General features: G+C 63.1%; 35 protein-coding genes and 1 pseudogene. 19 read left to right on the forward strand and 17 right to left on the reverse strand.

The window, feature by feature from the left end; all coding sequences use genetic code 11:
* Positions 1-185 (reverse strand): annotated as a pseudogene (locus AC1DX0_RS05825) (IS5/IS1182 family transposase); the annotation flags it as partial.
* A gap of 335 nt (positions 186-520) precedes the next feature.
* Between AC1DX0_RS05825 and AC1DX0_RS05830 the strand changes: the two are divergent.
* Positions 521-1,465 (forward strand): IS110 family RNA-guided transposase, encoded by a 945-nt coding sequence (locus AC1DX0_RS05830; protein WP_477354585.1) that lies wholly within the window; start codon positions 521-523, stop codon positions 1,463-1,465.
* Positions 1,466-1,532: 67 nt separating this feature from the next.
* Here AC1DX0_RS05830 and AC1DX0_RS05835 read toward each other — a convergent pair whose 3' ends face one another.
* The 5 genes from AC1DX0_RS05835 to AC1DX0_RS05855 all read right to left on the reverse strand — a co-directional run bounded on the left by AC1DX0_RS05835 (position 1,533) and on the right by AC1DX0_RS05855 (position 9,150).
* On the reverse strand, positions 1,533-3,983 hold the full coding sequence (locus AC1DX0_RS05835; protein WP_477354588.1) for a GcvT family protein: 2,451 nt from the start codon (positions 3,981-3,983) through the stop codon (positions 1,533-1,535).
* Entirely contained in the window at positions 3,980-5,161 is a 1,182-nt protein-coding gene (locus AC1DX0_RS05840; RefSeq protein WP_477354591.1) for a pyridoxal phosphate-dependent aminotransferase, read from the reverse strand. Before AC1DX0_RS05840 ends, AC1DX0_RS05835 begins: the two co-directional genes overlap by 4 nt.
* Positions 5,154-6,059: a homocysteine S-methyltransferase family protein gene (locus AC1DX0_RS05845; protein WP_477354594.1), complete on the reverse strand. Its 906-nt coding sequence runs from the start codon at positions 6,057-6,059 to the stop codon at positions 5,154-5,156. Before AC1DX0_RS05845 ends, AC1DX0_RS05840 begins: the two co-directional genes overlap by 8 nt.
* Entirely contained in the window at positions 6,056-8,509 is a 2,454-nt protein-coding gene (locus AC1DX0_RS05850) for a GcvT family protein (RefSeq protein WP_477354597.1), read from the reverse strand. The genes AC1DX0_RS05845 and AC1DX0_RS05850 overlap by 4 nt, the downstream gene beginning before the upstream one ends.
* A 98-nt stretch (positions 8,510-8,607) precedes the next feature.
* Entirely contained in the window at positions 8,608-9,150 is a 543-nt protein-coding gene (locus tag AC1DX0_RS05855) for a helix-turn-helix domain-containing protein (RefSeq protein WP_477354631.1), read from the reverse strand.
* A 225-nt stretch (positions 9,151-9,375) separates the two neighbouring features.
* Here AC1DX0_RS05855 and AC1DX0_RS05860 point away from each other — a divergent pair, with 225 nt between their 5' ends.
* Complete coding sequence (locus AC1DX0_RS05860) at positions 9,376-10,080, forward strand: nitroreductase (RefSeq protein WP_477222122.1); 705 nt, start codon at positions 9,376-9,378, stop codon at positions 10,078-10,080.
* Positions 10,081-10,121: 41 nt separating this feature from the next.
* Here AC1DX0_RS05860 and AC1DX0_RS05865 read toward each other — a convergent pair whose 3' ends face one another.
* From AC1DX0_RS05865 to AC1DX0_RS05885, 5 genes are all read right to left on the reverse strand, one after another.
* Positions 10,122-11,564: an MFS transporter gene (locus AC1DX0_RS05865; RefSeq protein ID WP_477354599.1), complete on the reverse strand. Its 1,443-nt coding sequence runs from the start codon at positions 11,562-11,564 to the stop codon at positions 10,122-10,124.
* Between the two features lie 175 nt (positions 11,565-11,739).
* A complete protein-coding gene (locus tag AC1DX0_RS05870) occupies positions 11,740-12,327 on the reverse strand; it encodes a sarcosine oxidase subunit gamma (protein ID WP_477222124.1) in 588 nt (195 codons plus the stop codon).
* A complete protein-coding gene (locus AC1DX0_RS05875; RefSeq protein ID WP_477354601.1) occupies positions 12,320-15,313 on the reverse strand; it encodes a sarcosine oxidase subunit alpha in 2,994 nt (997 codons plus the stop codon). The genes AC1DX0_RS05870 and AC1DX0_RS05875 overlap by 8 nt, the downstream gene beginning before the upstream one ends.
* On the reverse strand, positions 15,310-15,606 hold the full coding sequence (locus tag AC1DX0_RS05880; protein WP_477354604.1) for a sarcosine oxidase subunit delta: 297 nt from the start codon (positions 15,604-15,606) through the stop codon (positions 15,310-15,312). The genes AC1DX0_RS05875 and AC1DX0_RS05880 overlap by 4 nt, the downstream gene beginning before the upstream one ends.
* 9 nt (positions 15,607-15,615) lie before the next feature.
* The gene (locus AC1DX0_RS05885) at positions 15,616-16,875 is read right to left on the reverse strand and encodes a sarcosine oxidase subunit beta (RefSeq protein WP_477354607.1); all 1,260 of its coding nucleotides are present in this window, start codon (positions 16,873-16,875) and stop codon (positions 15,616-15,618) included.
* Between the two features lie 206 nt (positions 16,876-17,081).
* Here AC1DX0_RS05885 and AC1DX0_RS05890 point away from each other — a divergent pair, with 206 nt between their 5' ends.
* On the forward strand, positions 17,082-19,571 hold the full coding sequence (locus AC1DX0_RS05890; protein ID WP_477354610.1) for a mechanosensitive ion channel family protein: 2,490 nt from the start codon (positions 17,082-17,084) through the stop codon (positions 19,569-19,571).
* On the opposite strand, the gene AC1DX0_RS05895 is transcribed toward AC1DX0_RS05890, so the two are convergent.
* Both AC1DX0_RS05895 and AC1DX0_RS05900 read right to left on the reverse strand, forming a co-directional pair.
* Positions 19,568-20,452, reverse strand: coding sequence for an NAD(P)H-binding protein (locus tag AC1DX0_RS05895; RefSeq protein ID WP_477222128.1), 885 nt, complete (start codon positions 20,450-20,452; stop codon positions 19,568-19,570). The two genes, AC1DX0_RS05890 and AC1DX0_RS05895, sit on opposite strands and share 4 nt — an antisense overlap.
* A gap of 145 nt (positions 20,453-20,597) precedes the next feature.
* Positions 20,598-21,227, reverse strand: coding sequence for a helix-turn-helix domain-containing protein (locus AC1DX0_RS05900; RefSeq protein WP_477222129.1), 630 nt, complete (start codon positions 21,225-21,227; stop codon positions 20,598-20,600).
* A 417-nt stretch (positions 21,228-21,644) separates the two neighbouring features.
* Here AC1DX0_RS05900 and AC1DX0_RS05905 point away from each other — a divergent pair, with 417 nt between their 5' ends.
* From AC1DX0_RS05905 to AC1DX0_RS05970, 14 genes are all read left to right on the forward strand, one after another.
* Positions 21,645-21,908: a hypothetical protein gene (locus tag AC1DX0_RS05905; RefSeq protein WP_477222130.1), complete on the forward strand. Its 264-nt coding sequence runs from the start codon at positions 21,645-21,647 to the stop codon at positions 21,906-21,908.
* A gap of 224 nt (positions 21,909-22,132) precedes the next feature.
* The gene (locus AC1DX0_RS05910; protein ID WP_477354613.1) at positions 22,133-23,566 is read left to right on the forward strand and encodes a UbiA family prenyltransferase; all 1,434 of its coding nucleotides are present in this window, start codon (positions 22,133-22,135) and stop codon (positions 23,564-23,566) included.
* 2 nt (positions 23,567-23,568) lie between these two features.
* Positions 23,569-24,918, forward strand: a complete 1,350-nt coding sequence (locus AC1DX0_RS05915; protein ID WP_477222132.1) for an FAD-binding oxidoreductase — start codon at positions 23,569-23,571, stop codon at positions 24,916-24,918.
* Between the two features lie 121 nt (positions 24,919-25,039).
* The gene (locus AC1DX0_RS05920; protein ID WP_477222133.1) at positions 25,040-25,474 is read left to right on the forward strand and encodes an EamA family transporter; all 435 of its coding nucleotides are present in this window, start codon (positions 25,040-25,042) and stop codon (positions 25,472-25,474) included.
* Entirely contained in the window at positions 25,471-26,478 is a 1,008-nt protein-coding gene (locus AC1DX0_RS05925; protein WP_477222134.1) for an NAD-dependent epimerase/dehydratase family protein, read from the forward strand. Before AC1DX0_RS05920 ends, AC1DX0_RS05925 begins: the two co-directional genes overlap by 4 nt.
* A gap of 62 nt (positions 26,479-26,540) precedes the next feature.
* Positions 26,541-28,013: an aspartate aminotransferase family protein gene (locus AC1DX0_RS05930; protein ID WP_477354616.1), complete on the forward strand. Its 1,473-nt coding sequence runs from the start codon at positions 26,541-26,543 to the stop codon at positions 28,011-28,013.
* An 8-nt stretch (positions 28,014-28,021) separates the two neighbouring features.
* Positions 28,022-29,254, forward strand: a complete 1,233-nt coding sequence (locus AC1DX0_RS05935; RefSeq protein WP_477222136.1) for a glycosyltransferase 87 family protein — start codon at positions 28,022-28,024, stop codon at positions 29,252-29,254.
* Positions 29,251-30,009 (forward strand): FkbM family methyltransferase, encoded by a 759-nt coding sequence (locus AC1DX0_RS05940; RefSeq protein ID WP_477222137.1) that lies wholly within the window; start codon positions 29,251-29,253, stop codon positions 30,007-30,009. The genes AC1DX0_RS05935 and AC1DX0_RS05940 overlap by 4 nt, the downstream gene beginning before the upstream one ends.
* 149 nt (positions 30,010-30,158) lie before the next feature.
* The gene (locus tag AC1DX0_RS05945) at positions 30,159-32,720 is read left to right on the forward strand and encodes a GcvT family protein (protein ID WP_477354619.1); all 2,562 of its coding nucleotides are present in this window, start codon (positions 30,159-30,161) and stop codon (positions 32,718-32,720) included.
* A 107-nt stretch (positions 32,721-32,827) separates the two neighbouring features.
* Positions 32,828-33,646, forward strand: a complete 819-nt coding sequence (locus tag AC1DX0_RS05950) for a site-2 protease family protein (RefSeq protein WP_477222139.1) — start codon at positions 32,828-32,830, stop codon at positions 33,644-33,646.
* A gap of 106 nt (positions 33,647-33,752) precedes the next feature.
* Positions 33,753-34,601 carry a DUF1194 domain-containing protein gene (locus AC1DX0_RS05955; protein WP_477354622.1) on the forward strand — a complete coding sequence of 283 codons (849 nt, stop codon included), beginning with the start codon at positions 33,753-33,755 and terminating at the stop codon, positions 34,599-34,601.
* Positions 34,602-34,812: 211 nt separating this feature from the next.
* Complete coding sequence (locus AC1DX0_RS05960) at positions 34,813-35,763, forward strand: ABC transporter substrate-binding protein (RefSeq protein WP_477222141.1); 951 nt, start codon at positions 34,813-34,815, stop codon at positions 35,761-35,763.
* A gap of 87 nt (positions 35,764-35,850) precedes the next feature.
* Entirely contained in the window at positions 35,851-36,624 is a 774-nt protein-coding gene (locus AC1DX0_RS05965) for an ABC transporter permease (RefSeq protein WP_477222142.1), read from the forward strand.
* Positions 36,609-37,418, forward strand: coding sequence for an ABC transporter ATP-binding protein (locus tag AC1DX0_RS05970; RefSeq protein ID WP_477222143.1), 810 nt, complete (start codon positions 36,609-36,611; stop codon positions 37,416-37,418). Before AC1DX0_RS05965 ends, AC1DX0_RS05970 begins: the two co-directional genes overlap by 16 nt.
* 51 nt (positions 37,419-37,469) lie before the next feature.
* Here AC1DX0_RS05970 and AC1DX0_RS05975 read toward each other — a convergent pair whose 3' ends face one another.
* Positions 37,470-38,408 (reverse strand): GlxA family transcriptional regulator, encoded by a 939-nt coding sequence (locus tag AC1DX0_RS05975; protein WP_477354634.1) that lies wholly within the window; start codon positions 38,406-38,408, stop codon positions 37,470-37,472.
* Between the two features lie 45 nt (positions 38,409-38,453).
* Here AC1DX0_RS05975 and AC1DX0_RS05980 point away from each other — a divergent pair, with 45 nt between their 5' ends.
* Positions 38,454-39,065 carry a hypothetical protein gene (locus tag AC1DX0_RS05980; protein WP_477354637.1) on the forward strand — a complete coding sequence of 204 codons (612 nt, stop codon included), beginning with the start codon at positions 38,454-38,456 and terminating at the stop codon, positions 39,063-39,065.
* Between the two features lie 185 nt (positions 39,066-39,250).
* On the opposite strand, the gene AC1DX0_RS05985 is transcribed toward AC1DX0_RS05980, so the two are convergent.
* Positions 39,251-39,436, reverse strand: a complete 186-nt coding sequence (locus AC1DX0_RS05985) for a hypothetical protein (RefSeq protein ID WP_027051330.1) — start codon at positions 39,434-39,436, stop codon at positions 39,251-39,253.
* 232 nt (positions 39,437-39,668) lie between these two features.
* On the opposite strand from AC1DX0_RS05985, the gene AC1DX0_RS05990 reads away from it, so the two are divergent.
* On the forward strand, positions 39,669-40,568 hold the full coding sequence (locus AC1DX0_RS05990) for a LysR substrate-binding domain-containing protein (protein ID WP_477354625.1): 900 nt from the start codon (positions 39,669-39,671) through the stop codon (positions 40,566-40,568).
* A gap of 30 nt (positions 40,569-40,598) precedes the next feature.
* Here AC1DX0_RS05990 and AC1DX0_RS05995 read toward each other — a convergent pair whose 3' ends face one another.
* Entirely contained in the window at positions 40,599-41,552 is a 954-nt protein-coding gene (locus AC1DX0_RS05995; protein WP_477354628.1) for an alpha/beta hydrolase, read from the reverse strand.
* 234 nt (positions 41,553-41,786) lie between these two features.
* Entirely contained in the window at positions 41,787-41,972 is a 186-nt protein-coding gene (locus AC1DX0_RS06000; protein ID WP_464610070.1) for a hypothetical protein, read from the reverse strand.
* Between the last annotated feature and the right edge of the window lie 99 nt (positions 41,973-42,071).

The following is a 42,071-nucleotide window of genomic DNA, read 5'->3' on the forward strand; positions in this document are numbered from 1 at the left end:
AACAGGACCAACGGTGGCCAGGCAGCCCGACCCGGTCCACCATCGCGCAGCGGGTTGAGTAGCTTCTCGAAGCGGTCCCACTTCACCAGACCTGACAATCGATCGAGTGGCGAAGAACCGCCTGCCAACTTGCCGCCCAGAAAGGCTTCCGCCAAGCTCAACTGACCCGTCTGCTTCACTGCCATCGTGATTCCCTCCGAGCGTCAATCTCAGAGAATCACAACCACCGAATTACGCAACAGTCCCCCTGTGGGAGAAGGTGTCGCCGAAGGCGACGGATGAGGGGTGCTCCAGGGAACACCAACGCCTCACTTCGCTGGAACACCCCTTGTGTGTTTGGAATCGTGCATTGTTGAGGGTGCCACGGACCAGGTGCTTGCCTGATCCGTGGCGGTGGTCGAGAGCCCGTCGCCCCTCAGGTGGCCTAAACCGTGGATGAGCTGGGGYCCGACCGCCTTCTTTTGTGAACCCGAACAGTTGCAAGGGGCAAGCCCCCGCACACAAGGAAGGGACCGAGGAGATGGTAGCGCAAACGGTTCAGGACATCGGCATCGATGTTGCCAAAGGCTGGCTCGACGTGGCGGTGTTTCAAACGCAGGAACAAGCGCGTTTCGACAACGACAAGGACGGATGGGCCAAGCTRRTCAGATGGCTGCGGGGTCGCACCGTACGCGCCATCGGCATGGAGCCGAGCGGCGGYTATGAGCGCGGCGTGGCCAAGGCACTGCGCAGCGCGGAYCTGCCGGCCAGGAACGTCAATCCGCACAAATTGCGCCACTATGCCCGCGCCCTTGGCCGATTGGCCAAGAATGATCGCATCGATGCCTTGCTGATTGCGCGCTACACCGCCGAACTGCCGACCCGGCCGGTGCGTTGCGACCCGATTGCGGAGCAACTGGCCGATCTGGTCGTGGCCCGCAGGCAGCTTAGCGACGATAAGGTCAGCCTTGCCAATCAACTCGAGCAGCTACGCGAGCCGATGGTGAAGCGCATCTTCACCCAGCGGCTGCGTCGTATCGAACTCGATATCGCACTGCTCGCCAAGCGTATGGCCGAACTCGTCGCCAGCCAGCCGGCGCTCGCGGCCAAGGATCGCCTGATCCAGTCCTTCCACGGTGCCGGTCCAGTCCTCAGCCATACTATACTGGCGCTGGCGCCGGAGATCGGGCAGGCCTCGCGACGCGAGATTGCAGCGCTTACCGGTCTGGCGCCCTACGACTTCGATACCGGCACCTTCAAAGGTCGCCGCGTCATCTGGGGCGGCCGGCATGCTCTGCGCAGGGTGGTCTACATGGCAGCGCTCACCGCCAGCCGCTCAAATCCCGTACTCAGAGCCTTCCACCAGCGTCTCATTGCCAACGGCAAGCAACCAAAGGTCGCCATCGTCGCCGTGGCCCGAAAGATTATGACCATCCTCAGCGCCATGCTTCGACACAACCAACCCTGGTGTCCAGACAAAGCCTGAAAACACAGTTGCTCATCCGGCCCTTCGGGCCACCTTCTCCCCGTGAACGGGGCGAAGGAAGACGGCGCTACATCTTCACCCGCTCGGCCTTCGGGTCATACATCGGCTTCAGCGAGGCCTCGGCCGCAAACCGCTCGCCGGCAATCTCGATCTCGTAGGACGAGGCCAGCACATCCGCCTCGCTTTCGCCCTGGCATGGCACATAGCCCAGCCCGATCGCGCCGCCGAGATGGTGGCCGTAATTACCTGATGTGATCGGGCCGACGATCTTGCCGTCGCGCAGGATCGCTTCGTTGTGGAAGAGCAGCGGCTGCGGGTCTTTCAGGCGGAATTGGACCAGCCGGCGGTTCAATCCGGCTTCCTTCTTCTTCAGCACGGCATCGCGGCCAATGAAGTTACCCTTTGAGGTTTTCACCGCAAAGCCGAGGCCGGCCTCCAGCACATTGTCCTCATCGGTGATGTCATGGCCGAAATGCCGAAAGGCCTTTTCGATGCGGCAGGAATCGAGCGTGTGCAGGCCGCAGAGTTTCAGGCCGACATCGGCACCCGCCTCGTCGATCGCCTCGAAGACGTGCGCCGCCTGGTCGGTCGAGACATAGAGCTCCCAGCCGAGTTCGCCGACATAGGTGACGCGGTGGGCGCGGGCGAGGCCCATGCCGATCTCGATCTCCTGGAACGTGCCGAACGGGTTGTTCTCGTTCGAGAAGTCGTTGGGGCTGACCTTCTGGATCAGTTTACGCGCGTCCGGCCCCATCAGGCAGAGGACGCTTTCGGCCGCTGTGACATCGGTGATGACCACGAACTCCTCGCCGACATGCCGGCGCAGCCAGGCGAGGTCGCGCTGCAGCGTGGCACTCGGCACGACGAGGAAGTAGGCCGTMTCCGAAAGTCTGGACACGGTGAGATCGCTTTCGATGCCACCGCGCTGGTTGAGCATCTGGGTATAGACGATCTTGCCCGACGCCACGTCCATGTCGTTGGCGCACAGTTTTTGCAGGAAGGCGCAGGCGTCGCGGCCCTCGACGCGGATCTTGCCGAACGAGGTCATGTCGAACAGGCCGACCTTGCTGCGGACCGCCAAATGTTCTTCGCGCTGGTTGTCGAACCAGTTCTGCCGCTTCCAGGAATAGCGGTATTCGCGCTCCTGTCCCTCGCGGGCGAACCAGTTGGCGCGCTCCCAGCCGGCGACCTCGCCGAACACGGCGCCGCGCGCTTTCAAATGCTCATGCAGGGGCGAGCGCCTGACATTGCGCGACGTCGCCATCTGCCGATAGGGGAAATGGTCGGCATAGAGCAGGCCGAGCGTTTCGGAGACGCGCTCCTTGAGATAGCGGCGGTTCTTCTGGAAGGGCTGGGCACGGCGAATGTCGACTTCCCACAGATCGAAGGGCGCTTCGCCGTCGTTGATCCATTGCGCCAGCGCCATGCCGGCGCCGCCGGAGGAGACGATGCCGATCGAATTGTAGCCGGTCGCCATCCAGTAGCCGGAGAGCTCCGGCGCCTCGCCGAGATAGTAGCGGTCGTCGGGGGTAAAACTCTCCGGGCCATTGAAGAAGGTGTGGATGCCGGCGGTCGCCAGCATCGGCATGCGGTTGACGCCCATTTCGAGGATCGGCTCGAAATGGTCCATGTCCTCGGGCAACTGGTCGAAGCAGAAATCCTCGCGGATGCCGTCCATGCCCCAAGGCTTGGCCACCGGTTCGAAGGCGCCGAGCATCATCTTGCCGGCGTCTTCCTTGTAGTAGGCGCACTCGTCCGGCACGCGCAGCACCGGCAGACGGCCAAGGCCGGCGATCGGCTCGGTGACGAGATAGAAATGCTCGCAGGCGTGCAGCGGAATGGTGACGCCGTTCTGGGCGCCAAGYTCCCGCGCCCACATGCCGGCGCAATTGACGACGACATCGGCCTCGATCGTGCCTTGGTCCTCGCCTTGTGCCCACGATACGCCGGTGACGCGACCGGCCTTGGTGTGCACCTTGGTGACCTTCACATTCTCGACGATGGTGGCGCCGCGCTGGCGCGCACCCTTGGCCAACGCCATGGCGATGTTGGCGGGATCGCATTGGCCATCGAGCGGCAGATGCACGGCGCCGACGACGTCGGACACATTGAGATGCGGGTACATCTGCTTGACTTCGTTGGGTGAAATCTCGCGCACATCGACATCGAAAGCGCGGGCAAGCGATGCCTGCCGATAAATCTCGTGCTTGCGCTCCTCGGTCAGCGCCACGGTGATCGAGCCGACCTGGCGCATGCCGGTGCCGACTTCGGTCTCGGCTTCCAGCTTGACGTAGAGGTCGGCCGAATATTTCGCCAGCCGSGTCATGTTCTGCGAGCCGCGCAACTGGCCGATCAGGCCGGCGGCRTGCCASGTCGTGCCCGAGGTCAGYTGCTTGCGCTCSAGCAGCACGATATCGGTCCAGCCGAGCTTGGCCAGATGGTAGGCGACCGAACAGCCGGAAACGCCGCCGCCGATGATGACCGCGCGTGCCTTGGTGGGGATGGTCTTGGTGGTCATGCGGCCTCGCGGCGATAGGTGGAAGCAAAACGGCGCAGCCGAAGTGCTGCTTCTTGGAGAATCGGCTCCGGCTGGCAGAGGCTGATGCGGATATGGCCGGCGGCGGCTTCGCCGAAGCTGGAGCCCGGCATCACGCCGACGTTCTCCTTGTCGAGGAAGGCGAAGGCGAATTTYTCGTCGTCGGGTTCGACMTCRGATATGTCGAGCATGACATACATGCCGCCTTCSGAGCCGCGCACRCTGACRTYGTTCATGCCGCGCACGGCATCGAGAAAGACGGTGCGGCGCGCCGCGTAGCGCTCGGCGATGTCCTTCACGCCGTAATGGTTCTCCAGCGCCTCGGCGCAAGCGACCGAGATGAAGGCCGGCAGGCCGTAGGTGGTCACCAGATTGAGATTGATGAGCAGGGTGATCATCGCTTCGGGACCGGTCAGCCAGCCCATGCGCCAGCCGGTCATGCCATGGCTCTTGGACATGGAATTGATGACAAGCGTGCGCTCGGCCATGCCGGGCAGCGAGCGCGGCGAGACATGCTCGCCACCACCAAGCGTCCAGTAAACCTCATCCGACAACAGCCAGAGGTCGTGCTCCCTGCAGATTTCGGCCAGTTGTTCCAGCCGCTCGCGCGAATAGACCGCACCGGTCGGGTTGTTCGGCGTGTTGATCAGGATGGCGCGTGTGTTGGGCTTGAGTGCCGCGCGGATCATGTCGGCGTGCGGCTGGAAACCATCCTCGGCCGGCGTCTCGACGACGGTGAAACTGGCGCCGGCAGCGCTGAACGTGTTGGGGTAGGTGGCGTAGTAGGGGGCAACGACGATGGCGTGGTCGCCCGTGTCGAGCACCGCCTGTACGGCCGCGTAGAGTGCGGCCTGGCCGCCCGGTGTGGCGATCACCTGATCCGGCGTCGTCTCGACGCCGGTGCAGGCGCTGGAGGCCGACGCCATTGCCTGGCGCAGGCGCGGCAGGCCCTGCAGCGGCGTGTAGTGGTGATTGTGGCCGCGCACCGCGGCCACGCAGGCCTCGATCGTCTGCGAAGGCGTGTCGAAATCATGGTCGCCGACCGACAGCATGATGATGTCCTCGCCGGCCGCCTTGCGGGCCCAGGCGGCGGAATGGACCTCCCAGCCGTCCTTGCCCGACGGGACAATGCCGGAAATGCGCGATGATGGTCTAGGCATGCAAAACTCCCGAAATCTCGTAGCCGGCCCGTTCGAGCCGGTCGCGCAGCGCGGCAATGTGCGGCGGTCCGACTTCGCAGCAGCCGCCGACGATGTCAGCACCTGCCTCCACCCAGCCGATTGCCTGCTCGGCATAGGCGTCCGGGCCGAGGTCGTGGCGGGCATGCAGCACATCGACGGTCCCGCCGTGCTTGAGCGCCTCCGTGGAGGTGAAGCCATTGGCATAGGCGCCGAYCGGGCCGCCGAGATCGATCAGTTCAGGCAAGGCGGCGGCGATCGCTTCCGGCCGGCAGCAGTTGAGCAGCCGCGCCGCTATCGGCAGGCCATCGAGCGCGCTGGCCGCGGCTGCTATTGTTTCGCCGCTGCGCAGCCGTGGCGTGCCGTGATCGGCGAGCGTCCACGACACCCAGACAGGTTTGCCGCTTTCCGATGCCGCGGTGACGGCCGCGCGCGCCTCATCGGCCGAGGCCATGGTCTCGCACAGGAAGAGATCGACGCCATCCGCCTGCTCGGCGACGATGCGGCGATAGATGTCGAGCGTCTCCTGGTAAGAGATGGTCAGCGCCGGGGCGTAGCTGCCGAAAAGCGGCGACAGGCAGCCTGCTATCGCGGCATCGCCGGCTTCGTCACGAGCTTGCCTGGCCAATTCGATGCCACGCTTCTGCAGCGGCTTGAACAGCTCCTCGGCGCCCTCGCGCGCCAGGCGTTCGGGGGTCGCCGAATAGGTGTTGATGGTGATGACGCGGGCGCCGGCGCGGATGAATTCGGCATGCAGGCCGCGCACCAGATCGGGTTCATCGATCAGCACCCTGGCCGACCACAAGGGCGTCGGCTCGGATTTGCTGCGCCGGACCAGTTCCTGACCCATACCACCGTCGGTGAGGATGACTTTCTTCATGCTCTCAGTCTTTCGTTCTTCGGATCCCACAAAGGTTCGTCGTTCTGCACGATCGCCTTGAAACGGTCGCCAAAGATTTCGACCTCGACAGAGGTGCCGGGCTCGGTCAAATCGACGCGCAACATGCCGAGCGCGATCGACTTGTCGATGCGATGGCCCCAGCCGCCCGACGTGGTCTCGCCGACGATCTGGCCGCCATGCCACAGCGTCGACATGTAGGGTGCGTCGCAATCGCCGGGGTTTTCGACGACCAGCGTGACGAAGCGCTTCTTCACGCCTTGCTGCTTCTCGTTCTGCAGCGCGGCCTTGCCACGGAAGTCGGGCTTTTCCCATTTGACGAAACGCTCGAGCCCGCCTTGCAGGATGGAATAGTCGGTCGAGAGATCGCCCTTCCAGGTGCGGTAACCTTTTTCGAGCCTGAGCGAATCCAGCGCGTACATGCCGAACGGTTTCAGGCCATGCTGTTGTCCTGCCGCGCAGACGGCATCGAAGATGGCGGCCGTATCGTCGACCCTGGTGTGGATTTCCCAGCCGAGTTCTCCGGCGAAGGATACGCGCACCAGCTTGGCCCAGCGGCCGGCGATCTTCGTTTCCTGATGCGTCAGCCACGGCAAGGAGAGGTCGGCGTCGCAGACATCGGCGAGGATTTTTCGCGAATTGGGGCCAGCCAGGATCTGGGTGGAGAATTCCTCGGTCCGGTCGATCAACTTGAACGATGCATCCTTGGTCATGCGCGATTTCAGCCACTCGAAATCATGCCATTGCGCGACCGCGGCGGTGATCAGCGTCATCACATTCTCGTCGTGGCGAACGACGGACATTTCGGTGACGATGCGGCCCTTGTCRTCGGCGAAATAGACGAGGCCGATGCGGCCGGGCTTCGGCACCAGTCCGGTSACCTGYAGGCYCAGCCAKTCGGCAGCRCCSGGACCTTCGAGATTGAAGCGCGAGAAGCCGGGCAGGTCGAGGATGCCGGCCGCATCGCGCACGGCGAGGCATTCCTCACGCACGCGTTGCTGCCAGGGACCTTCACGGCGGAAGGTGAGCGTGGCTTCCTCGGAGATGTCGTCGCCGTCCTTCGCGTACCAGGTGGCGCGTTCCCAGCCATTATAGGCATCGAAACGGCCGCCGAGCGCCTTGGTGCGGTCGTGGATCGGCGACAGTTTCCGGTCKCGCCCYKCGGGCCAGGCATGGCGSGGGAACTGGATGGCGTATTCGTTGCCGTAGATYTCCAKGCCCTTGGCGACGCAATARTCRGGSGCCGMGGCAAAKGAGGTGAAGCGGCGCGGATCGCAGGACCACATGTCCCAYTCCGTCYGGCCTTGCGTSACCCATTCGGCCAGCACCTTRCCGGCGCCGCCGCCCTGGGCGATGCCGAAGGTGAAGACGCAGGCCTCGAAGGCATTGGGCACGCCGGGCATCGGCCCGATCAGCGGATTGCCGTCCGGCGCATAGGGGATCGGGCCGTTGATGACCTTGGACAGGCCGGCGGTGCCCAGGATCGGCACGCGGGCGACGGCGTCGGCCAGGTAATGCTCCAGCCGGTCGAGATCGTCGGGGAAGAGCTGGAAGGAAAAGTCCTCCGGCATCGGATCGCCAGGGGTGGCCCAATGCGCGCGGCAATTGCGCTCATAGGGGCCGAGATTCATGCCGGCCTTTTCCTGGCGCAGATAGTAGGAGGTATCGACATCGCGCAGCAGCGGCAGCTTCTTGCCCTGTTCCTTCGACCACGCCGCAAGCTCGGGGATTTCCTCGAACAGGATGTATTGGTGGCTCATCACCATCATCGGCACTTCGCGGCCGAACATCCGGCCGACTTCGGCGGCGCGATAGCCGGCGGCGTTGACGACGATTTCGCAGCGGATCTCGCCCTGTGGCGTGGCGACCACCCATTCGTCGTTTTCGCGGCGCACGCCGGTAACGGGGCAGAAGCGGATGATTTTCGCGCCCAAGTCGCGCGCGCCCTTGGCCAGAGCCTGGGTCAATTGAGCCGGGTCGATGTCACCGTCGCTGGGGTCGTAGAGCGCGCCTTTCAAATCATGTGTCTCGATGAAGGGGTAGCGGCGCTTGATCTCGTCGACGCCGACCACGTCGATGTCCATGCCCTGGTAGCGGCCCATGCCCTTGGCACGCTGGAATTCCTGCATGCGTTCCTTCGAATGGGCGAGCCGCAGCGAACCGGTGACGTGGTAATTCATGGGATAGTCGACCGCGTCGGCGAGGCCACGGTACAGCTCGGTCGAATAGCGCTGCATGTTCATCAGCGACCAGGACGAGGAGAAGGTCGGCACATTGCCGGCGGCATGCCAGGTCGAGCCTGATGTCAGTTCGTTCTTCTCCAGAAGCACGCAGTCGGTCCAGCCCGCCTTGGCGAGATGATAGAGCGAGGAGGTGCCGACAACGCCACCTCCGATGATCACCACGCGCGCCGTGCTCGGCAAACCCGCCATGTTTCTTCTCCCAGACCGAAGCGCGTCGCGCTTCTATTTTTTGTTTTGATGCATGTCGTTATCCCAAAACCGCTGCACACTTTTGGGCGACATGCATTTCAATAAACCGGTGGCGAAACCACCCAGATGACAACCGCCGGCTCGGTGCCCGGATTGCGCCAGCGATAGGGCTTGCCTTCGAAGCGGAAGGAATCGCCTTCGCCGAGCCGGTGCCAGATACCCGCTATCTCGATCTCGAAAATACCCGAAGCGAGATAGCCGGCTTCCTCGGTCGGCCGCAGCTGCTCGGTCTTCATCTCCGCGCCCGCCGCGAAGATCGAGCGCACCATCTCGAAGCTACCACCGAGATCGGGCGAGAGGAGTTCTTCCACCAGGCCGGTTTCGCTGGTGCCAAGCGTGCGGCGCCTGCCGGCGCGAACAATGACACCACGCTCGCTTTCGACCGGTACGTCATGGCTGAAGAACAGGCTGATCGGCACGCCGAACAGTTCGGCAAAGGCCCTGAGATCGCTGAGCGAMGGSRTCGACAGGCCGCGCTCGACCTGGCTGACCCAGCCGACCGAACGGTCGAGCTTCAGCGCGATTTCGGCGAGCGTCAGCCCACGTGCCCGGCGCAGCGCCCTGATATCGCCGGCCAGCACGCGTTCGTCAGGTCCCTGCAATGTTCGTGCGCTAGGAGACGCCAAAACGCTCACTTCATGAAAATTTCAATCCGAATTTCATGAGAAATCAAGCTCATGAAAAAATCAAGCAGAATTTCACCGATGCTCAAGATTTACTTGCAGGATTTTGACGGTTCATGCAAAGGCTCCGCCGCGAGCGGCGAGTGGGGACGTCCGATCGATACAAAGGCTAAGGGACGGCCCATGCTGGAAAAGAAGGCTCGAATCGCGGATGAGGCCGAGATCGTCGATGAGGCGATCGTGTCGCGCCGTTCTGTGCGCGCGTTTTTGCCCGACATGATCGACGACGAGACGATCCGCGACATTCTGGCGGTTGCGGCACGCGCCCCTTCAGGCACCAACATGCAGCCATGGCGGGTCTACGTCACCAAGGGCGAGACCAAGCAACAGATATCGGATGCTGTCCTGAATTCCGGTATCCGCGCCGAAAAGGCCGACTGGGACGAGTATCGCTACTATCCGACCCAGTTCTTCGAGCCTTATTTGACACGGCGCCGCGCCAATGGTTTCGGGCTTTACGGCGCGCTCGGCATCGGCCGCCGGGAGGTCGACAAGATGCGCGCGCAGCACGACCGCAACTTCGTCTTCTTCGATGCGCCTGTCGGCATGATCTTCACCATCGACCGCCGCCTCAACCAGGGCTCGTGGATCGACTACGGCATGTTCCTGCAGAACATCATGGTTGCGGCGCGGGGCAGGGGCCTGCACACCTGCCCGCAGGCGGCCTTCGCGCCCTATCACCGGCAGATCCGGCCGGTGCTCAACATTCCCGACGAGGAGATCGTCGTCTGCGGCATGGCGCTGGGCTATGAGGACATTTCCAAGCCGGAAAACGCCTTCCGCACTGATCGCGTTCCGCTGGAAGAGTGGGTGACGTTCAACGAATAGCCTCGCCGCACCGGTAAGCATGCCGACGCGAGCGACATACCCTATTCCGTATTCATCTGCATGCCGTGSCCGCTGACATGGGCGCCGTCCTGCGGCGTCAGCTTGAGRTAGGCRAKCAGCGCGCASAGCGTGATGACGCCCTCGAYCGCGAACAGGATGCGGAARTCKTTGGTCACGGCAGGCCCGCCGCCGGCCAGGAACGACAGCATGGCCGCCGCAAGGCCGACGCTGATYGCSACTGCCAGCTGCCAGAGRATGTAGTAGAGCGCGCTGAAGCGGGCGAGCTGTTCCGGCGCGATGTCGGAATAGGCGAGGTTTCCGGTTGAGGCCCATTGGATGGAACGGAAAACACCGAAAACGAAGATGTAGGTCAGCACGATCCAGACCGGCATCGTTGCCTGCATCAAGGCGAAGCCGGCGACCATGGCGGCAACGATCGGCGTGTTGAAGACCAGCACGCGGCGGAAACCGAACCGGTTGAGGACGCGCGGCATGAAGAAACGCATGATCACCGAGCCGAGTGCGGCAACGAAGGTCAGCGATCCCGCCTGCACCGCGCTCATGCCGAAACCGAGCTGGAACATCAGCGGCAACAGGAAGGCGACGGAGCTGAGGCCGATCGTGTCCAGGCCGCCACCGGTGAGGAACGAGATGCGGAAGGTGCGGATGCGCAGGAGCTTGAGGTCGAGCAGGGGATTGGGCACACGCAGGCAGTAGAGCGAGGCGATCGACAGGATGACGACCGCCAACGCCAGTTCGCCGGCGACCATGCTGCCTACGGCGTCTTTGGCGGCAAGCGAGTCCATGCCGAACACCAGCAGGATCATGCCGCTGCCGACCAGCAGAAAACCGGGAAAATCGAACCGCGTGCGCACGGGCTTGGTCACTGTCGGAAACAATGATGCGGCAAGGATTGCCGCAGCCAGCGCGAATGGCACATTGATGAAGAAGATCCAGCGCCAGGAAATGTAGGTGGTCAGCGCGCCGCCGACGAGCGGCCCGACCAGCGGCCCGGTTTGGCTGGCCACCGAGATATACATGTTGACCTTGAGCGTGCGGCTGCGCGGAAAGCTCGACAATATGACGACCTGGCCGAGCGTGCCCATCAGCGCACCGCCGAAGCCCTGCAGGGCGCGGGCGCCGACCAGCATCCAGATGTTGTCGGACAGTCCGCAGAGCGCCGACGAGCCGGCGAACACCAGCAAGGCAAAGCAGTAGACGTTGCGCAGGCCGAAGCGATCGGCGGCCCAGCCGCCGAGTGGCATCGAGATGATCAGGCTGGCGACATAGACGGTGATCAGAAGGCCGAGCTGGCTCGGCGGGCGGGCGAGGCTTTCGCCGATGCCGGGCAGGGCCGTCACCACGACATTCTGGTCGAGGCTGGTCATGAACACACCGCAAGCGACCGTCAGCGGCAGCAAGAGCAAGGCTCTGGCCGACACATCGGCGCGATCCGTGGCGCCGGTGGATAGTTCTGCGGTCATGGGGATGTTCGAACCAAACGAATGTGCCGAGTCTGAGACGGGGTTTTATGCCCCTTGGGCCGATCTGGCGGCCACGTTTTCCTACCATGGCCGCTCGCGGCGCGATTCTCTAGCGGCAGAACCGGCCGGCATTGAGGCCAGAAGCAGCAGTGGCGCGGCCATCCGGCTGCACCACCTACTGCACTTCGTAACCGACTTCCTCGCTGGCATGGCAGAGCGCTTTCCAGAACGAACGCGCAAAGGAGCGGAAGACGTAGATGTCGAACTGGTCGGCGCCGGTGCGCTGGATCTGGGCGAAGACATCGTGATGGGTGGTCGAGCGGCCGGCGCCGACCGGGAAGGCCGGCAGCGCGAAGTCGATGGCGAAGAATTTCGCCAGCACCCATTCCGCTTTCGGCCCGGCGATGCGTATGGCAGTGCGGCCGTGCGACAGGTCGGTCACTGTGCCGATGGCCGGAGTCACCATCTTGGCGAGGGAAGCGGCCAGCCCTTCGGCTTCATCGGCCACGGTGAATTTTCCCGGCGCGAAGCCGAACACCGATTTCACGCCGTCGCTCAGGCCGCCGCCGGCGCCGTCGGGCAGCGCCAGTCCGGTGACGGTGCGGATGGCGGTGATCAGCCTCTTCTCCTCGCCCGGCCAGGCGGCGAGCTGCACGATCGAGCCCGGCCGCGTTTCGGTGAGGATGATCTCGACGCCATGCTCGAAATTGCCGTGCGAGCCGACATGAAACTCCGGCTCGAGGGGGGATTGGCGCTCAACCATGCATGCGGGTCCCTTCCGGATCGTAGAAATGGTTGGAGACGATCTCGACCGGTCCGAACCGGTTGCGCAAGGGATCGGAGACATGGGCGCGGGTGCCGTGCCGTGCCTTGCCGCCCTCGACCAGGGCGAGCGCGATATGCTTGCCGAGCGCCGGCGAATAGCAGCAGGCGGTGATGTGGCCGATCGAGCCGTGCGGATTGGCTTCGTCCAACTCCTCGACAATGTGCGCACCGCCATTGAGGGGCCGGTTGTCGAGTGCGATCAGGCCGACCAGTTCCAGCCGGTCGGGCGCGATCAGGCCTTCTCGGTCCATCATCGCCGAACCGATGAAGGGCTTCTTCTTCGACAGCATCCAGTCGAGATGCAGGTCGCGCGCCGTGGTGCGGCCGTCGATCTCGGCGCCGGTGACATGGCCCTTCTCGATGCGCATCGTGCCCAGCGCCTCGAGCCCGTAGGTGACCAGCCCGAACGGCTTGCCGGCTTCAACAAGCGCTTCCCAGACATGGGTGCCATGGCCGGCGCCGGAATAGACCTCGAAGGCCATTTCGCCGGAGAAGGACAGCCGGCAGATCATCACCGGCACACCAGCGATCTCGCCACGCACGATGCCCATGAAGGGCAAGGTCGCATTGTCGACAGCGGTGCCGGTGACGCAGGCGGCAAGGATCTGCCTGGCCTTCGGCCCGCCGATCGCCGCCCCCGCCCATTCGTCGGTCACCGAGGTGACGTGAACCTTGAGGTCCGGCCAGATCACGTCGAGGAAATATTCCAGATGCTGCATCACCTTGCCGGCATTGGCCGTGGTGGTGGTCATCAGGAAATCCTGCTCGCCGAGTCGCCAGGTGGTGCCGTCGTCAAAGGCAAGGCCGTCCTCGCGCAGCATCAGCCCGTAGCGGGCCTTGCCGACGGCGAGCGTCGAAAACATGTTGGTGTAGACGCGGTCGAGGAAGGCSGCGGCGTCGGGGCCCTGCACGGCGATCTTGCCCAGCGTCGAGACATCGACGATGCCGGCACTCTCGCGCGTCGCCTTGGCCTCGCGCACATAGGCCTGCTCGACCGTTTCGCCTGMAAGCCCGTAGATCATCGGCCGGTACCAGAGGCCGGCGGAATACATGGTCGCGCCATTGGCAAGGTGCCAGTCATGCATCGGCGTCAGCCGCTCGGGCTTCAGGTCGCCGAAGCGCTCCGCCGCCAGCGAGCCGATCGACACCGGCGCGAAGGGCGGCCGGAAGCGCGTGGTGCCGACCTCGGGGATCGGCTTGCCCAATGCCTCGGCCATGATAGCGAGGCCGGGGACATTGGAGCTCTTGCCTTGGTCGGTCGCCATGCCAAGCGTGGTGTAGCGCTTCAGATGCTCGACCGAGACGAAGCCTTCGCGATGCGCCAGCCTTACATCCTCAGCCGTCACGTCATGCTGGAAATCGACGAAGCTCTTGCCCTTGGCCCTGATCTCGAAGACCGGCGCCGGATCGGGGTCGCCGAGTACAGCCTCGACCGTGGGCAACGCCGCCGGCGTGCTTGTTCCACCGGCTGCTGCAATGCCGGCGGCGCGGCCTTCGGCGATCGCCGCGGTGGTGGAAAAACTGCCGGTAAAGGCGCCGGCGCCGACCCAATGCTGTGTCGGCTTCGGCGGCAGRAAGGCCTGCCGCGCGGCATTCCATTCCGCTTTGGCGCCGGCCTGGCTGGCCAGATGGATKGTCGGCGACCAGCCGCCYGACATCAGCAGGCAGTCGGCATGGATGCTGCGTTCGTCGCCGCTCAGCGCACCGGTGACCATGTCGAAACGCTGGACCTTGACGCCGGAGACCGCCTTGCCGCCCTCGGTGGCGATGACCGCATGGCCGGCCAACAGTTCGGCTTCGGCCTCCGTCGCCAGTTTGCGTATTTCGGCTGACAGCTCGGACCTGACGTCGGCGATGGCGACGATCGCCGCACCGGCCTTCTTCAAGGCGACCGCCGCGCGATAGGCGCTGTCATTGTTGGTGAACAGCGCGATCCGCTCGCCCGGCAGCACGCCGAACTCATTGGCGTAGCGCTCGGCGGCATGCGCCAGCATCACGCCCGGCCGGTCATTGCCCGGGAAGACGAGCGGCCGCTCGAAGGCGCCGGTGGCCAGCACCACGGATCTGGCGCGGATCGCCCAGTAGCGATGGCGCGGCTCGCCCTTGGCGGGCTGCTCCTTGTGGTCACTGACGCGTTCGAGTGCTGCAAGCGTGTTGTTGTCGTAGTAGCCCCAGACCGTGGTGCGCGGCAAAAGCCGGACATTGTCGCGGCCTTCGAGCTGAGCGACGGTGCGGCGCGCCCAATCGGTGGCTGGCGCGCCATCGATGGTTTCATCGGACCAGTTGGTCGAGCCGCCGAAACGCGGTTCGAGATCGGCCAGCATGACGCGGGCGCCCTGATCGGCGGCGGCCTTGGCGGCCATCAGCCCGGCCGGGCCGGAACCGACCACCAGCACGTCGCAAAAGGCATTCATGCGTTCGTAGCGGGCGGGGTCCTTCGCTGATCCGGCGCTGCCGAGACCGGCGGCGCGGCGAATGAAATGCTCGCAGAACATCCAGAAACGCGTGCCCTTCAGCGGACCGACCACCGGTCCCATGAAGGTCTTGTAGTAGAAACCGGCCGACAGGATCTTGCCGCCGAGCTGGTTGACGGCGTTGACGTCCCAGGCCAGCGAGGGGAAGCGGTTCTGGCTGACGGCGATCAGCCCGTCATGGATCTCGACCATGGTTGCCGGAATGTTGGGCTCGCGAACCTCGCCCGTCAGCACCGTCACCAGCGCGTTGGGCTCCTCGACACCTGCGGTCAGCAGGCCGCGCGGGCGGTGGTATTTGAACGAGCGCCCGAAAAGCGTGACGCCCTTGGCCAAAAGAGCGGACGCCAGGGTGTCGCCGGCATGGCCGGTATAGGCAACGCCGTCGAAGGTGAAGCGGATCGTCTTCAGCCGATCGATGCGGCCGCCAGTGTCGGCGCGGCGCGGGCTCATGCCTTGTCCTCCGCCTTGCGGCGCGCGGCTGAGCTATGATCGCCGCGCACGAAGGCGACGCTGGAAATCTCATGCGTCAGCGTGTTGCGCACGACGCGCAGATGGGCGCGGCAACCGCCGGAATGCTGCCAGATCTCGTTGTGGTCGCCGGCCGGGTTTAGCCGGTCATAGACGTAGGCGTTCCAKGCSTCGARATTCTGCGAGGCCGGKTSMGGSCGYTSGCGGTTGCCGTCRCCCTGATAGGTGAACTCGATGACGTCGCGCGGGCCGCAGTAGGGGCAAGTGATGAGCACAGGATGTTCCTAGTGAAGCCTGGGATTCGCGCCTTGGCCCTTGTCGTCGATGACGAGGCCGCGGTGGAAACGGTCGAGCGTGAACGGCGCGTTGAAGTCGTGCGGCTCATCCTTGGCGATGGTCCAGGCAAAGCTCCAGCCGGAGGCCGGCGTCGCCTTGAAGCCGCCATAGCACCACCCGCAGTTGAGATACATGCCGGGCAGCGGGCCGGTGGTGATGATCGGCGAGCCATCCATCGACATGTCGCAGACGCCGCCCCAGGAGCGCAACATGCGCACGCGGGCAAGGCCCGGGAACAGCGCCAGCATCTCGCTCATCACCTCGTCGACGATGGGCAAATTGCCGCGCTGGGCGTAGCTGTTGTAGCCGTCGATGTCGCCGCCATAGATGAGGCCRCCCTTGTCSGACTGCGACATGTAGAAATGCCCCATGCCGAAGGTCACGACCGTGTCGATGAAGGGCTTTAGCGATTCCGTCACGAAGGCCTGCAGCACATGGCTCTCGATGGGCATCCTCTCGATGCCGGCGAGTTGCATGACSCGTCCGGTGCTGCCGGCCACGGCAACCGCCACTTTCTTGGCGCGGATATCGCCGCGCGAGGTGGTGACACCGGTGACGCGGTCGCCATCGCGCAGGAAGCCGGTGACCTCGCAATTCTCGATGATGTCGACGCCGCGCCGGTCGGCGCCACGCGCATAGCCCCAGGCCACGGCATCGTGGCGGGCGGTGCCGGCGCGCCTTTGCATCAGGCCGCCGACCACCGGGAAGCGTGCGTTATCGGAGATATCGAGCGCTGGGATCAGGCGCTTGATCTGCGCCTTCGTCATCAGCTCCGCGTCGACGCCGAGATGGCGCATGGCGTTGCCGCGCCTGGCATAGTCGTCGAACTGGGCCGGCGTGTGCGCCAGGTTCAGGCAGCCGCGCTGCGAGAACATGACGTTGTAATTGAGTTCGTGTGAGAGGTTCTCCCACATCTTCATCGAATGCTCGTAGAAGCGGGTGTTGGCCGGCAGCAGATAGTTCGAGCGCACGGCCGTGGTGTTGCGGCCGACATTGCCGGAGCCGAGCCAGCCTTTTTCGAGCACCGCGACATTGGTGATGCCGTGTTCCTTGGCAAGATAATAGGCCGTCGMCAGGCCRTGGCCGCCGCCGCCGATGATGATGACRTCATAGGAWGCCTTSGGRTCMGGCTTGCGCCAGGCCGGCTTCCAGTCCTTGTTTCCCTTGAGCGCGTTCGCGAGCAGCGAAAAGGCCGAGTACTCTGCCATCATTGTCATCCGGTTMGGGCGATGCGGCAGACTATAGAGCAGGCCGCATACGCAAAGCCAATATTGCGCCATGGCCTTTCGACTGACCGACGCTCGGATCGCGATCCGAGCGCGATCGGATGCGACGGCTTGCCCCATGATATGGCCGTCTTTATCAAGGACAGGCTTTTTGAATGCCTTTGCCGCCCGTGAGTCGCCAACAAATCATGCTTTTTCGATTGCTTCGCCTCCTCCTGATCCTCGCGCTCGTCGTTTCGGCGCAGCCTTCGTTCGAGGCGATGGCGCAGGCGCTTGGCCAGGGCTCCGCCGGTTTGATCACCGATCAGCAGAAAGTCATCCAGGGGCTGACGGCCAAGACGGACGATCTCGAGAAGAAAATACAGCAGGACGGTGAGGACGATGCCTCGCTCGTGGATATCCGTCTGCAGCTTGAGGATCTGTCGCGGGCGGCACTGACCAGTGCGCTGGCGTTCCGTTCGCGCCTCACCGACATCAACAATCGCATCGAGGTGCTAGGCCCGCCGCCGTCGGCGGGCCAGCCGCAGGAGCCCGACATCGTGACCGGCGAACGCCAGGCGCTGGCGTCSGAAAARGCCGARATCAACGCGGTCGTYGCCGCCGCGCAGAACCTGTCGATCCGCATCAGCGGACTGATCGACAAGATCGGCAATATGCGCAGCGAGCTGTTCCGGAACTTTTTGAGCAAGCGCTACGTGCTGACGGATGCGTTGAGCCCGCAGGTTTTTTCCGACGCCCGCGACGAGTTCAACAATTTCTACAAGGCGGTGTCGTCCTGGCTGAGCTTCGCTTTCAAATTCAAGTTCCAGGCCATCCTCGCGGCAACTTTCGTGGCGCTTGGCCTAGCGCTGGTGCTGCTGGTTGGCGGCAGGCGGCTGTTCGGGCGCATGTTCGAGGCCGACCCCACCGATGAAGACCCATCCTATCTCAGCCGCCTGACGGTGGCCTTCTGGTCGACATTGCTGCCGACCCTGGCTGTCGGCGCCTTTCTCGGCTCGACCATTTTCTTTTTCAATTACTACAACGTCTTGCGTGGCGACATTGGCCTCTTCCTCAATGCGATGGCGACGGTCATCGGCGTGGTGTTCTGCGTCAACCGGCTGACCAATGYGGCGCTGGAGCCGCGGCTGCCGAACTGGCGTCTGATCCCCGTCGAGACCGGGCCGGCGCGCTGGCTGGTGCGCCTGACCACCGCCATGGCGGTGGTCATCTCAGTCAACACCTTCCTGTCTGTCATCAACGACAAGATGGGCTCGCCGCTGTCGCTGACCATCGCGCGCAGTTTCGTCGCCACCATCATCGTCGGCATCATCCYGATCCTGATGGCGATGCTACGGCCGTTCAAGGCGCGTGACGGAAGCTGGCGGCCATGGCCGGCATGGCTGCGCTATCTGGCGCTGGCGCTTGGCCTGTTCACCATCGTCGCCGCCTTGCTTGGCTATATCGGCCTTGCGCTGTTCGTCTCGCTGCAGGTCGTGGTCACCGGCACGGCGCTGATCACCGCCTATATCGGCTTCCTSTCGGCGCGGGMGATCGGCGAGGAGGGGGCATTCGCCAACACGTCCGTCGGGCGCTGGCTGTCGACCAATTCGAGTTACGAAGACACCGCGCTCGATCAGCTTGGCCTCGTCGTCAGCATCGCCATCAACCTGTTGATCGTGCTGGTTTTCCTGCCGCTGATCCTGCTGATGTGGGGCTTCCAGCCCGGAGACATCCAGGCCTGGGCCTACAAGCTCGCGACCGGGATCAATATCGGTTCGGTTACGAWTTCGGTCACCGGCATCCTTTCGGGCATCATCGTCTTCGTCATCGGCTATTTCCTGACGCGCTGGTTCCAGGGCTGGCTCGACGGCTCCGTCATGGCGCGCGGCAAGGTCGATACCGGCGTGCGCAACTCGATTCGGCTGGCGGTCGGCTATGCCGGCGTAGCTCTGGCGGGGCTGGTCGGCATATCAGCGGCGGGCATCGATCTCTCCAGCCTGGCGCTGGTCGCCGGTGCGCTTTCCCTCGGTATCGGCTTTGGCCTGCAGAATGTGGTGTCGAATTTCGTCTCGGGCCTGATCTTGCTGGCCGAGCGGCCGTTCAAGGTTGGCGACTGGATCGTCGCCGGCGACGTCAGCGGCACGGTCAAGAAGATCAGCGTGCGCGCCACCGAGATCGAGACGTTCCAGCGGCAGTCGGTGATCCTGCCCAATTCGAACCTGATCAACAATGCCGTCGGCAACTGGACGCACCGCAACAAGCTCGGCCGCATCGACATCAAGGTCGGCGTCGCCTATGGCAGCGACGTCAAGCAGGTTCACGCCATCCTGCTGGAGATCGCACGCAGCCACCCGATGGTGCTGAAGAACCCCGAACCCTTCGTGCTGTTTTCCAATTTTGGACCGGCGGCACTCGAATTCGAGATCCGTGTGTTCCTGGCCGATGTGATGAACGGCAACATCGTGCAGAACGACGTCCGCTTCGCCGTGCTGGAAAAATTCAGCGACCAGCATATCGAGATCCCGTCGACGCCGCGCGCCGTCATCGAGACCAAACATGCGAAGGCCTGGCCGACCGACGACGACAAGATCGAGGCCGACTTCGCCGACCAGGAACAGGCGAAGGCGGACGCCGCGGCCGAGGCGAAAAAGCTCGTCAAATCAGGACGGAAGCTGCGCAAGCCCGATCCCGACTAGACCTGTTCGCGGCTCTCGATCAGCGCGGACAGTGCCGTGCGCAGATCGGTCTCGCCGTGCCTGATCTCGCCGACGCCGTGCTCGACATCGATGCAACCGGCATTGTGGGCATCGAACATCGAAGCGACCAGTTCGGCGTAGCTCGTGCTGATGCCGCCGCCGACCAGGGCGGGAACCCAGTCCTGCCTCGGCAGTTCGCGGGCTGTGATCTCTCGGCCGGCAATCTCGCCAAGCGTCCGCGCCACATCGGTTGCGCTGTAACGATCAGGCCCTTCGGCATGGACCACGCGCAGCGCATCGCCGCCTCCCGACAGGAGGAGATCGGCAGCCATCAGGCCGACATCGCCGGCTGACACGGTCGGGAAGGACTTGGAGACGGGATGATGCAGGCTCGGCAGCATACCGGTCTCGATCGCGCGGCCGACCAGGCGGTTCCAGTTCTGCATATGCTCGGCGGAACGCAGCACCGTCAGCGCCGCCGGAATCGTCCTCAGTTGCGATTCCAGATGGTGGAAGGTGAGCGTGATGCCGGTGCCGGCGGCAAGCTGGGCGCCATAATCCGAGATCGCCAGGATGCTTTGCGGCCTGACTTGATCGAGTGCGTCAACGATGCACCGGATGGTGGCTTCCATCTCCGCCGATGCATCATCGGCGCGCACGCCAGTCGGGCAGATGACCTGAACAGCGGTCGCGCCTTTTGTTGCCCGGGCCAATGCCGGCGCATCGCGCAGATCGGCGATTTCTGTCTCGCAGCCAAGCGCACGGAACTCTTCGGCATGCGACGGGTTTCGCACCACGGCCCTGACCGGAACGCCATGTCGACGCAGTCCACCGATGGTGGCCCGTCCGATCTTCCCGCTAGCGCCCAACACAACAAACATGCCCGTATCCTTCGTCCTGACCAATGGGATGTCAGGAATGCCGGATTGGTGCGCTCGGGTCGCCCAGATACAGACGGCGGAAGACAAAAACGGATGGTGGCTTCGAAAGCTGACGGCACGGCCGGCGAAGTTGCCGGACCGCCGGTTATCGCTGCATGCGAAGCAGTGCGGCAGGCGTGACACCGAGGATGCGCTTCATGCTTTGCGCCATATGGCTCTGATGCGAAAAGCCTGCCTCCAGCGCGATCTGGCTGAGCGGCATTTTCGCCTGATGCAACAGGGCCCTGGCCCGCTCGACACGGCGATGGATGACATATTGGTGGGGCGGCATGCCAAAGGTGCGACGAAACAGCACTTTCAGATGCGAGACGCTGATGGCAGCCACTTGCGCCAGCTCATCCAGCGAAAGGTCCTGATCGAGATTGGCCTCGATGAAATCGGCCAATCTGCGCTTCTGGCCGAAGGAAAGCGTTTGCCTGGCCGGAACGTTCGACTTCGACCCTTCACCCTGGATGAGCTGTACCGCCAGCGCCTTGGCCAGGCTTTCGAAATACAGCCGGTCGGATGGCACGTCCGGGCTCAGTCCGGTCGCCAGCGCATGGGCGATATGTTCGATCCTCGGATCGCGGCGCTGGAACTGCGGATCGACGACGACTCGGTCCGGATCGATTTCGAGATCCTCGGCGGCACGCCGAACCAGGGCCGGGCTGACCCACAGCCGCAGGATGGTGCAGTCGGCGTCATCCTCCCAGTCGCCATCGAGCCCGGCTGGCACGATATCGATGTCGCCATCCGACTGGACCCGCCGGTGATGTTTTCCGTCGCAGTGGCACGACGCGTTGACTGGCGCTCCGACGTGGATTCCAAGCCGATGATTGATGGATGCGGGCACATAATGGGTCAGCCCCGCAGTGATCCTTCGCGACTCAACCCCAACGCCAATCGTTTCCAGCCAGTTGTCGTGCATAGTCTCTTCTTCGCGTTTGCCGCCTTCGGTTCATATCGTGCCGGCCGGCGAAATTAACAGGGCCCAGCGTGCGCTCTTACTCTGCATTGGAGAAGCCAAAGCCAATTGCGGCATGAATGCGGCATTCAGTTGCGGTTCAGCTTCCATCTCATATAAGCTCCCATGCAAAGGGCGAAAATGCCTTGCGAAATGCAACAGAGGCGGTGGGAACACCGATATTGCAAAATGTGGAAGTCTCTCGTCGCTGCCGTCGCCTTGCTCGCTGTGAGCGGCTCGGCCCATGCCGCCAGCGCGGTCAACAAGGACGCCGAGACCCGTACGCTGGTCGTGACCGAGGGCGGCAGCAAGACCGAGCTTGCGCTGGCCGGCGGTGAAACCGTCGAGTTCTGCCAGAATGGCTGCTTCGTTCTCTTGCCCAACGGTGACCTCGAAGCCCTGACCGGCTCGGAAACCGTCGAAATCTCGGGCGGCGTCGCCCGCATCAAGTAATGTCGGCGGCATGATTGGAAAGGCCGGGCATTTGCTCGGCCTTTTATCGTTTCCGGTAGCAGTTGTTTAACAATGACGCCGGAAATACCGGTGCGGCAGCCGCCTGCAACCAGGCGTTTTAACGTTCACTACGCCATCCCCCGCTATACCAGCGTCAAGACGCCGAAACGGCGCGCAACCAGATTCCGGTTTCCCGGATCATACGCTGGCAGGGCAGGACGGACATGGACGCGCGGTCGGACAGGAACGCAATACCGCTTGCGGTCGATCTCGACGGCACGTTGATCGCGACCGACCTGTTGTGGGAAGGCTTGTTCCTTCTGCTCAAGAAGAACCCGCTCTATATTTTCCTGGTGCCATTCTGGGCGGCCGGCGGGCCGGCGCGGCTGAAGCAGGCGATCGCGCAGCGCATAGACATCGACCCCGCGACACTGCCCTATCGTGCGCCGCTGCTCGACCGGCTCCGTACAGAGCACAGCGAAGGTCGCAAGATCGTGCTGGCGACGGGTACGCCGCGCAAATTCGCCGACGCCATAGCAGCCCATCTCGGCATTTTCGACCGGGTGCTGGCGACCGACGGCCTCGACAATCTCACCTCGGGCAAGAAGCGTGCTTCGCTGGTCACGGCCTATGGCGATGGCGGGTTCGACTATGCCGGCAACAGCCGCCATGACCTCCAGGTCTTCGATGCCGCGCGCAAGGCAATCGTGGTTGCGCCGGACCGACATGCCGCGCGCTGGCAGGCGGCGCATGGCGCCGAAACCATGCCGGCGCCGAAGCCGACCTTGCGGACCATCGTCAAGATGCTGCGSRTGCATCAGTGGCTGAAGAAYTCGCTGATCGCSGTGCCGATGGTGCTGTCGCAYGARTACTTCAACGCCAACATGATCTGGCAATGCMTGCTGGCGTTCATCTCGTTCAGCGCGGTGGCGTCGGCGATCTATATCCTCAACGATTTCTTCGATCTCGCGCTTGACCGCAAGCACGTCACCAAACGCAACAGGCCATTCGCCAGCGGCGCACTGTCGATCCCGTTCGGCCTCGGCGCGATCGTCGTGCTGTTGGCGATCGGCATCGGCACCAGCCTGTTTTTGCCAATCCAATTCCTTGGTGTGCTCAGCGGCTACATGGTCGTCACCACGGCCTATTCGCTGTCGTTCAAGCGCATGCTGCTGGTCGATGTGCTGACGCTTGCCGGCCTCTATTCGATCCGCGTGATCGCTGGTGCGGCCGCGACCGGCGTCGACGTCTCGTTCTGGCTGCTCGCCTTCTCAATCTTCTTCTTCCTGTCGCTGGCGCTGGTGAAGCGCTTCGTCGAGCTGCGCACCACCGCCATTCCGCCGGGCGAACGCATTGCCGGCCGCGGCTATCGCACTGAAGACCAGGAGATCGTCGCCCAGGCCGGCATGGCCTCGGCCTTTTCCTCGGCGCTGGTGCTGGCGCTCTACATGGACAGTGTCGCGGTGCGCGAACTTTATCCGCATCCATGGCTGATCTGGCCGCTGGCGCCGATCGTGCTTTACCTCACCATGCGCGTCTGGATCCTGGCGCGCCGCGACGAGATGCATGACGACCCGGTCGTCTTCATCATCCGCGACTGGCGTAGCCAGATCGTGGTGGCGATCGGTGCGGTGCTGCTGGTCATCGGGGGCTGGTAGGTATGGCCGGCCGGTTCCAGAGCTTTGGCCTCGCCACGCCGCCTGCGCCACGTGCAATCCACGCCGACGATGCCATTGCGCTGCTCAAGGGCGGCCAGGCGAAGGACGGGTCGCTGTTGGCCTATGGCAATGGCCGGTCCTATGGCGATTCCTGTCAGAACCAGGCCGGCGCGGTGGTCGACATGCGAACCCTGAACCACATCCGCGCCTTCAATGCCGAGAGCGGTGTGCTCGAGGCGGATGCCGGCGTGCTGCTGTCGGATATCATCGCGCACGCCGCACCCCACGGCTTCTTCCCGGCTGTCGTKCCGGGCACGCAGTTCGTGACGCTCGGAGGTGCCATAGCCAATGACGTGCATGGCAAGAACCATCACCGGCGCGGCACGTTCGGCTGCCATGTCGAAAGCTTCACGCTGTTGCGGTCGGATGGGAAGACCCATCGCTGCTCGGCCACGGACAATCCGCGCCTGTTTGCGGCGACCATCGGCGGCATGGGCCTGACCGGCCTGATCCTGTCGGCCTCGATCCGGCTGATGCGGGTGCCTTCGCTCGACATCGTCGAGAAAACGACGCCGTTTCGCGATCTCGGCGAATTCTTCGATCTGGCCGAGGCGGCGGACCAGGCCAATGAATATGCGGTAGCCTGGATCGACCAGCTCGCCGGCGGCCGCAACAGCGGGCGCGGCCTGCTGTTCACGGGCAACCACGCCGAGCATGGCTCGCATGCGGCCGCGCGCGCCAGCGACACTCTTGCGGTGCCGTTCCAGCCGCCCTTCAACGTGCTCAGCCGGCCGTTCCTGACCGCTTTCAATACCGCCTACCGGTGGAAGAAAGGCCGCGCCACGGTGCCGCGCCAGGCCGGCTATCAAGGCTTCTTCTTTCCGCTAGACGGCGTGCGTGACTGGAACCGGCTTTATGGCCCCAAAGGGCTGTTCCAGCACCAGAGCGTGGTGCCGGAAGAGGTCGCGCGCATCGTTGTGCCGGAATTGCTCGCGGCGGCCCGGCGGGCCGGGCAGGGCTCCTTCCTCACCGTGCTGAAACGCTTCGGTTCGATCCGCTCGCCGGCGCTGCTGTCATTCCCGCGGCCGGGCTACACGCTGACGCTGGATTTCCCCAACAAGGGCGCGGCGACGCTTGCCCTGCTTGGTGAACTCGACCGCATAACTGTCGCGGCCGGCGGGGCGGTCAACCCTTACAAGGATGCGCGCATGAGTGCTGCGACCTTCGCCGCCTCCTTTGCGGACTGGCCGAGGCTGGAAGCGCTGCGCGACCCCGCCTTCATGTCCGATTTCTGGGCGCGCACGGCTGGCAGCATCGACCTGCGGCGGCGCGGCGCCGAGGCCGCGGAATAGATAAAAATGGAATGAATCGTGGTTAGCGAATGATTAATCGCAAGGTTTACTCAAAACACTCTTGTGAGTTCACGAAATCTTTTCGGGTTTGTACTGGAAGTCACGGGGTGGGCGCGCAGGCATGAAATATATCGTCTTCATTCTCTTTACGGTCATGACCAATGCCGCTGCGCAGCTCATGCTGAAGCAAGGCATGATGTCGCTTGGACCGATCTCGTTCGAGGGCGTCAATCCGCTCATCAAGCTGCTGCAGATCGTCTTCAGCCCGTGGGTGTTCCTCGGGCTTTGCACCTTCGTCATCTCCATGGCCTCGCACCTTTATGTGCTGTCCAAGGTCGAGCTTTCCTTCGCCTATCCCTTCCTCAGCCTTGCCTATGTCGCCGTCGCCATCTTCGCCTATTTCGTCTTCCGCGAAGACCTCAATGGCTGGCGCATCGCCGGCATCGCCTTCATCTGCGTCGGTACCGTGCTGATCGCGCAAAGCGGGCGAGGGCATGAGGACCAGACCGCTTCCATCACGCCCGACAAGATCCCTGCAAACGAGACCGTTCGATGAGACATGTGATTTTCGGCGGTGACGGCTTCGTCGGCCGTCACCTTGCCCCGAAGCTTGTGGCCGATGGCGAAGAGGTTCTCGTCGCCGACATCGTCAAGAGCGACCTTGCGCATTACCGCAATGTCCGGTTCGTCCAATGCGACGTCACGGATCCGGCGTCGGTCGCCACTGTCGGGCTGAAGGCCGACGACATGGTCTACAATCTCTCGGCCAAGATGCTGTCGCCGATCCAGGTTCGGGCCAAGCGGCACGAGTTTTTCTTTCCGGTCAATTTCCATGGCACCGAGCACATCATGCAGGCCATGGACAAGGCGGGTGCACCAAGGCTCGTCCACTACACGACCGACATGATCTACGGCCACACGGTCACCCAGCCGATGACCGAGGAGCACCCTGTCGCGCCGCTTGGTGAGTATGGCTGGTCGAAGCAGAAGACCGAGGAACTGGCCGCCGAATGGCGCAAGCGCGGGATGTCGATCTCGCTGTTTCGCCCGCGCCTGATCATCGGCCCGGGCCGGCTCGGCATCCTTGAAAAACTGTTCAAGCTGATCGACTGGAATTTTCCCGTGCCGATGATCGGTTCGGGCAGGAACCCTTATCAATTCATCTCGGTGTTCGACTGCGCCGAGGCCGCGCGTGCGGCCTGGAAAGCCGGCGTGCCCAACGAGGCCTACAATCTCGGCTCGCTCAAACCGCCGCCGGTCAAGAAATTGCTTGGCGATTTGATCAGGCATGCCGGCTCGAAATCGATCCTGCTGCCGACGCCCGGCTGGGCGGTCAAGCGTACGCTCGACCTGCTCGATCTCATCAACATGCCGATCATGGACCCGGAGCAATATCTGATCGCCGACGAGGAGTGCGTGCTCGACGTGTCCAAGGCCGAGCGCCAGCTCGGCTGGGTGCCGCAATATCGCGACGAGGACATGCTGATCGCCGCCTACAGCGAGTACCGCGCCAAGAAGGCCGGTCACGCCGTCGCCACCAAACATGTGCCCGCCGAATAGCGGGCCTGCCAAACAGTTTTATGGCGCACGACGCGGGTCGTCAGCGCGGACAGGAGATTGAAATGACCGTCATGGCCAAGCCCGAACAGACCAACGCGCGCACCCTAGTCAGCGCGCCGGCGCTGTCGCCCGCCACCATCGCCAAGCCCGATTTGATCAGCGTCGAGCAGGCCAAGGCGATGGATGTCGCCCGCATGACCGATCTGTTCAAGGCGCATCTCAACCCCGGCCAGCTGCATTTCATGAAGCTGCTCGGCTTCCACAAGATCAAGATCGAGCGTGCCGAAGGCATGTTTTACATCGACCAGAACGGCCGCAAGATCCTCGATTTCTTCGGCGGCTTCGGTTCGCTGGCCTTCGGCCACAACCATCCGCGCATCCTCGAAGCGCGCAAAAAGTTCCAGGAAGAAAARCGCCAGGAAATCGCCATCGCCTTCATGTCGCAATATGCGGCGGCAYTGGCGCACAACATCGCCAAATGCTCGCCCGGCGATCTCGACATGGTGTTTTTGGGCTCGTCCGGCTCGGAGGCGATGGAAGCGGCGGTGAAGCTTGCCGAGCGCGCTGCCGGGCCGAAGCGGCCGAAAATCGTCTATGCCGAGAATTCCTTCCACGGCAAGACCAAGGGGGTGCTCGGCATCACCGACGGCCAGCTTTATCGCGCTGATTTCAAAATGGCCGAGAATACGGTGCGTATTCCGTTCGGCGACATCGAGGCGGTCGAGCGCCTGTTCCGTTCCGATCCGGAAGTCGGCGTCATCGTGCTTGAAACCATCCAGGGCGGCGGCGGCATCATCCAGGCCCCTGCCGAATACTGGCAGAAGCTGCGCGCGCTGTGCGACCAGTTTGGTGTGCTGTGGGTGGCCGACGAAGTCCAGTGCGGCTATGGCCGYTCSGGCCGCTTCTATGCCTTCGAGCATTACGGTGTCGTGCCTGATGTGACSGCRYTKGCCAAGTCGCTYGGCGCCGGCAAGGCGGCGGTCGGCGCSATGATCGCCMRGCGCGASGTCTAYATGAAGGCCTATGGCACGCCGAAGACGGCGATGATCCATGCCATGGCGACCTTCGGYGGCATGGGCGAAGCCTGCGTCACCGCGATCGAGGGCCTCAACGTGCTCTATGACGAGGGGTTGATCGACAACGCCGCCGTCACCGGCGACTATCTGCTGCAGCGGCTGCAGGCGTTGAAGGAAAAATACCCCAAGATCATCAAGGATGTGCGCGGCAAGGGCTTCATGATCGGCCTGGAGTTCCACGACTTCTCGCAGACCTTGCCGATGGTGCTGCGSCCGATCGTCAGTGTGCTCGACGACAAGCTGAAGGGCTCGCTGTCCGGTTTCGTCGGCGCGCTGCTGCTGCGTGACTACGACGTGCTCGTCGCCTTCACCGAATACAACCGCAACGTCATCCGGCTCGAGCCGCCGCTGATCTGCCAGCGCGAGCATGTCGACCGCTTCGTCGATGCCTTCGACAGCTTGCTGTCGCGCGGCATCGTTTCGATCGTGAAGGATTTCGTCAAAAGCCAGGTTCGTTGAGCGAAACGATGCTGACCAAGTCTCCCGCTGCGAAAAACCCACTCGACCGGCTCACCGAGGCTGGTCTGGCGTGGGGCGAGGGGACCTATGCGCGGCTGGCCGCACCGATCGGCGCGGCGGCTTTCGCGCTCTACATCCTTCTGACCGCGTTCACGGCATGGGCGATGCCCGACGCCAACTGGGACATGCTGCCCTATCTCGCAATATCGGAGGAAGGCAGCTATCCCGATGCGCAGGCGCTGCATGACTATGCCTACAGCACCGTCAAATCAGGTGTTTCGGCCGGTGACTACAAGGCCCTGACCGACGATGGCGGCGGCTTCCGCAGCCACATGACGGACAATGCCGCAGACTTCCATTCACTGCTCGGCATGTACCGGATCAAATTCCTCTATGCCGAGATCCTGTCGACGCTGAGTGCGGTGATGTCGCCGGTCGAGGCGATGCGCCTGGTGCAGGTGTTTTCGGTGCTGCTCTTCGGCGCGATCACGTTGCTCTGGCTGCGCAGGGAAAAGGCTTTGGCGCTGGCGCCGGTGGCCGGCGCGGTGCTGATCATGGCTGATTTCGGCGATGCGGCGCGGGCTTCGACGCCGGACCTGCTGACGTCGGCGCTGCTGCTCGGCGGGCTCTACGCCTATATCAGAGGCCGCGAGGTGGCGACGGCGATCCTGCTCTTCCTCGCCTTCATGGTGCGGCCGGACAATATTGTTTTCCTTGCCGTTTTCGCGGTGCTGCTGGTCGCTTTCCGGCAGAAGGCATGGGGTGCGCTGGCCGGCTTTGCCGCGTCCTTCGTCGCCTATTTCGCCATTTCGCACTGGGCCCAGCACCCTGGCTGGTGGCCGCATCTGTGGTTCTCCAGCATCGAGCAGCACTACAATATGGACGGCTTCGAGCCGGCGTTTTCGGTCACCGCCTATCTCAAGGCGTTTGCGACATCGCTGCTGCGCGCCGTCAATCTGAACAGCTGGGTCGGCGTTTCGGTGCTTGCACTGGCCGGCTGGTTCGCCGCCGGCCGCGCCGGCTTCCGTCTCGACCGCCGCGCCGGCATTTTGTTCGCGGCGCTGGTGCTGGGGGCACTGGCCAAATTCACGGTCTTCCCGATCCACGATACGCGCATCTATTTTCCACACCTGATCCCGCCCTTCCTGCTGCTGGCGACGCCGTTCATGGCGCTGTGGGCGGCGGTGACACGCGGCCAGCATCGCGCCGCCTTGCACATCATTCCCGGAGACAAGCCATGAGTTCGCTATCCAACCTGGCGCGCATCGCCTTGTCGCTCGGCCTTCCCTCAGGCCTGCTCGATCGCGGGCCGTCGCTGCGCGGCACGAAATTCCTGGCCAAGGCGGCGCTGAAAGCGCGCTTCGGTGGGGCAGGGCAGCCGTTCCAGATGGTCAATGTCGGCGCCTGCGACGGCGCGCTGTTCGACGATGTCACGCCGTGGCTGCACAAGATTTCCGGCGCCCGCGCCATGCTGGTCGAGCCCATCCCGTACAATCAGAAGCGGCTGCGCGCCAACTATCCCGATACGGACCGCTTCATCATCGAGCCGGTGGCCGTCACCAGGACAAAGGGCACGATCACCGTCCACACGTTCGATGCCGCAGCTCTTGAGGCCGGCACGCTGCCGATCGAGTTCATCGGCTGCTCGTCGGTGACAGATACCAATCTGATGTCGGGCAAGAATGCCTGGGGTGAGGCCGACGCCAACTTCAACAAATTCGCGCCGCATCTGAAGGACATCGAAGTGCCGTCGGAAACACTGCAGACGTTGCTCGACCGCAACGGCATCAGTCATATCGATGCCTTCCTTGTCGATTGCGAAGGTGCCGACTGGATCGTCTTCGAACAGCTCGACCTCAAGCGCTATCGTCCGGGCATGATCAAGGTCGAGGTAGGAGCGCTGCCGGCAGCCGAGATCGGCCAGGTCGTGGTCAAGCTGAAGACGGCGGGCTATCAGGTCGGCTTCCAGGCCGAGGACATCTGGGCATTCGCCTGAAGCCAGCTTTTTCCTGATCCATATCGGGTCGCGCCGCATCCGTGGCGTGTCGCAAACAGGCGGTAGCGTCGTGCCGGTCGCCTGCATATTGTGCGCCGATCAAAACGGGCGCCGACGTTGCCCGCAATAGCACTTTGGAGTCGCGGGCAATGGCAGAGTTTCCGAAAAAGGCGAAGGTCGTCATCATTGGCCTCGGCGGTATTGTTGGCGCATCGATCGCCCATCACCTGATCGAGCGCGGATGGGACGATATCGTCGGCATCGACAAATCGGGCATCCCGACCGACATCGGTTCGACCGCGCATGCTTCCGACTTCTGCTACACGACCAGCCACGACTTCCTGTCCTGCTGGACGACGCTTTATTCCATCGATTTCTACGAGAAGATGGGTCACTACGCCCGCATCGGCGGCCTCGAAGTGGCCCGCGTCGGCGACGACGGCCGCATGGACGAGATCAAGCGCAAGATCGCTTCGGCCAAGGCCTTTGGAACACGTGCGCGCCTGATCGAACCGGCCGAGATCAAGGAAAAATTCCCGCTGATCGAACAGGACATGGTGCAGGGCGGGCTCTGGGACCCGGACGCCGGCCTCGTCATCCCACGCTCGCAGACCGTYGCCGGCAAGCTGGTTGACCAGGCGGAAGCGTCGGGCAAGYTGAAATCYTTCGCCAACACGYCGGCCAGRTCSCTCRTCGTCRAGGACGGCCGCATATCAGCCGTGGTGACCGACCGCGGCACCATCGAGGCCGACTATGTCATCGTCTGCGCCGGCATCTGGGGCCGGCTGATCGCGGAAATGGTCGGCGAAGACCTGCCGGTCATGCCGATCGACCATCCGCTGACTTTCTTCGGCCCCTACAATGAGTTCGCCGGCACCGGCAAGGAGATCGGCTGGCCGCTGCTGCGCGACCAGGGTAATTCCGCCTATATGCGCGATACCGGCGATCCCAAGACCGCCGAGGGCGGCCAGATCGAGTGGGGCTATTACGAAGAAAACAATCCGCGCCTTTGCCATCCGCGCGATCTGCTGGAAAAGCATGAGGCGCGGCTGTCGCCTTCGCAGCGCGACCTCGACATGGAGCAGATCCTGGCGCCGCTCGAACGCGCCATGGAACTGACGCCGATCCTGGGCGAACTCGGCTACAACGAAAGCCATTCCTTCAACGGCCTGCTACAAGTGACGGCCGATGGCGGCCCGTCGATGGGCGAGAGCCAGAAGGTGCGGGGTCTCTGGTATGCCGTCGCCATCTGGGTCAAGGACGGCCCCGGCATGGGCAAGCTGATCGCCGACTGGATGACCGACGGCCGCACGGCGATCGACCACCACGCCATCGACTATGCGCGCTYCTATCCGCACCAGACCAAGGAACAATTCATCTGGGATCGCTGCACCGAGACGGCGATGAAGGTTTACAATCCGGCGGTGCATCCGCGCGAGCCSTTCTCCAAGGSYCGCAACATMAGGCGCTCGCCGTTCTGGGAGCGCGAGAARGAACTCGGCGGCTAYTTCATGGAAYTGGGCGGCTGGGARCGSGCSCAYGGCTAYGCCGCCAACGARCACCTYYTGGAGAAGTAYGGCAACCGGGTRCCSGTGCGTGAGAACGAGTGGGACAACCGCCATTTCTGGCGCGTCTCCAATGCCGAGCACCTGGCGATGAGCGAGGATTGCGGCATCGTCAATCTCTCGCACTTCTCGATGTACGACATTGAGGGACCCGACCATGTCGCGCTGCTGGAGTGGCTGTGCGCGGCCAAGGTCGGCGGCGACAACAATATCGGCAAGGGCATCTACACCCACTTCCTCGACGAAGAAGGCATGGTGCGCGCCGACTTCACCGTCATCCGCATGGCTGATCGTTGTCGTTTGATCGACGGCGCCGACGCCGGCCCGCGCGACTTCCGCTACATGCAGCGTACCGCGCAGGACAAAGGTTTCGATGTCACCATCACCGATGTGACGGAGAAATACGTGACCATCGGCATATGGGGTCCGAACGCCCGCACGACCCTGCAGAAGGTGGTCGAGAATCCGGACGGGCTGTCGATCGAAAACTTCCCCTTCGCGGCAATCAAGCCAGTCAGGATCGGCGGCAAGGATGTCACCGCTTTCCGCATCTCCTATGTCGGCGAACAGGGCTGGGAACTGCACATGCGCTACGAGGATGGCCTCGCCGTCTGGGACGCGCTGCGCTCGACCGGCGTGATGCCGTTCGGCGTCGAGACCTATGCCAATACGCGCCGCATGGAAAAGAGCCTGCGGCTGCAGAACGCCGACCTGCTGACCGAGTACAATCTGCTTGAAGCCGATCTGGCGCGTCCGAAGGTCAAGGAGAACGATTTCTGCGGTAAGGCCAAGCATGTCGAATACCGCGCCCGCGAGCATCAGCCGGCGACGCTGTGCACGCTGGTGATGACCGAGAACACTGACTCCAAGGGCGTCGCCCGCTATCCCGTGGGCATCATGCCGGTGATGGATCCGACCACCGGCGAGACGCTGGTCGACGAACTCGGCCGCCGCTCCTTCACCACTTCGGTCGCCTATGGCCCGACCATCGGCAAGAACATCGCGCTTGCCTACCTGCCGCATTCGTATGCGCAGGAAGGCCGCAAGCTCAAGGTCGAGTATTTCGGCGAGACCTATCCGGTCGAAGTCGCCGGCGTCGGCTACAAGCCGCTCTACGACCCGGAGAACCTCAAGCCGCGCAGCTGATCTTCGGCCGAGAGTGTACCGATTGCAAAAGCCTGGCTTCGAGCCGGGCTTTTGTCTTTTTAACCGGATGATTCTCGCTTACCGTCGTGACGGGCGGAGTAGAGCACTTGCAACGGTTCGGCTGGGATAAGAAGAACGATGCGTTCGTGTTCACGACCAGCGGGAACGTTCCCGTTCGTGTCAGTTGGACCTTTGCTGTTCCAATTATCTTGCCTTTTCTGCGGGAGTGGTCGACGCGGCCGATGGATGCCTTGATCCATACGTTCGTATTTGCCGTGTTGTTCTTCGTGTCGGTGTTTTTACATGAACTGGCGCATGTATGGGCTGCGCGCCGACAGGGCATCGGCACCGAGAGGATAGAACTCTATCTCTTTGGTGGGTTTGCTTACTTCAAGCGGGGCGTAGCCTCGCCGCGTGGTTGGGCATGGATCGCATTTGCGGGTCCATTGGCGAATATCGTTTTGGCAGCGGGTCTCGCTGCTTCCTATTATTTCCTCGCGGCGCTGTTGCCGCCCGTTGAGGTGGATAGTCTCTTCAATTCGCCGCCTCCAGGGCCGGTCAACCTTCTGGAATGGACACTTTGGATTGGCGCTTTGCTGAACGGGGCGCTCTTCATCCTCAACATTCTTCCCGCCTATCCCCTCGATGGCAGCACGATTGCGCGGCATCTGCTTGCACGGCGCTTCGGAAGCGGCACGGCAGCACGGATCGTCGGCTTCTGTGGCGTCGTCCTCTCGATCTTGCGGTTTGTTGTCATCCTCGCTGCTGCCATATCGGGCGTCCTGCTATGGCTTCCGCCGGCGTTCAAGCCGAATTGGCGAGCGTTTCGCGGCACCGGCAAGAAGAAGCCCAATCCGTCGCGCCCAGTCGAGGCCGACGATGACGTGGAGTGGCGCGGCAGAGGCGGACGGCCGATCAACAAATAGTATCAGTGCCGCTAAGCTCCGACCGGCGTTGTGAAGGTTGCGTCCCGAAACCAGCAGATACGGCTTTTTTCTTTGCCACAATACGATTCTCGCTTACCYTTRCGGCATGTCTGCTTTYKCCTGYGCAAGACATYTSYTTTCSGGCTGCGCCGCGCTGGCGCTGMYGCTCTGGCTGGCGTCGGGAACCCGTGCGGACGAGCCGGTCGATGTCGAACTGGTGCTGGCGGTCGACGTTTCGCTGTCGATGTCGGCGGACGAGCTCGAGATCCAGCGTCATGGCTACGCGGCGGCACTCACCCACGACAACGTACTGCAGGCCATCGCCGATGGCGCCTATGGCAAGATCGCCGTCACCTATGTCGAATGGGCCGGCACCACGTGGCAACGCGTCATCGTGCCGTGGACCGTGATTGCCAACCGCGCCGATGCGGAGCGGGTGGTGGCGCAATTGTCGGCGCAGCCGCCGAACAGCGCGCGGCGCACCTCGATCTCCGGTGCGCTGGAGTTCGGCAGCGACCTTTTCGCCGAAAGCGGCTACCAGGGCACCAAGCGGGTCATCGATATTTCCGGCGACGGACCCAACAATCAGGGCGCGCCGGTCAATCTCACCCGCGACGGCGTGGTCAGGCAAGGCATCATCATCAACGGCCTGCCGCTGATGACCCGGGGTGGGTTTTCCGGCGTCTACGATGTCAACGATCTCGACCGCTACTACAGCGACTGCGTCATCGGTGGCCCGGGAGCGTTCATGATCCCGGTCAACGACTGGACGCAATTTCCCGAAGCCATACGCCGCAAGTTGGTGCTGGAGCTTGCCGGCCCGGCGTCGCCGCTATGGGCGGCGGAGGAGGCGGATCATCCGCCCGTGGTGCTGGCGCAGGACAAGCCCGCCAGCGACTGCCAGATCGGCGAGAAGATGTGGCGCAACCGCAGCTGGATGTTGGACAGCCGCTAGGCCGACCGCGCTGTCCAGCATCCGGCGGCTGGAACGACCGCGTCTCATCGGCCAAATGCTATTCGAAGGCTATTGAGGGGCAGGGCTTCAGCCCTGCTGAGCGTCGGCGGCGAGGTGAGCCTGYCGGGTGCCGCCGAACACGTTCCTGTTGATTGACAAGCCGATAGGCGTCTGTGAACAATTTCGCCCAGAGAAACAAAGGGGAACCGACATGAACAGGATCGCCGTTTTCGCCGCAACTTTGACGCTTGCCGCCGGTTTGTCCGCGCCGGTGATGGCCGCCACCTCGGTCACCATCGGCATCAGCGGCTGGACCGGCTTTGCACCGCTGACGCTCGCCAAGCAAGCGGGCCTCTTCGAGAAGCACGGCCTCGACGTGACCTTGAAGAAGGTGCCGCAGGCCAGCCGTCCGCTGGCCATCGCCAGTGGCGACCTGCAATGCGCCGCCACCACCGTCGAGACCTGGTTGGTGTGGAATGCCAGCGGGGTGACCACCAAGCAGATCTTCCAGCTCGACAAATCCTATGGCGCGGACGGCATTGTCGTGCGCAACGACATCAAGAGCGTCGCCGATCTCAAGGGCAAGAACGTCGCCTCCTCGGCGCCGGGCACCTCGCCCTATTTCATGCTTGCCTGGATGCTGAACAAGAACGGCATGTCGACCAAGGACGTCACCGTCGTCAATCTGGAGCCGGATGCGGCCGCGCAGGCCTTCCTTGCCGGCCAGAACGATGCCGCCGTCACCTATGAGCCGTTCATCTCGGCGGTGCGCGACAAGGCCGACCAGGGCCACATCCTGGCGACCACGCTCGACTATCCGATGGTGCTCGACACAGTCGGTTGCACGCCCGAATTCCTCAAGGCCAATCCTGACGCCGCCAAGGCGCTTGCCGACAGCTATTTCGAAGCGCTCGACCTGATCAAGAAGGACCCGCAGAAATCCTACGAGATCATGGGCGCCGACGTGAAGCAGTCGGCCAAGGAATTCGAGGATTCGGCGAAGTACCTGAAATGGGCCGACAAGGCCGACAACCAGCAGTTCTTCGCCAAGGAATTCCCCGATTTTTCTAAGACCGCCGGCGATCTGCTGCTGCAGATGGGGCTGATCAAGGAAGCGCCAGATGTGGCCACGCTGGCCGACACCAGCGCGGTGGCGAACTGATCGTCCGGTCTTCGCCCATCCTGCGGCGGCGCCTGGCGCCGCCGTCCTCTCCTGGACAAGTGACCATTTGATGGGGACGATGTGAAGATGCGCCCCTTGCATACAGTCTCGCCGGGCCTGCGAACGGTGCTCGGCATTTCCTTCTTCGTGCTGTTCGTCGCCTTCTGGGCCTGGATCACGCTTGGCGGACACGTCAACCGCATCTTCCTCGCCGATCCGCTGTCGATGCTCAGGGATGGCTGGCGGCTGCTGGTCGAGGACCGGTTCTGGCTTGACATACTGATCACCATCTGGCGGGTTTTCGGCGGCTTTCTGCTGGCCTCGGTCGTCGCCGTGCCGATCGGCATCGCCATGGGCGCCTGGAAGCCGGTGGAAGCGTTCCTGGAGCCATTCGTCTCCTTCGCCCGCTATCTGCCGGCCTCGGCCTTCATTCCGCTGCTCATCCTGTGGGCCGGCATCGGCGAACTGGAAAAGCTGCTGGTCATCTTCGTCGGCTCGGTGTTCCAGATCATCCTGATTGTTGCCGTCAAGGTCGGGTCGACACGGCGCGACCTGGTCGAGGCCGCCTATACGCTGGGCTCGACCAACAATGGCATCGTCAAACGGGTGATCATGCCGGCCAATGCGCCCGAAATCGCCGAGACGCTGCGGCTGGTGCTCGGCTGGGCCTGGACCTATGTCATCGTCGCCGAGCTGATCGGCTCGTCGTCGGGCATCGGCTACATGATCATCAACAGCCAGTCACGGCTGGCGACGGGACAGATCATCTTCGGCATCATCGTCATCGGCCTGATCGGGCTGCTGTCCGATTTCGCCTTCAAGGCGTTCAACCGCTGGCTCTTTCCATGGAGCCTGGCGTGAGCAAGCTTCTCGTCGAGGGCGTCTCGCGCACCTTTGCCGGCGTGCGCGGTGGGCAGCCGGTCAAGGCACTGATGCCGGTCGACCTGGCGGTCGCCGCCAATGATTTCATCACCATTCTGGGGCCGTCCGGCTGCGGAAAATCGACGCTGCTGAGGATCGTCGCCGGTCTCGAGGCGCCGAGCGAGGGTCGTGTGCTGCTCGACGGCAAGGCGGTGACGCGGCCGGGGCCGGATCGCGGCATGGTCTTCCAGTCCTACACGCTGTTCCCGTGGCTGACGGTGGCAGAAAACATCGCCTTCGGCCTGCGCGAACGCGGCATGGCGCAAAAGGAGCGGGACGGGATCGTCGCTTCCTATGTCGATCTCGTCGGGCTGAAGGGATTCGAGAACCATTGGCCGAAGCAGCTTTCCGGTGGCATGCAGCAGCGTACCGCGATTGCCCGAGCGCTCGCCAACGATCCTGAGATTCTTCTGCTTGACGAGCCGTTCGGCGCGCTCGACAACCAGACCCGTGGCCTGATGCAGGAGCTTCTGCTCGGCATCTGGGAGCGACGCAAGAAGACGGTGCTGTTCGTCACCCACGACATCGAGGAGGCGATCTTCATGGCCTCGCGCGTCATCGTGATGACGGCGCGACCCGGCCGCATCAAGTCGGATGTCGCCATAGACCTGCCGCATCCGCGTCATTACACGCTGAAGACCAGCCCGGAATTCTCAGCCCTGAAGGCACGGCTTACCGAGGATATTCGTGTCGAGGCGATGCGGACGGCGCAGGGGCGGCCGGCCGAGGCCTGATCTGGGATCAAGGTTTGATCCTTGATCCGGGATCAAGGCTTGATCCCGGGATCAGGCCGCCAGTAGCTGCTTGCGGTCGACGCGCTCCTGCTGCGGCGAGCGGGCGTAGAGTTCGCGGTAGCATTTGGAGAAATGCGAGGCCGAGACGAAGCCGCAGGCGACCGCTACCTCGACCACCGGCATCGACGACTGGATCAGCAGATGCCTGGCGCGGTCGAGCCGGATTTCCAGATAGTAGCGGGCTGGCGACCGGCCCATCTCGGTGCGGAACAGGCGCTCGATCTGGCGGCGCGACAGGTCGACATGGTCGGCGATCTCGATCAGCGACAGCGGCTCGGAGAGATTGCCTTCCATCAGCTCGATGATGGTCAGCACTTTTGAGTTCTGCACGCCGAGGCGGGCGCGCAGCGGCAGGCGCTGGCGGTCGGTCGGGCTGCGCACGCGGTCGGTCAGCACCTGTTCGCACACGCGATTGACGAGGCTCTCGTCGAAATCGTCGCCGATTAGCTTCAGCATCATGTCGAGCGCGGCGGTGCCGCCGGCGCAGGTGTAGATGTTCTGGTCGATCTCGAASAGGTCGGCAAAGACATTGGCCTTSGGRAAYGCCTCGGAAAAGCCCGGCAGGTTYTCCCARTGGATGGCGCARCGCTTGTTGGASARSAGGCCGGCGGCKGCCAGGATATGCGCGCCGGTGCACAGGCCGCCGACGGCGACGCCGCGATTGTACTCTTCGCGCAGCCAGGCGAAGGCCGACTTGTTCTGGTAGCGCTCGACATTGATGCCGCTGCAGACGATGGCCATGTTGGGCCGCTCGGGCCCGGCCATCTTCTTGCGCTCTTCCTCGAGCGAGGTGTTGACCGCGCATTCGACGCCGTTCGAAGCCCGCACCGGCTTGCCGTCGATGCTGGCCAGGCGCCAGCGATAGGCCTCGTAGCCAAGCATGCGGTTGGCCGAGCGCAGCGGGTCAAGCGCGGTCGCAAACGCGATCATGGTGAAATCGGGAACAAGGAAGAATACAAACGATCGCTTGATCGGATGCTTTACGGCGTTCAAGGGAACCTCACGCAGCCATGGCGCGAACAGGATGTCGCGAATAGCATAGCGTCATCAGGAAAAACCTTGCTTGTCAATCGGCTACGCTGCCTTGACGAGACAAAATTTGCGACATGGGTCGCAAATGGGCAATTGCTGTGCGGCGCTGCTCCGGAGAGCAGCATCAACTGTTCAAGCGACAGGCAAAATGTACAAAGTCGAAACAAAAACGCCGCCGTGGCTGGAGCCAGGCGGCGCTACAGTCTTAAAGCAGCGGCAGGGAGGCGCTGCCTGGAAAAAAGGTCAGGCGACGAAGCCGAGGCGCGCYGCAGYCATGGCGCCGGTCTGGCCAGGCATGGTGTTGGCAAGGCGCTGGCGCTCAAGAGCGGTGGTCAGGTTCATTTCGCGGCGGGCGAAGAGGCGGGCAAAAAGCTTCATGATCATCTCCATTCGGTTGCTCAGACGGGTCGCCTTCGCTTTATGGAGTGGGGCAGCTCGTTTGCTGCAGGTGATATAGGCTTGTGCTGCATGAAACTAAATCGCAAAAGCGAAGCGCTTGATATGAAATGCGACACCGAATGCGACAAATTTGGGCAGCGTGCTGGAAAATTATGATTGTTTACAAGGCATTAATTCGAAATCAGGGCCGCTATGCGGCTTGCTCATATGCGCCATGCGTTGGCGACATGGCTTCAAAACTCATTTGAATACAAATAAAGTGCGGAGGGCTTAAGGGGTAAAATAGAGAAGGCCTGCCGGGCTGGGTGCGCGGCAGGCCTTCAGCATTTGGTACACACGGTTTACTTCGCTCCAGCCCACGATCCAACGCCGTTGCGAATGCCGGACTTGGTGTCGGAAGCTTCAGGCCAGCCGATGTCCTTCTGCAGTTCGATCGGCAGGGAGCGGATGGCGCGTTCGGTCTGGTAGCGGGCGCGTGCCGCGCTGAATTCAGTCGCGATGCGACCGAGGGACGACAGGATAGACATTTCATTCTCCTTTGGTGGCGGGCCGGAGATATTCCGACCTTTGATCTGTGGGGCCTTACACGCGGCGTGTTTCAACCCCATTTCATGTCGATTGCAGGTCTGTGTCGTGGTCGTTTCGTGGCTGCTTGTGGCAGCTACCTGCTTCGATGGAGTTGACTATCCTCCCAATCTGATGTTCAATCAAACGAAATGGAATGATGCTTTGTATCAGAAAAATTGAAGGTCGGTTCCCATGAACGCCCCGCTCAATCATCCGCTGCCCCTGCTCGATCTCGACGTTTTGCGCACTTTCGTGGCGATTGCCGAGACCGGCAGCTTCACCACCGCCGCCAATGCSGTSTTYCGCACGCCSTCKGCYGTCTCCATGCAGATCAAGAAGCTGGAGGACATTCTYGGCCGYTCSGTSTTCGCGCGCGACGCCCGCTCGGTGTCGCTGACGACGGATGGCGAGATGCTGCTCGGTTATGCGCGGCGCCTGCTGTCGATCAACCGCGAGGTTGTGTCGAAGTTCATCATTCCCGAGATTGTCGGCGTGGTGCGGCTCGGTTCACCGGATGATTACGGCGAGCGCGTGCTGCCGCATGTGCTGAAGCGCTTCGCGCAGTCGCATCCCTCGATCGCCGTCGACGTCACCATCGACCAGAGCAGTAATCTGCGCCGGCGCATGGACGACCGCGCGCTCGACATCACGCTTCTGACCAATTCCTACAAGACCAGCGCGCTCGGCGCCGAGGTGCTTTTGACCGAGCCGATCGTGTGGGCCGGCGCCAAGGGCGGTAGCGCGCATCTGCGCGAGCCGCTGCCGGTGTCGCTGTGGGAAGAGGGCTGCGCCTGGCGGGCCGGKGCGCTCGAWGCGCTGGGACGCGAAGGCCGCAACTACCGCATCGCCTATATGAGCGCACACACGGCCGGCCAGCGCGCCGCSATCATGTCCGAYCTCGCGGTSGCGCCGCTGCCGAAGTCGTTYCTSGGCAACGACATGGTCGAACTCTGCCCGAAGGACGGCATGCCCGATATCGGCACCTACAATCTGGCCATGGTGGTGGCGCCGGACGCCAGCGCCCCGGTCAAGGCCGTCGCCGACCATATCCGCGCGACCTTCGAAGTGTTCCGGGAAACCGGCAAGTTCTGATCCGCCGGGATCAGACCGAGGGCAGAAGCGCTACTCCGCCGCGTCGGCGGAGGGCGCTTCGAACCTTGTTTTCATGTCTTGCCTGATCGGCGAGGGGCTCTCGTTGAGAAACGCCACGATGTGCTGGCGGGCGCGCCGCGATTCCGGCATGTCGAACAGTGGCCAGACATGGAACATGCCTTGCTCGTGGACGACGTCGACCTCGGCGCCGGCGGCACGCGCCTTTTCCGCGAAGACCAGATTGTCGGGGGTCAGGAGATCACGCGAGCCCGTCAGAAGCAGTGTCTTGGGCAGCACGGAGAGATCACCGTAGACCGGGCTGATGTGCCAGTCGCTGCGGTCGATGCCGGCGCTGTACATCCGGATCGCTTCGAGGCCGCCTGGAATGCCGAGCCAGGGGTCGTTGCGTTCAGCCTCGAACAGCTTTGGGTTGGAAAGCGACATGTCGACACCGGGCGAGATCAGCACATGGCGCGACGGCARRGGCARGSCKTCTTCGGCRGCCATCATGGTCAGCACCACGGCCATATTGCCGCCGGCGGAATCGCCCATGAAGATGATGTCTTCCGCTTCCGTCTCGTCGAGCATCTGGCGATAGACGTCGCCGACCATGCCGAACATGGCGTGGAAATCGTGTTCCGGGGCGATGGGATAGATCGGCACGGTGATGCCGTAGCCCAGCCGGTCGGCCATGTCGGCGATCAGGTGCCAGTGATAGGGCGTGATCTCAAACACATAGGCGCCGCCATGCAAATAGAGGATCCGCTTGTACTCGCCGGCTCTTGGAGCGATTTCATAGACCGGAAAACCGTCGACGGTGTGTGTCTGGATGTCCAGGCGCTGCTGCAACGAGGCCGGCGGATGGTGATCCTCGGTCTTGCGCGCGGCCGCGATCCAGCGCTGCAGGTTTTCCGGGCTGGAAAACGCTTGCTTGCGGCTGTACCTGAGCACGAAGGACACGACGTGGCTTTTGAAACTTGGCATGCGGATACACGAACTTCGGCAAGAGCCGACTAAGAGAAACCTCCACTATTTCCGAAGATCGTACCTTGGCCGAGAAAGTCAAGTTTTACGCAGTGTCCACACGCCGCTGTGATCTGCGCCACTGACGTCAGCGGCGCGGCAGAAGTGCCGCGCGCAACCGGTTGCTGGTTGCCGCCGGGGATGTGCGAGATCCCCGGCGCTTGCCGAGCAATTTGCATTTGTCGGCGAAGGTCATCAGCGCGCCGTACCCAGAAGCAACGAGGTGAGCGCGGCTTGYGGGTCGCTGGGCGGCGATGCCGGCCAGCCAATGTCCTTCTGGACATGCGCCGGCAGGCTGTTCAGCGCGCGGATCGCCTTGTTCCTGGCATGGGTCTGCCTGATGGTCGCACCGAAGCGGCCGAGATTTCCAAACATCGACATTTTCATCTCCCTTGAAGAACGGCGGTAGCCAAGGATTATCTTCGGCCGCCGTTCGATGCGGGGTAAATGCGCCTGCTATGTATCGGATGGATTTCGCGA

The sequence above is a fragment of the Mesorhizobium sp. P3_A9 genome, from assembly GCF_056402975.1.

Bases quoted from the DNA above. Each gene is read 5' to 3' on its own strand.
- AC1DX0_RS05860 (WP_477222122.1), top strand. From the start codon at position 9,376: ATGCTGGAAAAGAAGGCTCGAATCGCGGATGAGGCCGAGATCGTCGAT.
- AC1DX0_RS05870 (WP_477222124.1), bottom strand. From the start codon at position 12,327: ATGGTTGAGCGCCAATCCCCCCTCGAGCCGGAGTTTCATGTCGGCTCG.
- AC1DX0_RS05895 (WP_477222128.1), bottom strand. From the start codon at position 20,452: ATGTTTGTTGTGTTGGGCGCTAGCGGGAAGATCGGACGGGCCACCATC.
- AC1DX0_RS05905 (WP_477222130.1), top strand. From the start codon at position 21,645: ATGTGGAAGTCTCTCGTCGCTGCCGTCGCCTTGCTCGCTGTGAGCGGC.
- AC1DX0_RS05920 (WP_477222133.1), top strand. From the start codon at position 25,040: ATGAAATATATCGTCTTCATTCTCTTTACGGTCATGACCAATGCCGCT.
- AC1DX0_RS05925 (WP_477222134.1), top strand. From the start codon at position 25,471: ATGAGACATGTGATTTTCGGCGGTGACGGCTTCGTCGGCCGTCACCTT.
- AC1DX0_RS05935 (WP_477222136.1), top strand. From the start codon at position 28,022: ATGCTGACCAAGTCTCCCGCTGCGAAAAACCCACTCGACCGGCTCACC.
- AC1DX0_RS05940 (WP_477222137.1), top strand. From the start codon at position 29,251: ATGAGTTCGCTATCCAACCTGGCGCGCATCGCCTTGTCGCTCGGCCTT.
- AC1DX0_RS05960 (WP_477222141.1), top strand. From the start codon at position 34,813: ATGAACAGGATCGCCGTTTTCGCCGCAACTTTGACGCTTGCCGCCGGT.
- AC1DX0_RS05965 (WP_477222142.1), top strand. From the start codon at position 35,851: ATGCGCCCCTTGCATACAGTCTCGCCGGGCCTGCGAACGGTGCTCGGC.
- AC1DX0_RS05970 (WP_477222143.1), top strand. From the start codon at position 36,609: ATGGAGCCTGGCGTGAGCAAGCTTCTCGTCGAGGGCGTCTCGCGCACC.
- AC1DX0_RS05985 (WP_027051330.1), bottom strand. From the start codon at position 39,436: ATGTCTATCCTGTCGTCCCTCGGTCGCATCGCGACTGAATTCAGCGCG.